This window comes from Luteimonas sp. e5, assembly GCF_054031035.1.
In genome coordinates, this window is the sequence record NZ_JBSTRX010000002.1 from 168,920 (window position 1) to 223,298 (window position 54,379).

At 67.5% G+C, this 54,379-nt stretch carries 58 protein-coding genes and 1 tRNA gene (1 of these 59 only partly in view); 21 read left to right on the forward strand and 38 right to left on the reverse strand.

Annotated features, from left to right (window positions below; translation table 11 throughout):
• The first annotated feature begins 67 nt into the window (after positions 1–67).
• From atpA to ACW11F_RS06250, 5 genes are all read left to right on the forward strand, one after another.
• Entirely contained in the window at positions 68–1,618 is a 1,551-nt protein-coding gene (atpA, locus tag ACW11F_RS06230) for a F0F1 ATP synthase subunit alpha (RefSeq protein ID WP_456996047.1), read from the forward strand.
• A 93-nt stretch (positions 1,619–1,711) separates the two neighbouring features.
• Entirely contained in the window at positions 1,712–2,578 is an 867-nt protein-coding gene (gene atpG / locus ACW11F_RS06235) for a F0F1 ATP synthase subunit gamma (protein ID WP_456996048.1), read from the forward strand.
• A gap of 48 nt (positions 2,579–2,626) precedes the next feature.
• On the forward strand, positions 2,627–4,060 hold the full coding sequence (gene atpD / locus ACW11F_RS06240) for a F0F1 ATP synthase subunit beta (protein ID WP_456996049.1): 1,434 nt from the start codon (positions 2,627–2,629) through the stop codon (positions 4,058–4,060).
• 40 nt (positions 4,061–4,100) lie between these two features.
• Entirely contained in the window at positions 4,101–4,523 is a 423-nt protein-coding gene (locus tag ACW11F_RS06245; RefSeq protein ID WP_456996051.1) for a F0F1 ATP synthase subunit epsilon, read from the forward strand.
• Positions 4,524–4,652: 129 nt separating this feature from the next.
• Positions 4,653–5,867 carry a P1 family peptidase gene (locus ACW11F_RS06250; RefSeq protein ID WP_456996052.1) on the forward strand — a complete coding sequence of 405 codons (1,215 nt, stop codon included), beginning with the start codon at positions 4,653–4,655 and terminating at the stop codon, positions 5,865–5,867.
• On the opposite strand, the gene ACW11F_RS06255 is transcribed toward ACW11F_RS06250, so the two are convergent.
• Positions 5,828–6,238, reverse strand: a complete 411-nt coding sequence (locus ACW11F_RS06255) for a GtrA family protein (RefSeq protein ID WP_456996053.1) — start codon at positions 6,236–6,238, stop codon at positions 5,828–5,830. The genes ACW11F_RS06250 and ACW11F_RS06255 overlap by 40 nt on opposite strands.
• Before the next feature lie 114 nt (positions 6,239–6,352).
• On the opposite strand from ACW11F_RS06255, the gene glmU reads away from it, so the two are divergent.
• Complete coding sequence (gene glmU / locus ACW11F_RS06260; protein ID WP_456996054.1) at positions 6,353–7,726, forward strand: bifunctional UDP-N-acetylglucosamine diphosphorylase/glucosamine-1-phosphate N-acetyltransferase GlmU; 1,374 nt, start codon at positions 6,353–6,355, stop codon at positions 7,724–7,726.
• A gap of 28 nt (positions 7,727–7,754) precedes the next feature.
• Here the strand turns inward: glmU and ACW11F_RS06265 are convergent, their stop codons facing one another.
• From ACW11F_RS06265 to ACW11F_RS06290, 6 genes are all read right to left on the reverse strand, one after another.
• Complete coding sequence (locus tag ACW11F_RS06265; protein WP_456996055.1) at positions 7,755–9,059, reverse strand: sensor histidine kinase; 1,305 nt, start codon at positions 9,057–9,059, stop codon at positions 7,755–7,757.
• Positions 9,060–9,114: 55 nt separating this feature from the next.
• Positions 9,115–10,449 (reverse strand): sigma-54-dependent transcriptional regulator, encoded by a 1,335-nt coding sequence (locus tag ACW11F_RS06270; RefSeq protein WP_456996057.1) that lies wholly within the window; start codon positions 10,447–10,449, stop codon positions 9,115–9,117.
• A gap of 293 nt (positions 10,450–10,742) precedes the next feature.
• The gene (locus ACW11F_RS06275; protein WP_456996058.1) at positions 10,743–11,975 is read right to left on the reverse strand and encodes an ABC transporter permease; all 1,233 of its coding nucleotides are present in this window, start codon (positions 11,973–11,975) and stop codon (positions 10,743–10,745) included.
• A 111-nt stretch (positions 11,976–12,086) separates the two neighbouring features.
• Positions 12,087–13,391, reverse strand: coding sequence for an ABC transporter permease (locus ACW11F_RS06280; RefSeq protein WP_456996059.1), 1,305 nt, complete (start codon positions 13,389–13,391; stop codon positions 12,087–12,089).
• Between the two features lie 123 nt (positions 13,392–13,514).
• Entirely contained in the window at positions 13,515–14,192 is a 678-nt protein-coding gene (locus tag ACW11F_RS06285; protein ID WP_456996060.1) for an ABC transporter ATP-binding protein, read from the reverse strand.
• Positions 14,193–14,378: 186 nt separating this feature from the next.
• On the reverse strand, positions 14,379–15,656 hold the full coding sequence (locus ACW11F_RS06290; protein WP_456996061.1) for an efflux RND transporter periplasmic adaptor subunit: 1,278 nt from the start codon (positions 15,654–15,656) through the stop codon (positions 14,379–14,381).
• A 187-nt stretch (positions 15,657–15,843) separates the two neighbouring features.
• Between ACW11F_RS06290 and glmS the strand changes: the two genes are divergently transcribed.
• Positions 15,844–17,676: a glutamine--fructose-6-phosphate transaminase (isomerizing) gene (gene glmS, locus ACW11F_RS06295; protein WP_456996062.1), complete on the forward strand. Its 1,833-nt coding sequence runs from the start codon at positions 15,844–15,846 to the stop codon at positions 17,674–17,676.
• 7 nt (positions 17,677–17,683) lie between these two features.
• On the opposite strand, the gene ACW11F_RS06300 is transcribed toward glmS, so the two are convergent.
• Positions 17,684–18,169, reverse strand: coding sequence for a GAF domain-containing protein (locus tag ACW11F_RS06300; protein WP_456996063.1), 486 nt, complete (start codon positions 18,167–18,169; stop codon positions 17,684–17,686).
• 29 nt (positions 18,170–18,198) lie between these two features.
• On the opposite strand from ACW11F_RS06300, the gene ACW11F_RS06305 reads away from it, so the two are divergent.
• Together ACW11F_RS06305 and bioD are read left to right on the forward strand one after the other, a co-directional pair.
• Positions 18,199–18,966, forward strand: a complete 768-nt coding sequence (locus tag ACW11F_RS06305) for a TMEM175 family protein (RefSeq protein WP_456996064.1) — start codon at positions 18,199–18,201, stop codon at positions 18,964–18,966.
• Positions 18,963–19,592: a dethiobiotin synthase gene (gene bioD / locus ACW11F_RS06310; RefSeq protein ID WP_456996065.1), complete on the forward strand. Its 630-nt coding sequence runs from the start codon at positions 18,963–18,965 to the stop codon at positions 19,590–19,592. The genes ACW11F_RS06305 and bioD overlap by 4 nt, the downstream gene beginning before the upstream one ends.
• A gap of 131 nt (positions 19,593–19,723) precedes the next feature.
• Here the strand turns inward: bioD and ACW11F_RS06315 are convergent, their stop codons facing one another.
• The 3 genes from ACW11F_RS06315 to ACW11F_RS06325 all read right to left on the reverse strand — a co-directional run bounded on the left by ACW11F_RS06315 (position 19,724) and on the right by ACW11F_RS06325 (position 20,749).
• Positions 19,724–20,125, reverse strand: a complete 402-nt coding sequence (locus ACW11F_RS06315; RefSeq protein WP_456996066.1) for a phasin family protein — start codon at positions 20,123–20,125, stop codon at positions 19,724–19,726.
• A 122-nt stretch (positions 20,126–20,247) separates the two neighbouring features.
• Positions 20,248–20,616: a 6-carboxytetrahydropterin synthase QueD gene (gene queD, locus ACW11F_RS06320; RefSeq protein ID WP_456996067.1), complete on the reverse strand. Its 369-nt coding sequence runs from the start codon at positions 20,614–20,616 to the stop codon at positions 20,248–20,250.
• 56 nt (positions 20,617–20,672) lie between these two features.
• A tRNA-Met gene (locus ACW11F_RS06325) sits at positions 20,673–20,749 on the reverse strand.
• Positions 20,750–20,965: 216 nt separating this feature from the next.
• Between ACW11F_RS06325 and ACW11F_RS06330 the strand changes: the two genes are divergently transcribed.
• On the forward strand, positions 20,966–21,577 hold the full coding sequence (locus ACW11F_RS06330) for an RNA pyrophosphohydrolase (protein WP_456996068.1): 612 nt from the start codon (positions 20,966–20,968) through the stop codon (positions 21,575–21,577).
• 7 nt (positions 21,578–21,584) lie between these two features.
• Here ACW11F_RS06330 and ACW11F_RS06335 read toward each other — a convergent pair whose 3' ends face one another.
• Positions 21,585–22,211, reverse strand: a complete 627-nt coding sequence (locus ACW11F_RS06335) for a DUF4126 domain-containing protein (RefSeq protein ID WP_456996557.1) — start codon at positions 22,209–22,211, stop codon at positions 21,585–21,587.
• A gap of 125 nt (positions 22,212–22,336) precedes the next feature.
• On the opposite strand from ACW11F_RS06335, the gene ACW11F_RS06340 reads away from it, so the two are divergent.
• Genes ACW11F_RS06340 through nudC form a run of 3 tightly spaced genes read left to right on the forward strand, consistent with a single transcriptional unit; the run spans position 22,337 to position 24,399 of the window.
• Positions 22,337–23,074: a DUF6776 family protein gene (locus ACW11F_RS06340; RefSeq protein ID WP_456996069.1), complete on the forward strand. Its 738-nt coding sequence runs from the start codon at positions 22,337–22,339 to the stop codon at positions 23,072–23,074.
• A 31-nt stretch (positions 23,075–23,105) separates the two neighbouring features.
• Complete coding sequence (gene erpA, locus ACW11F_RS06345; protein ID WP_456996070.1) at positions 23,106–23,480, forward strand: iron-sulfur cluster insertion protein ErpA; 375 nt, start codon at positions 23,106–23,108, stop codon at positions 23,478–23,480.
• Positions 23,481–23,511: 31 nt separating this feature from the next.
• Positions 23,512–24,399 carry an NAD(+) diphosphatase gene (gene nudC, locus ACW11F_RS06350; RefSeq protein ID WP_456996071.1) on the forward strand — a complete coding sequence of 296 codons (888 nt, stop codon included), beginning with the start codon at positions 23,512–23,514 and terminating at the stop codon, positions 24,397–24,399.
• Between the two features lie 7 nt (positions 24,400–24,406).
• Here nudC and ACW11F_RS06355 read toward each other — a convergent pair whose 3' ends face one another.
• From ACW11F_RS06355 to ACW11F_RS06375, 5 genes are all read right to left on the reverse strand, one after another.
• Positions 24,407–24,826, reverse strand: a complete 420-nt coding sequence (locus ACW11F_RS06355; protein ID WP_456996072.1) for a DUF2752 domain-containing protein — start codon at positions 24,824–24,826, stop codon at positions 24,407–24,409.
• Positions 24,823–25,173, reverse strand: coding sequence for a CD225/dispanin family protein (locus ACW11F_RS06360; RefSeq protein ID WP_456996074.1), 351 nt, complete (start codon positions 25,171–25,173; stop codon positions 24,823–24,825). Before ACW11F_RS06360 ends, ACW11F_RS06355 begins: the two co-directional genes overlap by 4 nt.
• A gap of 69 nt (positions 25,174–25,242) precedes the next feature.
• Positions 25,243–27,183 carry an MFS transporter gene (locus tag ACW11F_RS06365; RefSeq protein ID WP_456996076.1) on the reverse strand — a complete coding sequence of 647 codons (1,941 nt, stop codon included), beginning with the start codon at positions 27,181–27,183 and terminating at the stop codon, positions 25,243–25,245.
• Positions 27,184–27,208: 25 nt separating this feature from the next.
• Positions 27,209–27,844: an acyl carrier protein phosphodiesterase gene (locus ACW11F_RS06370; protein WP_456996077.1), complete on the reverse strand. Its 636-nt coding sequence runs from the start codon at positions 27,842–27,844 to the stop codon at positions 27,209–27,211.
• A gap of 9 nt (positions 27,845–27,853) precedes the next feature.
• Positions 27,854–28,168, reverse strand: coding sequence for a hypothetical protein (locus ACW11F_RS06375; protein ID WP_456996078.1), 315 nt, complete (start codon positions 28,166–28,168; stop codon positions 27,854–27,856).
• Between ACW11F_RS06375 and ACW11F_RS06380 the strand changes: the two genes are divergently transcribed.
• Positions 28,142–29,035, forward strand: a complete 894-nt coding sequence (locus ACW11F_RS06380) for a nuclease-related domain-containing protein (RefSeq protein WP_456996079.1) — start codon at positions 28,142–28,144, stop codon at positions 29,033–29,035. The genes ACW11F_RS06375 and ACW11F_RS06380 overlap by 27 nt on opposite strands.
• A gap of 51 nt (positions 29,036–29,086) precedes the next feature.
• On the opposite strand, the gene purD is transcribed toward ACW11F_RS06380, so the two are convergent.
• From purD to aroQ, 10 genes are all read right to left on the reverse strand, one after another.
• Positions 29,087–30,367 (reverse strand): phosphoribosylamine--glycine ligase, encoded by a 1,281-nt coding sequence (gene purD / locus ACW11F_RS06385; RefSeq protein WP_456996080.1) that lies wholly within the window; start codon positions 30,365–30,367, stop codon positions 29,087–29,089.
• A gap of 51 nt (positions 30,368–30,418) precedes the next feature.
• Positions 30,419–31,075 (reverse strand): mechanosensitive ion channel domain-containing protein, encoded by a 657-nt coding sequence (locus ACW11F_RS06390; protein WP_456996081.1) that lies wholly within the window; start codon positions 31,073–31,075, stop codon positions 30,419–30,421.
• An 83-nt stretch (positions 31,076–31,158) separates the two neighbouring features.
• A complete protein-coding gene (locus tag ACW11F_RS06395) occupies positions 31,159–31,932 on the reverse strand; it encodes a substrate-binding domain-containing protein (RefSeq protein ID WP_456996082.1) in 774 nt (257 codons plus the stop codon).
• A gap of 85 nt (positions 31,933–32,017) precedes the next feature.
• On the reverse strand, positions 32,018–33,625 hold the full coding sequence (gene purH, locus ACW11F_RS06400) for a bifunctional phosphoribosylaminoimidazolecarboxamide formyltransferase/IMP cyclohydrolase (protein WP_456996083.1): 1,608 nt from the start codon (positions 33,623–33,625) through the stop codon (positions 32,018–32,020).
• A 148-nt stretch (positions 33,626–33,773) separates the two neighbouring features.
• Positions 33,774–34,034: a helix-turn-helix domain-containing protein gene (locus tag ACW11F_RS06405; RefSeq protein ID WP_456996558.1), complete on the reverse strand. Its 261-nt coding sequence runs from the start codon at positions 34,032–34,034 to the stop codon at positions 33,774–33,776.
• Between the two features lie 47 nt (positions 34,035–34,081).
• Complete coding sequence (locus tag ACW11F_RS06410) at positions 34,082–34,678, reverse strand: DUF3426 domain-containing protein (RefSeq protein WP_456996084.1); 597 nt, start codon at positions 34,676–34,678, stop codon at positions 34,082–34,084.
• A 9-nt stretch (positions 34,679–34,687) separates the two neighbouring features.
• A complete protein-coding gene (gene prmA, locus ACW11F_RS06415) occupies positions 34,688–35,608 on the reverse strand; it encodes a 50S ribosomal protein L11 methyltransferase (RefSeq protein ID WP_456996085.1) in 921 nt (306 codons plus the stop codon).
• Positions 35,608–36,975, reverse strand: coding sequence for an acetyl-CoA carboxylase biotin carboxylase subunit (accC, locus tag ACW11F_RS06420; protein WP_456996559.1), 1,368 nt, complete (start codon positions 36,973–36,975; stop codon positions 35,608–35,610). The genes prmA and accC overlap by 1 nt, the downstream gene beginning before the upstream one ends.
• A 101-nt stretch (positions 36,976–37,076) precedes the next feature.
• Entirely contained in the window at positions 37,077–37,556 is a 480-nt protein-coding gene (gene accB / locus ACW11F_RS06425) for an acetyl-CoA carboxylase biotin carboxyl carrier protein (RefSeq protein WP_456996086.1), read from the reverse strand.
• Between the two features lie 21 nt (positions 37,557–37,577).
• Positions 37,578–38,024, reverse strand: coding sequence for a type II 3-dehydroquinate dehydratase (aroQ, locus tag ACW11F_RS06430; RefSeq protein WP_456996087.1), 447 nt, complete (start codon positions 38,022–38,024; stop codon positions 37,578–37,580).
• Positions 38,025–38,191: 167 nt separating this feature from the next.
• On the opposite strand from aroQ, the gene ACW11F_RS06435 reads away from it, so the two are divergent.
• The 4 genes from ACW11F_RS06435 (at position 38,192) to fghA (ending at position 41,142) form a co-directional block, all read left to right on the forward strand.
• Positions 38,192–38,491 (forward strand): metal-sensing transcriptional repressor, encoded by a 300-nt coding sequence (locus ACW11F_RS06435; protein ID WP_456996088.1) that lies wholly within the window; start codon positions 38,192–38,194, stop codon positions 38,489–38,491.
• Between the two features lie 61 nt (positions 38,492–38,552).
• Complete coding sequence (locus ACW11F_RS06440; protein ID WP_456996560.1) at positions 38,553–39,665, forward strand: S-(hydroxymethyl)glutathione dehydrogenase/class III alcohol dehydrogenase; 1,113 nt, start codon at positions 38,553–38,555, stop codon at positions 39,663–39,665.
• Entirely contained in the window at positions 39,662–40,309 is a 648-nt protein-coding gene (locus ACW11F_RS06445) for an SAM-dependent methyltransferase (RefSeq protein ID WP_456996089.1), read from the forward strand. The genes ACW11F_RS06440 and ACW11F_RS06445 overlap by 4 nt, the downstream gene beginning before the upstream one ends.
• Positions 40,309–41,142: an S-formylglutathione hydrolase gene (fghA, locus tag ACW11F_RS06450; protein ID WP_456996090.1), complete on the forward strand. Its 834-nt coding sequence runs from the start codon at positions 40,309–40,311 to the stop codon at positions 41,140–41,142. Before ACW11F_RS06445 ends, fghA begins: the two co-directional genes overlap by 1 nt.
• 31 nt (positions 41,143–41,173) lie before the next feature.
• Here fghA and ACW11F_RS06455 read toward each other — a convergent pair whose 3' ends face one another.
• The 6 genes from ACW11F_RS06455 to ACW11F_RS06480 all read right to left on the reverse strand — a co-directional run bounded on the left by ACW11F_RS06455 (position 41,174) and on the right by ACW11F_RS06480 (position 48,034).
• Positions 41,174–41,896, reverse strand: a complete 723-nt coding sequence (locus tag ACW11F_RS06455) for a hypothetical protein (protein WP_456996091.1) — start codon at positions 41,894–41,896, stop codon at positions 41,174–41,176.
• Positions 41,897–41,952: 56 nt separating this feature from the next.
• Entirely contained in the window at positions 41,953–44,124 is a 2,172-nt protein-coding gene (locus tag ACW11F_RS06460) for a TonB-dependent siderophore receptor (protein WP_456996092.1), read from the reverse strand.
• A 137-nt stretch (positions 44,125–44,261) separates the two neighbouring features.
• Positions 44,262–44,975 carry a Dph6-related ATP pyrophosphatase gene (locus ACW11F_RS06465; RefSeq protein WP_456996561.1) on the reverse strand — a complete coding sequence of 238 codons (714 nt, stop codon included), beginning with the start codon at positions 44,973–44,975 and terminating at the stop codon, positions 44,262–44,264.
• Entirely contained in the window at positions 44,945–45,286 is a 342-nt protein-coding gene (locus ACW11F_RS06470; protein WP_456996093.1) for a hypothetical protein, read from the reverse strand. Before ACW11F_RS06470 ends, ACW11F_RS06465 begins: the two co-directional genes overlap by 31 nt.
• 70 nt (positions 45,287–45,356) lie before the next feature.
• Positions 45,357–46,625 carry an amidohydrolase family protein gene (locus tag ACW11F_RS06475; RefSeq protein WP_456996095.1) on the reverse strand — a complete coding sequence of 423 codons (1,269 nt, stop codon included), beginning with the start codon at positions 46,623–46,625 and terminating at the stop codon, positions 45,357–45,359.
• Positions 46,622–48,034 (reverse strand): amidohydrolase, encoded by a 1,413-nt coding sequence (locus tag ACW11F_RS06480; RefSeq protein WP_456996096.1) that lies wholly within the window; start codon positions 48,032–48,034, stop codon positions 46,622–46,624. Before ACW11F_RS06480 ends, ACW11F_RS06475 begins: the two co-directional genes overlap by 4 nt.
• A gap of 123 nt (positions 48,035–48,157) precedes the next feature.
• Here ACW11F_RS06480 and ACW11F_RS06485 point away from each other — a divergent pair, with 123 nt between their 5' ends.
• Entirely contained in the window at positions 48,158–48,694 is a 537-nt protein-coding gene (locus tag ACW11F_RS06485) for a DUF924 family protein (protein WP_456996562.1), read from the forward strand.
• Positions 48,695–48,718: 24 nt separating this feature from the next.
• On the opposite strand, the gene grxD is transcribed toward ACW11F_RS06485, so the two are convergent.
• On the reverse strand, positions 48,719–49,630 hold the full coding sequence (gene grxD, locus ACW11F_RS06490; RefSeq protein ID WP_456996098.1) for a Grx4 family monothiol glutaredoxin: 912 nt from the start codon (positions 49,628–49,630) through the stop codon (positions 48,719–48,721).
• Positions 49,631–49,697: 67 nt separating this feature from the next.
• Here grxD and ACW11F_RS06495 point away from each other — a divergent pair, with 67 nt between their 5' ends.
• A complete protein-coding gene (locus ACW11F_RS06495) occupies positions 49,698–50,483 on the forward strand; it encodes a polysaccharide deacetylase family protein (protein WP_456996099.1) in 786 nt (261 codons plus the stop codon).
• 54 nt (positions 50,484–50,537) lie between these two features.
• Here ACW11F_RS06495 and ACW11F_RS06500 read toward each other — a convergent pair whose 3' ends face one another.
• The 3 genes from ACW11F_RS06500 to ACW11F_RS06510 are packed head-to-tail and all read right to left on the reverse strand — an operon-like array spanning position 50,538 to position 53,130.
• A complete protein-coding gene (locus tag ACW11F_RS06500) occupies positions 50,538–51,215 on the reverse strand; it encodes a class I SAM-dependent methyltransferase (RefSeq protein WP_456996100.1) in 678 nt (225 codons plus the stop codon).
• On the reverse strand, positions 51,212–51,835 hold the full coding sequence (locus ACW11F_RS06505) for an SGNH/GDSL hydrolase family protein (protein ID WP_456996101.1): 624 nt from the start codon (positions 51,833–51,835) through the stop codon (positions 51,212–51,214). Before ACW11F_RS06505 ends, ACW11F_RS06500 begins: the two co-directional genes overlap by 4 nt.
• A gap of 47 nt (positions 51,836–51,882) precedes the next feature.
• Positions 51,883–53,130: an aminotransferase class I/II-fold pyridoxal phosphate-dependent enzyme gene (locus ACW11F_RS06510; protein WP_456996102.1), complete on the reverse strand. Its 1,248-nt coding sequence runs from the start codon at positions 53,128–53,130 to the stop codon at positions 51,883–51,885.
• Between the two features lie 113 nt (positions 53,131–53,243).
• On the opposite strand from ACW11F_RS06510, the gene rsgA reads away from it, so the two are divergent.
• Positions 53,244–54,287 carry a ribosome small subunit-dependent GTPase A gene (rsgA, locus tag ACW11F_RS06515; protein WP_456996104.1) on the forward strand — a complete coding sequence of 348 codons (1,044 nt, stop codon included), beginning with the start codon at positions 53,244–53,246 and terminating at the stop codon, positions 54,285–54,287.
• Positions 54,288–54,343: 56 nt separating this feature from the next.
• Here rsgA and gltS read toward each other — a convergent pair whose 3' ends face one another.
• Positions 54,344–54,379: the end of a sodium/glutamate symporter gene (gene gltS / locus ACW11F_RS06520; RefSeq protein ID WP_456996105.1), read on the reverse strand. The gene runs 1,173 nt beyond the window's last position; 36 of the gene's 1,209 nt are visible here — the last part of the coding sequence; its start codon lies off the right edge, out of view — the gene reads right to left on this strand; the stop codon is at positions 54,344–54,346.

Genomic DNA, 54,379 nt, shown 5'->3' on the forward strand with positions numbered 1-54,379 from the left:
GGCTTCTCATTCCTCCAACAAACAACCGCGTGCGGTTCGACACACAGACGCACCAAGGAATCCAATCATGGCAAGCACCACCCTCAACCCATCCGAAATCAGTGAGCTGATCAAGAACCGCATCGAGCAGGTCAAGCTGGGTGCGGAAGCACGCAACGAAGGCACCGTGACCAGCGTGTCCGACGGCATCGTGCGCATCCATGGCCTGGCCGACGCGATGCAGGGCGAAATGATCGAGCTGCCCGGCGAGACCTATGCGCTGGCACTGAACCTGGAGCGCGATTCGGTCGGCGCGGTGGTGCTGGGCGATTACGAGCACCTGCGCGAAGGCGACGTGGCCAAGACCACCGGGCGCATCCTGGAAGTGCCGACCGGCCCGGAACTACTTGGCCGCGTGGTCAACGCGCTGGGCGAGCCGATCGACGGCAAGGGCCCGGTCAATGCCGCCACCTCGGCCCCGGTCGAGGCGATCGCCCCGGGCGTGGTCTGGCGCAAGTCGGTGTCGCAGCCGGTGCAGACCGGCTACAAGGCGGTCGACAGCATGATCCCGATCGGCCGCGGCCAGCGCGAGCTGATCATCGGTGACCGCCAGACCGGCAAGACCGCGCTGGCGGTGGACGCGATCATCAACCAGAAGGATTCCGGCATCAAATGCATCTATGTGGCGATCGGGCAGAAGAACTCGACCATCGCCAACATCGTGCGCAAGCTGGAAGAGCACGGTGCGCTGGAATACACCACCGTGGTCGCCGCCTCGGCTTCGGAGTCGGCCGCGATGCAGTACATCGCCGCCTACTCCGGCTGCACCATGGGCGAGTACTTCCGTGACCGCGGCCAGGACGCGCTGATCATCTACGACGACCTGTCCAAGCAGGCCGTGGCCTATCGCCAGATCTCGCTGCTGCTGCGCCGCCCGCCGGGCCGCGAGGCGTTCCCCGGTGACGTGTTCTACCTGCACAGCCGCCTGCTGGAGCGCGCCGCGCGCGTCAACGAGGAATACGTCGAGAAGTTCACCAATGGCGAGGTCAAGGGCAAGACCGGCTCGCTGACCGCGCTGCCGATCATCGAGACCCAGGCCGGTGACGTGTCCGCGTTCGTGCCGACCAACGTGATCTCGATCACCGACGGCCAGATCTTCCTCGAGACCGACCTGTTCAACGCCGGCATCCGCCCGGCGGTCAACGCCGGCATCTCGGTGTCGCGCGTGGGCGGTTCGGCGCAGACCAAGATCATGAAGAAGCTGTCCGGCGGCATCCGCATCGCGCTGGCGCAGTACCGCGAGCTGGCGGCCTTCGCCCAGTTCGCCTCCGACCTCGATGACGCCACCCGCAAGCAGCTCGAGCGCGGTCAGCGCGTGACCGAGCTGATGAAGCAGAAGCAGTACCAGCCGATGTCGGTGGCACAGCAGGCGCTGGCGATCTACGCGGTCGACCAGGGCTACATGGACGATGTGCCGGTGGCCAAGATCGGTGCGTTCGAGGAAGGCCTGCTGGCCCACTTCGCCAACAACCTCGGCGAGCTGGTCCAGAAGATCGACCAGAGCGGCGACTGGAACGACGAAATCGAAGCCGCGTTCAAGCAGGGCATCGAGGACTTCAAGAAGACCGGGACCTGGTAATCCGGGCGCGGTCCGCGCGGTGCCGGTGGCGGCAAGCCCCGGCAGTCGCGCAGCCAGCAACCCGATACCCGACCCAGCGAGTGGAGCGAGCCAATGGCCGGCGGTAGAGAAATCAAATCCAAGATCAAGTCGGTGCAGAACACGCGCAAGGTGACGCGTGCACTGGAAATGGTCTCGGCATCGAAGATCCGCAAGGCGCAGGAACGCATGCGCGCCTCGCGCCCGTATGCGCGCGCGATGAAGCAGCTGATCGGCCACGTGGCGCAGGCCAACGGCACCGATTACGTGCACCCGTGGATGGTCGAGCGCAGCGAGGTCAAGCGCGTCGGCTACATCGTGGTGTCCTCCGACCGCGGCCTGGCCGGTGGCCTCAACAACAACCTGTTCCGCAAGCTGCTGGTCGAGATCCGCCGCTGGCAGGAGCAGGGCGTCGAAGTCGACATCGTGACCATCGGGCAGAAGGCCTCGGTGTTCTTCCGCCGGCTCAAGCTCAACATGCTGGCCACGGTGACCCACTTGGGCGACACGCCCGAGGTGGAGCAGTTGATCGGCGTGATCAAGGTGATGCTGGATGCGTACGATGCCGGCAGTATCGACCGCGTGTTCCTGTGCTACAACGACTTCGTCAACACCATGACCCAGCGCGCGGCGTTCGACCAGCTGCTGCCGTTGCCGCCGGCCGATGCGCAGATGGCCCGCCACAGCTGGGACTACATCTACGAGCCGGATCCGCAGACCGTGCTCGAGCACCTGATGACGCGCTACGTGGAATCGCTGGTGTACCAGGCGGTGATGGAGAACGTCGCCTCCGAACACGCCGCGCGCATGGTCGCGATGAAGGCGGCCAGCGACAACGCCAGCAAGCTCATCGACACCTTGAATCTGGTCTACAACAAGGCCCGGCAAGCTGCGATCACCCAGGAAATCTCCGAGATCGTCGGCGGCGCGGCCGCCGTCTGACCGGGCACGACATCCATGCAACACGACATTTTTGAATCAGGAAATGCCATGAACACCTCCAACACGCAAGGCAAGATCGTCCAGATCATCGGCGCGGTCGTTGACGTCGAATTCCCGCGCGAGAGCGTGCCGAAGGTGTACGACGCGCTGAAGGTGCAGGGCACCGACATCACCCTGGAAGTGCAGCAGCAGCTGGGCGATGGCGTGGTGCGTTCGATCGCGCTGGGTTCGACCGACGGCCTCAAGCGTGGTCTGGTTGCCGACAACACCGGCCGCGCGATCGCGGTGCCGGTGGGCGAGGCCACCCTCGGCCGCATCATGGACGTGCTCGGCAACCCGATCGACGAAGTCGGCCCGATTGAGGCCAAGGAGCACTGGGAAATCCACCGCGCCGCGCCGAGCTACGAGGATCAGGCGGCGACCAACGAGCTGCTGGAAACCGGGATCAAGGTGATCGACCTGATGTGCCCGTTCGCCAAGGGAGGCAAGGTCGGCCTGTTCGGCGGCGCCGGCGTGGGCAAGACGGTGAACATGCTGGAGCTGATCAACAACATCGCCACCCAGCACAGCGGCCTGTCGGTGTTCGCCGGCGTCGGCGAGCGTACCCGCGAGGGCAACGACTTCTACCACGAGATGCAGGACGCGGGCGTGGTCAAGATCGACAACCTGCCCGAGTCGAAGGTGGCGATGGTCTATGGCCAGATGAACGAGCCGCCGGGCAACCGCCTGCGCGTGGCGCTGACCGGCCTGACCATGGCCGAATACTTCCGCGACGAGAAGGACGAGAGCGGCAAGGGCCGCGACGTGCTGTTCTTCGTCGACAACATCTACCGCTACACCCTGGCCGGTACCGAAGTGTCCGCACTGCTCGGCCGCATGCCTTCGGCGGTGGGCTACCAGCCGACCCTGGCCGAGGAAATGGGTGTGCTGCAGGAGCGCATCACCTCGACCAAGACCGGTTCGATCACCTCGATCCAGGCCGTGTACGTGCCCGCGGACGACCTGACCGACCCGTCGCCGGCGACCACCTTCGCGCACTTGGACGCGACCGTGGTGCTGAGCCGTCAGATCGCTTCGTTGGGCATCTACCCGGCGGTGGACCCGCTGGACTCGACCAGCCGCCAGCTGGATCCGAACGTGATCGGCCACGAGCACTACGACACCGCCCGTCGCGTGCAGGCCACCTTGCAGAAGTACAAGGAGCTGAAGGACATCATCGCCATCCTCGGCATGGACGAGCTGTCCGAGGACGACAAGCTGGCGGTGGCGCGCGCGCGCAAGATCGAGCGCTTCTTCTCGCAGCCGTTCCACGTCGCCGAGGTGTTCACCGGCTCGCCGGGCAAGTACGTCTCGCTCAAGGACACCATCCGCGGCTTCAAGATGATCGTGGATGGCGAATGCGACGACATTCCGGAGCAGGCGTTCTACATGGTCGGCGGCATCGAGGAAGCCATCGAGAAGGCGAAGAAGATCACCGCCTGAGGCGGCGTGCCCGCCCCCGAGCAACGCGAGGAATCACGCAATGAGCACCATCCGCTGCGACATCGTCAGTGCCGAAGCCGAAATCTTCAGCGGCGAGGCGACCCTGGTCGTCGCCACCGGTGAAGTCGGCGAACTCGGCATCGCGCCGCGCCATGCGCCGCTGATCACCCGGCTCAAGCCCGGCAAGGTGGTGGTGACCACCCCGTCCGGCGAGCATCTGGACTTCGCCATCTCCGGCGGCATGCTCGAAGTGCAGCCCGAAGTGGTCACCGTGCTGGCCGACACCGCGGTGCGTGCGCAGGACATCGATGAAGCCGCGGTGCGCGCGGCCAAGGAAGAAGCCGAGCGCATCCTGGCCAATCGCGGCGAGGCGATGGAAGTGGCCGAGGCGCAGCAGCGGCTGGCCGAAGTCACCGCCCAGTTGCAAGCCCTCGAGCGCCTGCGCAAGAACCTCAAGCACTGAAGGATTGCCAGACAGGGAAAAACGCCGGCCACGTGCCGGCGTTTTTCATTGCGCCGATGATGCGCGTGTCGCGGCAGCGGCCGCCGCCACCCTGTTATCGTCGAGCCATTCCCTGTGGAGTGGCACTGCATGAAACCGATTGCACTGGCCGGCCTGCTGCTGGCATTGCTGGCGCTGCCTGCCGCCGCCGGTGGGCAAGACGGCCGGGCGGCGGCCGGCAGCGAATCCGCGGCCGTCGGTGACGCAGCATCGCAACGGCGGCCGCGTGCGCGCGAAGCCGGCATCATCATCGGCCATCTGCCGACCGGCCCGGCGAACGCGATCACCGATGTTGCCGGGGTGCGCGTCGGTCACGCCACCGTGCATCGCGGGCGCGAGCTGCATACCGGCGTCACCGCGATCCTCGCCCATGGCGGCAATGCCTATCACGAGCGGGTGCCGGCGGCGATCCATGTCGGCAACGGCTACGGCAAGCTGATCGGCGCCACCCAGGTGCGTGAGCTGGGCGAGCTGGAAACACCGATCCTGCTTACCGGCACGCTGAACGTGTGGCGCGTGGCCGACGCCTTGGCTGGTTGGATGCTGGCCCGACCCGGCATGCAGCAGGTGCGCTCGCTCAACGTGGTGGTGGGCGAGACCAATGACGGCTGGCTGAGCGACATCCGCGCGCGTCCGCTGGGCGAGCGCGAGGTGCATGCGGCGCTGGAAAGCGCATCCACTGATGCACCGGAGGAGGGTGCGGTGGGCGCCGGCGCCGGCACCGTGGCATTCGGCTGGAAGGGCGGCATCGGCAGCAGTTCGCGCCGCGTCAGCATCGACGGGCATGGGTACACCGTCGGCGTGCTGGTGCAGAGCAATTACGGCGGCGAGCTGGTGATCGCCGGGGTGCCGGTCGGGCAGCGGCTGCTGCCGCCACGCGAAGTCGCCATGGCACCCGCCTCCGGCGATGGCAGCGTGATGATCGTGGTAGCCACCGATGCGCCGCTGGATGCGCGCCTGCTCGAGCGCCTCGCCAGTCGCGCGCTGATCGGCATCGGCCGTACCGGCTCGGTGATGGCGAATGGCTCCGGCGATTACGTGATCGCGTTCAGCACCGCCGAAGGCATGCGCCGGCGGCAGGGTGCCGACAGTGGCGCTGCGCGGCCGTTGGACAATGCGCAGATGACGCCGCTGTTCCAGGCGGTGGCCGAAGCGAGCGAGGAAGCGGTGCTCAATTCGATGTTCCGCGCGCATGCCGTGCAAGGCCACCGGGGCACCGCGCATGCGTTGCCGCTGGAGCGCCTGTTGCCGCTGCTGCGCCAAGCTCAGGTGCTCGGGCCGGACGCGCGGCGCGGTCGGCCATAGACCCAGTTGCGTGACAGCCAGAAGCCGATCAGTCCGGTGAACACGTCCACCCCCGGCTTGCCGGCCCAAGTCACCTTGAGGCCATGGTGGTCGTCGATCCAGTCGAGGATCGCGGTATTGAGCCCGGTCAGCGCCAACCACATGATGACGAAGCGGACGAAAGCGGCGCGATCGAGCGCACGCCCCTCGCCGCTGAACACGAAGCGGCCATTGAGCCAGTAACCGAGCAGGGCGCCGCAGACGCGGCCAAGGATGTTGGCCGGCTCCACCGGCAACAGCCAGGCACTGAGCGAAACCATGACCGCGTACTCGACCAGCCACTGGATGACGCCGACCAGCAGGTAACCGCCGGCATGACGGCGCAGGCTCATGGCAGGGACTCGTGGCGGCGTGCGGGCATGCGCGGGGAATGCGGGAACAGCGCGCATCCTAGCAATCCCGTGCCATCGCCTCGTTAGAATGCGCTAACAATCCCGGGAGCCGCCATGAGCCAGGAACCCCTGCACGTCGTCATCCTCGCCGCCGGCGAAGGCAAGCGCATGAAGTCGCGTACCCCCAAGGTGCTGCAGAAGGTCGCCGGACGGCCGATGCTGGCGCATGTGATCGATGCCGCGCGCGCGCTGCAACCGGCCGCGATCCACGTGGTCTACGGGCATGGCGGCGACATCGTGCGCGATGCCTTCGCAAAGGATGCCGACTTGCAATGGGCCGAGCAGCGCGAGCGCCTGGGCACCGGCCATGCGGTGCAGCAGGCGATCGACCAGGTGCCCGATGGCGCGCGCGTGCTGGTGCTGTACGGCGACGTGCCGCTGATCACCGCCGATACCCTGCGCAGGCTGCTGGCCGTGCCGGCGCGCCTGAGCGTGCTGGTGGCCGAACTCGATGACCCGACCGGCTATGGCCGGGTACTGCGCGGCCCGGATGGCCACGTCGCCGCGATCATCGAAGAGAAGGACGCCAGTGCCGAGCAGAAGGCGATCCGCACCATCAACACCGGGATCCTTGCCGCCGATGGCAATGCGCTGCGCCGCTGGCTCGACAACCTGTCCAACGACAACGTCCAGGGCGAGTACTACCTGACCGACGTGTTCGTGCAGGCCGCGCGCGAATACGAGGCCGCGGAAATGGTGCACGTCGCCGACCCGATGGAGACCGAAGGCGCCAACGATCCGTGGCAGCTGGCCCAGCTCGAGCGCGCCTGGCAGAAGCGCGCGGTGCAGGCACTGTGCGCCGAGGGCGTGCGCGTGGTCGATGCCGCACGCATCGACATCCGTGGCCGGGTGCGGGTGGAAGGCGGCGACGTGGAAGTGGACGTGGACGTGATCTTCGAAGGCGAGGTGGTGCTGGGCGAGGGCGTGCGCATCGGCCCGTTCTGCCGGCTCAAGGACGTGGTGCTCGGCCCCGGCACCGAGGTGCGCGCGCATTGCGACCTGGAAGGCGCGCGCTGCGAAGGCGCGGTCACGCTCGGCCCGTATGCGCGGCTGCGTCCGGGCACGGTGCTGGCCGATGGCGCCCGCGTCGGCAACTTCGTCGAGATCAAGCAGGCTCGCTTCGGCGTCGGCAGCAAGGCCAACCACCTGAGCTACATCGGCGATGCCGAAGTCGGCGCCGGGGTGAACATCGGCGCCGGCACCATCACCTGCAACTACGATGGCGTCAACAAGGCACGCACGGTGATCGGCGATGGCGCCTTCATCGGCTCCAACGCCTCGCTGGTGGCGCCAGTGGAAATCGGTGCCGGCGCCACCACCGCCGCCGGTTCCACCATCGTCAGCGAAGTGCCTGCCGGCAAGCTCGCCCTGGCACGTGCGCGGCAGCAGATCATCGAAGGCTGGGAGCGGCCGAAGAAAAAGTCCTGAGCCTCACCCGCCACTGCACGTGGCCGGTTCAGTCCGGCAACGACAGGCTCACGCACAGCCCGCCGCCTTCGCGGTTGGCCAGCGCGATGTGGCCGCCATGCGCCTCGATGATCTCCCGGGTCAGCGCCATGCCAAGGCCCGTGCCCTGGCGCTTGGTGGAATAGAACGGCAACAGCGCCTGCGCCAGGACTGCCTCGCTCATGCCGCTGCCACGGTCGAGTACCTCGATGCGCCAGCCGCGCGGCTGGCGGCGCAGGCTCAGTTCGATGGCGTCGGCCGCACTGCCGGATTCGTGCGCGTTCTTCAGCACGTTGAGCAGTGCCTGCTGCAACTGTGCCGGATCGGCACGGAAGCGGGCATCGCCATGCGTGCCATCCCAGTGGAATCCGATCTGGCTGCGCAACCGGATGATGAAGTCATGCCAGTCCAGCGTGCACAGGCGCGGCGCCGGCAATTTGGCAAAGCGGGCGTAATCGCGCAGGAAGCCTTCCAGATGACGCGCACGCTCCTCGATGGTGACCAGTGCCAGCGGCAGCTTGTCGGCCTGTCCCCGCCGCAGCAGCTCCTGGCCGGAATGGGCCAGCGAGGCGATCGGTGCCAGCGAGTTGTTCAATTCGTGGCTGATCACCCGAATCACTTTTTTCCAGGTCTGCACTTCCTGCCGTCGCAGCTCGGCGGTGAGCTGGCGGAGCAGGATCAGCTGGTGCACGCGGCCATTGAGCCGGAACTGGCGTCGCGACAGGTGGAAGATGTCTTCGTCGTCCTCGCTGCCGACCCCGAAGATGGCGTCGCCTTCGCGCTCGAAGGCCAGCTGCATGGACTCCGGCGCGACCGCGAGCACCTCGGCGAAGGCGCGCCCTTCAAGCCGCCGGCCCTGGCCCAGCAAGCGGCGCGCGGCCAGGTTGCCCAGCACGACGCGACCTGCTGCATCGACCAAGGTCATCGCCACCGGCGTGTTCTGCACGATGGTGTCCAGCAGCAGCTCACGCTGCACCAGCGCCAGGCGCTGCTCGCGCAGGGCATCGCCCAAGCGGTTGTGGGCAGCCACCAGTTGTGCCATTTCGTCCTGCCAGGGCCAGGTCAGCGAAAAGCTGAAGTCGCCATCGCGGTAGCTGTCCACGGTGCCGGCCAGCGCCCGGTACATCGCCCGCACCCGCGATTGCAGGTGCAGCAGGTGCAGCAGCATGGGCAGGCACCACAGCACACCGACAGCCAGCGCCTGCCACGGCGTGGCGCCGTAATGCAGCGCGATGCCGATGCTGGCAAGCATCGCCAGCACATGCATCAGCACCAGAGCGGCCAGGCGCCAACGCAGTGGCAGGCGTTTCAGCATCGCAGCAGCCCTCGTGCTGTCGTGGCCGAGCCGGAATGCCGCAGCGCCGAAGCGCTCATTCGCGGCGGATTCCCAGGCGATCCATGCGCCGGTACAGTGCCTGCCGCGACAGCCCCAGCTCCGCCGCCGCCTGCGCGATCACGCCGTGGTGGCGGCGCAACGCCGCCTCGATGTCGGAAGCATCCAGTTCCTGCGGTGCTTCGGCCGCTGCAGCGGATGGGGCCAGAGCCAGTGCCGCAGCGTCGATCATCCGCTCACCGCTCAACAAGGCGGCACGCTGGATCACGTTGCGCAGCTCGCGCACATTGCCCGGCCAGGTGTGCGCCAGCAGCGCCCGTTCGGCATCGGTGGCCAGCTGCCTTCCTTCGCCAAGAAAATGCCGCGCCAGCGGCAGGATGTCGTCGCGGCGTTGGGTCAGTGCCGGCAGCCGCAACTCGACCGCATTGAGCCGATAGTAGAGGTCTTCGCGGAACTCGCCACGCGCGATCATCGCCGGCAGGTCGGCATTGGTCGCGGAGATTATGCGCACGCTGACCGAGGTTTCGCGATTGCTGCCCAGCCGCGCGAAGCGGCCGGTTTCCAGCACCCGCAGCAGGCGGGTCTGGCCGGACAGCGGCAGGGTGCCGATTTCGTCGAGGAACAGGCTGCCGCCGTCGGCGGCCTCGAACTTGCCGGCACGGGCACGATTGGCACCGGTATAGGCCCCGGCCTCGGCGCCGAACAGCTCGGCCTCGATCAGCTCGGCCGGCAGCGCGCCGCAGTTGAGCGCGACGAACGGCCCGCGCGCCACCCGTGAATTGGCATGCACGATCTCGGCGATCTTTTCCTTGCCGCTGCCATTGGGGCCGGTGATCAGCACCGGCAGCGGTGATGCAGCGACCTGGCAGGCCAGCGCCAGAACCCGCTCGCTGGCGGCATCGGCATACACGAAGCCGCGCAAGTCATGCGCATCGGCCAATGCCTGGCGGCGTTGCCGCGCCTGCCGCGCGTGGCTGGCCAGGTCACGCTGCACCTCGGACAGTTCCAGCAGGTTGCGCACGCTGGTCAGCAACTTGGCATCGTCCCACGGCTTGCCCAGATAGTCGGCGGCACCGGCCTTGACCAGTTCCACCGCCCGCTCCAGCTCGGTCCATGCGGTGAGCAGGATCACCGGCATGTCCGCATCCAGTGCGCGGATCTCGTGGAACAACTGCACGCCTTCCTCGCCCGAGGTGGTGTCCGCCTCGAAGTTCATGTCGGCGATGACCAGATCGATGTCGCCTCGCCGCAGCCGCGCCAGCCCTGCCGCTGGCGTCGGCGCCGCCACCGTCTCGATCTCGTGCATCGAAAACAGCAACTCCAGCGCCGTGGCGACCGAAGGGTTGTCGTCGATGATCAGGATGCGCGACATGTTCGGACCGAAGCGGGATGAAGGGTGATTGTAGGAGCGGGGGGCGAGGAACGAGTGGGGAGGAACGAGGAACGAGTGGAGAGGAACGAGGAGTGAGTGAAGAGGAGCGAGGGGAGAGGAGCGAGGGGAGAGGAGTGAGGGGAGAGGAGTGAGGGGAGAGGAGTGAGGGGAGAGGAGTGAGGTGGTGCGAGTGGAGCAGGGTGAACTGCAACGGCCTTTGCTTTTCTCTCACTCCTCACTTCTCTCCACTCACTCCTGGCTCTTAGCTTTCCGCCCTCACTCGTTCCTCGCCTTCACACGCTTCGCGTCGCCGTCGCCGGCGGGATCGAGGCGGCACGCAGCGCCGGCCACAGCACCGCCATCTGCCCGAGCAGCCACAGCACGGCGGCACCGATTGGCAGGTACTGCCAAGGCAGGCGCGGCAGTTCGTATTTGCTCATCAGCCACTGGTTGAGGCCGAAGGCCAGCAGCATGCCGAGCACGATGCCGCCGGTGACGATCAGGAAGTTCTCGCTCTGGAAGTAGCGCAGGATGTCGCCTCGGGTGGCACCCAGGGCGCGTCGCACGCCGATCTGCTTGCTGCGCTGTTGCACCCAGAAGCTGGCGAGCCCGACGATGCCGAAGGCGGTGACTGCGAGCAGGATCACGGAAACGACCGAGAGCAGCCAGACCATTGCCTTGTCCTGCGCGAAGAAATTGTGGCGGATCTCGCCGTAGGTCTGCTGATCCAGGATGACGCGGCGCGGATTCTGTTTCTTGATCTCGACGACAGCCGCCTGCAATACCGCGTCAGGGTCGGCATCGGGCCTGACCCGCACGACGTAGTGGCCCGCCAGCGAGTATGGCAAACGTACCGGCAGCAGCATCGAGTACTGCGCGTCGTCCTGACCCCTTGAGCGGTTGGACGGACGCATCAGGGAGTCGACGATGCCGACGATGGTAATCGGCTCGGGACCGCCCAGATGGAACGACTTGCCTACTGCGTTCTGGCCTGGGTACATCTTTCCGGCCATGGTGCGGGTGATGATGGCCGACTTCGGTGAGGAACTGTTGAGAGCCGATTCGTCCGCGATGTCGACGAAGTCATCGGCGTTGAAGCTGCGCCCGGCCACAACCTTCAGACCGAAGGTGTCGAGCATGCCCTCCTCGCCCATGTACATGGTGCTGTTGAGCAGCGAGCCTTGATCGTCGGGTTTCAATGTCACTCCGCTGTTCCAGGAGCTGTTGGTGAGCGGGATCTGCGACACCAGGCTGGCATTGGCCACGCCCGGCAAGGCGCGTAACGCGGCAAGATCGGCACGGGTCTGCGCCATCGCGTCGTCCCGCTGGCCAATGCCGGCCAGGCTGATGTGCAGCAGATGCGCTTCGTCCACACCCGAGCGCACATTGACCGCGTCGATGCGGCGGTGGATCAGATACAGCGCATTGCACAGGATGGCGCAGGTCAGCGCGACCTCCAGCAGCAGGATCGCAACGGCAGACTTGTGCCGCGAGAGTGCAGAGAAAATGGGGCGGAGCTGGGTCATGGTGGAGGTCTCGAGGCGAGAAGCAGTAACGAGAAACGAGAAGCCAGTAACGATTGGTGAGTGGGAAGGAGTGAGAGAGATCGGATTCGTTCCTCTCGACTCGTTCCTTGCCTATTGCGTTTTCAGCTGGATTGCCGGGGCAATCCGCATCGCGCGCCATGCGGGCAAGGCGCCGGCGAGCAGGCTGGCAGTCAGGGCGATGGCGAAGGTGGACAGCAGCATCGGCAGGTTCATCGCCGCCAGCTCGGCGTATGGCGCTGGTTGTTGGCGCACCCCCCACAGGCCGAGGAAGGCCAGTGCCAAGCCGGCCATGCCGCCGATCAGTCCGACCACGCCGGCTTCCACCAGCAATTGCAGAAACACCTGGCGGCGACTGGCACCGAGTGCGCGGCGCACGCCGATCTCGCCGCTGCGGCGCAGGAACTTGGCCAGCAACAGGCCGACCACATTGACCATGCATACCAGCAGGAAGCCTAACGACAGCCACAGCTGCAGCTTCACGTCCGACGGTACTGCCTTGGTATGGTCCAGCCACTGCATCACGTTGCGCAGACGCACGTTGGGTTCACGCTGGAAGCGCCCGGTGGCTTTCTGCTCGTGCGAGTAGTTCTCCAGATAGCGCCTGAACTCGGCGGCTTGCGCCGGGGACTCCAGTTCGACCCAGTACTGCAGCCACACGCAGGGCTGGTTGAGATCGGTGCTCTTGCCGCTGCGGTTGCCGGAAAAGCAGTTCATGTTGCCGTTGTTGCCCCAGTCCAGATCGCGCGCGGTGGCATACGGCACGAAGGCCAGTTCCGGCTTGCCGAAGGTGTCGGCATTGTTGTCGTAGTACTGCGGTGTCGGCCGCCATTCGTCCATCACCCCGATGATGCGGAACACGGTGTCTTCCAGTTTCACCGTCTTGCCGACCGAATCCGCGCCGCCGAACAGCCTGTCGTTGAGCCGGGTGGTGATGACCGCCACCCGCGCGCGTGCATCGTCCTCGGCCTTGCCCCATGGCTTGCCGTACTTCAGCGGCACCTGGAACATGGGGAAGAAGTCCGCACTGGCACTGCGCGCGTTGGCGATGAACGGATCGTTGTCACCTTCGCCGCGTTCGATCATCACCGAACTCCAGGCAGTGATCACCTGGTGCCGTGCCCGTGCGTCGGCCAGCAGAGTCTCGGCATCGAAACGACTGAGGTCCGGAGGCGGTTCGCCGCCAAAATGGGGAGCATCGCTCGGATACATGTCCAACTGCACCCGGAACAGCCGGTCGCTTTTGTCCGGGATCGGATCGCCGGCCAGCGTGCGGAACACCGTGAGCGTGGTCATGGTCGCACCAATGCCGACGGCGATCGTCAGCACCATCAGCACGGTCAATGCCTTGTTGCGCTTCAGGCTGCGCAGCGCGAGTTTGAGGTAGTAGGTGAGCATGGTGAGGCCGGGTAATGGGGGAGCGAGTAACGAGTGGAGAGGAGTGAGTGGAGAAGAGTGAGAGACAGCTGGTTCGGTGCCTGCTGGCGTTTTGGATTTCTCTCACTTCTCACTCTTCTCCACTCACTTCTCGCTCCGCATGTCCGTCGCAATGCCATCCACGATATGCACGTTGCGCTGTGCACGTGCGGCCAGTTCCGGGTCGTGGGTGACCATGACGATGGTGGTGCCGCGAGCATTGATGTCCTCCAGCAGTTCCATCACTCCGCGGGCCATCTGCGAGTCGAGGTTGCCAGTGGGTTCATCGGCCAGCAGCAGGCGCGGCTCGCCGGCCAGGGCGCGGGCGATGGCGGCGCGCTGTTGCTGGCCACCCGACAGTTCCGCCGGGTAGTGCTTCATGCGTGATGCCAAGCCGACATCGGCCAGCGCCTTTTCGATGCGTTGCCTGCGCTCGGCGGCGGCCATGCCGCGGTAGCGCAGCGGCACGTCGACGTTGTCGAACAAGTTGAGGTCGGGGATCAGGTTGAAGCTCTGGAAGATGAAACCGATCTTGCGGTTGCGCAGTCGGCTGCGCGCGTCGTCGGACAGCCCGCGCACATTGTCGCCATCCAGCAGGTACTCGCCGTCGGTGAACTCCTCCAGCAAGCCGGCGATATTGAGAAATGTGGTCTTGCCCGAACCCGAAGGCCCGGTGACGGCGACGAACTCACCATCGGCCACGTGCAGATCAAGCGCACGCAGCGCATGGGTTTCCACGAGTTCAGTGCGATAGACCTTGGTGATTTGTTTCAGGCTGAGCATGGGCAGTCCTTGGGGAAAGCTGGGAGCGAGTGAGGAGGAACGAGTAGGGCAGCGCGAAACGATCAGGGAATGGAGAGGGGTGAGTGGAGAGGGGTGAGTGGAGAGGCGGAATGGGAGAGTGCCGGGGCGCACTTTCCTTTCGTTCCTCTCCACTCGTTCCTCGCCCCTCTCCACTCGTTCCTCGCTTCACCTGATCCGTACTTTCTCGGCATCGCCAAAGCCGTCCGCGCCGGATATCACCACGCGCTCGCCCTGCTGCAGGCCACTGGTGATTTCAACCGCGTCCAGGCTGCTGGCGCCGGTGGTGATGTCGCGTCGCTGGGCGATGTTGCCGTCCACCACCCAGGCGCTGCGGCCTCCACCCTGTTCCAGGAAGGGGCCGCGCTCGACCATCAGCACGTCGCGGCGGGTATCGAGCAGGATGCGCGCGGACAGGCGCTGGTTCTGGCGCAGGGCCGGTGGCTGGCGGTCGTCGGCAAAGCGCAGCCGCGCGCTGACTTCGCCGCTGACCACCTCGGGCGAGACCGCGGAGACTTCCGCCGGCCAGTTCTGGTTGTTGCCGGTCAGCTGCGCCGGCATGCCGATGGCGAGATCGCGGGCGAAGCTTTCCGGCACCTTGATCTCCACTTCGAAACGCGACAGGTCCACCACGGACAGTACCGGCGCATTGGCCTGCACGTTCTGGCGCTGGGCAACGAATACCTGGCCGACCTGGCCATCGAAGGGCGCGCGTATCGACAAGGCATCGACCTGCCGCTGCAGTTCCTCCACCACTGCCCGCTGACGTGCCGCCAGGGCCATCTTGTTGCGCGCATCCAGTCCCGCTGCCGCGCCTTGCAGGCCAGCGTCCTGGCGTGCGTGGTTGAGGCCGATGTCGGCTTTCTGCACCGCGTCCTGGGCGCGGGCGAGGTCCACCTGCGCCACCGCGCCGCCTTCATGGCCGCGCTGATAGCGCTGCAACTCGCGTTTGGCTGCGACCTGTTCCACGCGCGCCTGGTCCAGCAGCTTGCTGGCATGCGAGCGTGCCAGCCTGGCGTCCAGTGCGGCGCGGCTGGCTTCGCCTTCGAGGCTGGCCAGGGTGGCCTGTTCCTGTGCCAGGCGGCTGAGCAGTTCCGGGCTGTCGATCTCCGCCAGTACCTGGCCCTGCTTGACCGCGTCACCGGCCACCACCTTCAGCGAAACCGTGCCGCCGCCGATGGCGTACAGGCTGGGGTTGTTGGCGGTGATGACCCGGCCCTCGGCCGCGATGTCGCGGACCAGGTCGCCGCGGATGACTTCGGCGATGCGCACCCGCGCCGCATCCACCGAGCGCGTCCCGGACAACCAGCCGCGGCCGATCCACAGCATGACGCCGAGCAGGGCAATGCCGCCAACTCCCAGCAGCAACCATTGCCGGCGACGTCGAGCCTGTGCCGGTGCGCTGCCGAGCCGGTTGTCCTGGGCGGAGGTGTCGCGGATGCTCATCGGCTGCAGTGCACATGGGCTTGCCTGTTTCAATGCAAGTCGCGTGCCAACCTCAAGCCATTGATTCGCATGGGTCATGCAGCGAATTCAGCTGTCCGCAGGGTTTGGCGGACGTCCGCTCGGACACAGGCGCGATGCGCCTGCGTCCGGGCTAAAATGGGGGATTGGGTCAACGAGGCATGGGCCGATGTGTGGAATCGTCGGGGCGATCGCCCAGCGTGACGTGGTGCCGCTGCTGGTCGAGGGTTTGAAGCGGCTGGAATATCGCGGCTACGACTCCTCGGGCATTGCCGTGGTCGATGATGCGCGCATCCGCCGCGTGCGCCGCACCGGCCGCGTGGCGGAAATGGAATCCGCGGCGCTGGCCGAGCAGTTCCAGGCCAGTCTGGGCATCGGCCATACCCGCTGGGCGACGCATGGCGGGGTCACCGAACTCAACGCGCATCCGATGGTCAGCCACGACCAGATCGCGCTGGTGCACAACGGCATCATCGAGAACCACGAAGTGCAGCGCGAGCGCCTGCGCGCGCTGGGCTACGAGTTCACGTCGCAGACCGATACCGAGGTCATTGCCCACCTGATCCACCATCACCAGGCCCAGGGCATGAGCCTGCTGCAGGCGGTACAGGCGGCGGTGCGGGAGCTGGAAGGCGCGTTCGCCATCGCCGTGATCGACCGTCGTGATCCGGGCCAGATGGTGGCCGCGCGCATGGGCTGCCCGTTGCTGATTGGCCTCGGCGAAGGCGAGAACTTCATCGCCTCGGACGTGTCCGCCATCGTGCAGGCCACGCGCCGGGTGATCTTCCTGGAGGAAGGCGATACCGCGCTGATCAGCCGTGACGCGGTGCAGGTGTTCGACGCCGATGCCGCGCCCGTCGAGCGCGACGTGCATCTGTCCGACGTTTCGCTGGCCTCGCTGGAGCTGGGCCCCTACAGCCACTTCATGCAGAAGGAAATCCACGAACAGCCGCGCGCGCTGGCCGACACCATCGAGGGCGTCATCGACCTCGGCAAGTTCGATCCGCAGCTGTTCGGCGAGGACGCCGCCGAGGTGCTGGCCGACATCGAGTCGGTGCAGATCCTTGCTTGCGGCACCAGCTATTACGCGGGCATGGTCGCGCGTTACTGGATCGAGGCGATGACCGGCCTGCCGTGCGCGGTGGACATTGCCAGCGAGTACCGCTACCGCGACGTGGTCGCCAACCCCCGCCAGCTGGTGGTGACCATCTCCCAGTCCGGCGAAACCCTGGACACGATGGAGGCGCTGAAATACGCGAAGTCACTCGGGCAGCAGCGCACGCTGTCGATCTGCAACGTGCCGGAAAGTGCGATCCCGCGCGCCAGCCGGCTGGTGTTCCATACCCGAGCCGGCGCCGAGATCGGCGTGGCCTCGACCAAGGCCTTCACCACCCAGCTGGCCGCGCTGTTCATCCTCACCGCCACCATCGCCAAACTGCGCGGACGGCTGGACGCGGCGCACGAGGCGGAACTGATCGAAGCCCTGCGCCATCTGCCCGGCAGCGTGCAGCATGCGCTCAATCTGGAGCCGCAGATCGCCGCCTGGAGCGAGAAGTTCGCACCGCGCGACCATGCCCTGTTCCTCGGCCGCGGCGTGCATTACCCGATCGCCCTGGAAGGCGCGCTCAAGCTGAAGGAGATCAGCTACATCCACGCCGAGGCCTACCCGGCCGGCGAGCTCAAGCACGGCCCGCTGGCGCTGGTCGACGACAAGATGCCGGTGGTGGTGATCGCCCCAAACGATGCGCTGCTGGAGAAGGTCAAGGCCAACATCGAGGAAGTGCGCGCGCGCGGCGGGCGGATGTTCGTGTTCACCGATGCCGACAGCAGCTTCGGCGCCTCCGAGGGTGTGCACGTGATCCGCACCCTGCGCCACGTCGGCGTGCTCTCGCCGATCGTGCATTCGATCCCGGTGCAGCTGCTCGCCTACCACACCGCCTTGGCGCGCGGCACCGACGTGGACAAGCCGCGCAACCTGGCCAAGTCGGTGACCGTGGAGTAAGCCGGGCTCAGCCGCAGGCGTCGAGCCACGCCTGGGCGATGGCCTCGATGCCGCGCTGGTCGTCGGCATCGAAGCGCGCCGGATTCGGACTGTCCAGGTCCAGCACGCCGATCAATGCGTCGTCCTTGCCGATCAGCGGCACCACCAGTTCCGAGCGCGAGGCCGAATCGCAGGCGATATGCCCGGGGAAGGCATCGACATCATCCACCCGCTGGCTCTGGCGGCGGCTGGCCGCGGCCCCGCACACGCCCTTGTCCAGCGGAATCCGCACGCAGGCGGGCAGGCCCTGGAACGGACCGACCACGAGTTCGGTGCCGTCGAAGAAATAGAAGCCGGCCCAGTTCAGATCCGGCAGCGCGTTGAACAGCAGGGCCGACAGGTTGGCGGCGTTGGCGATGCGGTCGGACTCGCCGTGCATCAGCGCGCGCGCCTGTTCCAGCAGCTGGGCGTATTGCTGCGGCTTGTCGCCGCTGAGCGGGAATGCGATAAACATCGTCCAAGTGTAGAGGCGCGGTGGGGCGGATGCAGCACTCAGGCAAGCGGGACCGGGACGGATTCGTGCTGCGCGGCGGCCAGGGCTCGCGGCTGGAGGCGTTCGTCGATGCCTCCTTCGCCTTCGCCATGACCTTGCTGGTGATCTTCTTCAACCAGCTGCCGGAAACCGTGGCCGAGCTGCGCCACGCGCTGTTGCGGGTGCCGACCTTCGTGGTCTGCTTCGTGCTGCTGGCCAGTTTCTGGATCGGCCATCGCCGCTTCAGTCGCCGTTTCGGGCTGGAAACACCGTTTGCCACCGCGCTCAGCCTGGGGTTGGTGCTGGTGGTGCTGGTCTTCGTGTACCCGCTGCGGATGGTGATTTCCGCGTTCCTGTCCTCGATCAGCGGTGGCGCGCTGCCCAGCGAATTGGGCATCGACCCGGCACGCATCGCGCTGGACATGCAAACCGCCTTCATCGTCTACAGCGTCGGCGTGGGTCTGCTCAGCCTGATCCTGTGGCGCTTGAACCGGCATGCGGTGCAGCATGCCGAGGCGCTGCGGCTGGACGCGCGCGAGCATTGTCTGCTGCAAGGAGAAATCGGCGTGCATTGCATCCTCGCGCTGCTCGCCGCCATCAGCATCGTGTTCAGCCTGATGCTGATCGCGGCGGATTCGGACAGCAGCCTGCTCAACAGCCTGCCGATGTGGGTCTATGCCTTCAGTGGCGTGCTGCTGCCCTGGCACTGGGCACGGGTGACGCGCGAGCTGGAGGCATTGGAGGCCGGCCAGGAGCATCAGCCGGAATCACCGACATGATCGGCGATCTCTACATCACCGGCACCGATACCGAAATCGGCAAGACCTTCAGCACCTGCGCGCTGCTGCGCGAGGCGCGCACGCAGGGCCGGCGCGTGCTCGGCATCAAGCCGGTCGCCAGCGGCTGCCTGCACACTGCGGACGGCTGGCGCAGCGAGGATGCACTGGCGCATGCCCAGGCTGACGGCATCGACATCGACTACGCAACGCGCAATCCCTATGCCTTGCCCTTGCCGCTGGCCCCGGAACTGGCCGCGCACGCGGTCGGCGTCGAGCTGGAACTGGACGTGATGCTGGATGCCTGCCGGCGTGCACAGGCGCTGCCGGATATGGATGCGGTGCTGGTGGAAGGCGTCGGTGGCTGGCTGGCGCCGCTGTCCGAATCCATCGAACAGGCCGATCTGGTGCGCGCGCTTGGCTTGCCGGTGCTGATGGTGGTCGGTCTGCGTCTGGGCTGCGTGCATCAGGCGCGGGCCACGCAGCGCGCGATCCTTGCCGATGGCTGCCGCTTCGCCGGCTGGATCGCCAACCCGGTCGATGCACGGATGCAGGCCGCCGATGAGAACCTCGCCATCCTCACCCGCGTATTGGGCCAGGCACCGCTGCGGACATGGTCGCGGGTCTGATCTGAGTGGGGCGCCGACGCGGACGCGGCCGGGTATCGCGGGCATAAAAAAACCCGGCAACCGAAGTTGCCGGGTTTCTTGACCACGTGGCGGCTGTCACGGATGACGGCCGTGGATCAGTGCTGATTGACTCAGCGCGCCTTCTTGGCCGTGGTCTTGACGACCTTTTCGGCCTGGGCCTGCGCCTTGGCGGCGGCCTGCTCCATCTCGCCCTTGGCGATCTGGGCAATGGCTTCGTTGGCCTTCACGGTGCGCTCGTAGATTTCCTGGCCGGTAGCGATGGCACGCTCGGTGTTCTCGCGGGCGACTTGGATGCCGGCCGGCATGGCGTCACGCAGGCCATTGAAGTCGCGGGCCTCGACCAGCTGGTTCCAGAACGCGAAGGTGGCGTTGGCGCTTTCTTCCAGCGCGGCCATCTGCAGGCCGAAGACCTGCTCGGCGTTTTCCAGGGCCAGACGGTTGATGCGCGCCGCAGTCTCGGCGAACTGGCGCGTGGTGGCGGCAAACTGCTCGTTGAACTGCTGCTGATACATGGTGGTGTCCTCGATCGGTGGCGGAAACCGGGGGATTCCCGATTTGTGCGACGCAGCATAACAGCTTGCGTTGTGCATCGCAACAATGCGCTTTGGATTGTTTCCGTATGTTCAGCGGGCGGTCAGCTTTCAGTCATCGGCCCGCGGTATCGGCAGCCCGCGGTGCAGGTTTCATGCACCACCACCATCGACAGCAGCGGCACTTCGGGCTTCAGCCGCTCCCAGATCCATTCGGCAATGCGTTCGCTGGTCGGGTTTTCCAGACCGGGGATGTCATTGAGGTAATGGTGGTCAAGCTGGGCATACAAAGGTTTGAACGCCGCCTTCAGTTCGGCGAAGTCCATCACCCAGGCCAGCTCCGGATCCAGCGGCCCGCTGACATGCAACTCGACGCGGAACGAATGGCCATGCAGGCGCGCGCATTTGTGCCCGGCCGGGACATTCGGCAGGCGGTGCGCCGCTTCGATGGTGAAGACCTTGAAGATTTCCATGATCGCGTTCCGGGTGCTTGAACGCATGAACCCCGCCGGGCGCGGGGTTGCGTGAGTGGTGGCTATGGGTGGACTCGAACCACCGACCCCAGCATTATGAGTGCTGTGCTCTAACCGGCTGAGCTACATAGCCATCGCGCCGCCAATGCAGGCGGGGAACACGAAATTATTCCCTTTCACGGCGGTGCCGTCAATGGGCGGGTGTCGCCACCGGGCGTGGGTGGCGTGGCCGGGGCATACGGCCTGTCGGGACGGGGCTGACTCGGCGGCGCGACTTGCCGCCTGCGCGCTTGCGTGGCACATTCGATGACAGCGGGGCTTGGCCCCAACAAGTTCAGGAGTCCGCGTCGTGATCGATCCGGACGGCTACCGCCCCAATGTGGGCATTGTGTTGATGCACCGCGATGGCCGGGTGTTCTGGGCGCGGCGGGTTCGTCGTGACGGTTGGCAATTCCCGCAGGGCGGGATGAATACCGACGAGACCCCGCTGGAAGCCATGTACCGCGAGCTGCGCGAGGAAACCGGCCTGCTGCCCGAGCACGTGGAAGTGCTGGGTGCGACCCCGGGCTGGTTGCGTTACCGGCTGCCGCCACGCGCGGTGCGGCGCAATGACCGGCTGGTGTGCATCGGCCAGAAGCAGGTCTGGTTCCTGCTGCGGCTGACCGGCAGCGAGGATCACGTGCGCCTGGATCTCAGCGAGCGCCCCGAGTTCGACCATTGGCGCTGGGTGGATTTCTGGTATCCGGTGCAGAACGTGGTGATGTTCAAGCGCGGCGTGTATTCCAGGGCGATGCAGCACCTTGCCCCGCTGGCGCGGGAGGTGGCCGGGACGCAGGCGATCCCGCCACCGAACCGCGAGGTGCGCGGCTTCGGCATGCCGCGCCCGCGGCGACGCGGCGCCACGGGCAAGAAGACACCGCCGGTACGGCGCGGACGCGGCGAGGACGGCGGCAAGCGTTGAGCGCGGCTCAGCGCGCCGCAGGCGGTCGCGGCGGTGGGCTGGCGTCGCCGGCCGGGCGGGAAAACAGGCGTCGCGCACCGCGTGCCAGCTTGCGCCAGGTCCACCACACCAGCAGTGCGAAGACGAGGCTCACGCCAACCACGATCGCCAGCGCCAGCCACGGGTGCGAGAACGCCAGTGCGAGGCCACCGACGGTGACCGCATCCTCGCCCAGCGAGGCGGTCCAGTTGCTGACCGGTTCGGGCGACGTGTTGATCGCCGCGCGAGAGGTGGCCTTGAGCGCGTGGCTGGTCAGCGCGACGCCGGCGCCGGTGGCCAGCACGCCCGCGCCGAGGCTGCCATCGGGCGACATCGCCGCGGCGGCGAGGAAGGCCCCCACCGGTACCCGCAACAGGGTGTGCAGCAGGTCCCAGCCCGAGTCCACGCCCGGAATCTTGTCGGCGAAGAACTCGGCCAGCGCCAGTGCACCGGACACGCCCAGCACCCACGGTGATTCGGTTGCCGCCAGTGCCGGCGGCAGGTCGATCCAGCCCATCGCGCCGGCGATGCCCACGCCGAACACGGTGAGGTAGACGCGGATGCCCGCCAGCCACGCCAGCAGCACGCCGATGGCGAACACGTGCGCCGACGACATTTGCGTGACGCTCAGGGTGGAGAGGTCAAGATCCATCAGCAGTCCCCGCGCGGCAGGATGCGCCGCCACGCCCCACTATATGCCGCGGACTTGCTTGACCGCGGCTTAAGCGGTAACTAGGAGCCATGGAATCCACGCCCCCTGACGACACCCCCTCCCCGGAAGGGGAGGCCATCGAGCCGACGCAGGCCGCGACACCTGCCGCACACGCCACGCCGCGACCGGCGATGCGTGCACGCGAGCCGTGGCTGCCATGGGCGGTGGCGCTGATCGCGATCCTGATCGCGCTGGCCAGCTGGTTCTCCGCGCGCCAGGCGGCTTCCACCGCGACGACCACGCAAGCCGATGCCGCGTTGCAGCAGGAAATCGCCAACCTGCGCCAGTCCGATCGCATCAGCCGCCAGGCGATGCTGGAGCTGCAGGACAGCCTGGCCGAGCGTGACGAACAGATCATCGCGCTGCGCGCCGACCTGGATTTCTACGAACGCTTCGTCAGCCCGCAGGTGCAGCGTCGCGGCCTCAGCGTGCACGACGCCGTGGTCGCGCCGGAGGCAGCCAATGTCTGGCGTTTCGAGCTGACACTGACCCAGGCCCGCGAGCAGGCCGGCGGCAGCAGCGGCACGCTGGAACTGGCGGTGGAGGGCAGCCGCGACGGGCAACTGGTGCAACTGGACTGGGCCGAACTGCGCCAGCAGGCGGAGGCGCCGGGCATCGACTACAGCCTGCGCTATCTGCAGCGGGTCGAGGGCCAGTTCGCGCTGCCCGAGGGCTTCGTGCCCACCCGCCTGCTGGTCCGGCTCAAGCCGGCGCGCGGCAATGCGCTGGAGCATGCCTTCAACTGGAAGGACATCGTCCGCGCTTGAAGCCGCGCGCCTTCGCCCTCATCCTTGTGGCATGGATACCGTGATCGATCAGGCCGCCCCCGGCTACCAGCAACTGGATGCACCGCTGGAGTTCACCGCCTCGGCGGCGGCCAAGGTGCGCGAACTCATCAGCGAGGAAGGCAATGCTGAGCTGAAGCTGCGCGTGTACATCCAGGGTGGCGGCTGCTCGGGCTTCCAGTACGGCTTCGAATTCGACGAGAACCAGGGCGAGGACGATCTGGCGGTGGTCACCGATGGCGTGACCCTGCTGGTCGATCCGCTCAGCCTGCAGTACCTGATGGGTGCCAGCGTGGATTACAGCGAAACGCTGACCGGGGCGCAGTTCTCGATCCGCAATCCGAATGCCCGCACCACCTGCGGCTGCGGCTCGTCGTTCACCGTCTGACCCGTCCCGTACGACGCCATCGTCAGCCCGCATGGGCGACAATCGGCGCATGAGCGCGCCGTACGCTTTCATCGACCAGCCACTGGATCGTGCCGACGAATGGCGCGGGGATGCCGCGCAGCTCGATGCGCGGCGTGCGGAAGGACATTGCCTGTGGCTGGACACGCGCGGCGAGGTGCGCAGCGACGCGCAGGGCCGCCTGCTGGCCAGCCGCGGTGCGCCGGAAGATGCCGTTTTCCTGGGTCGTCGCGGCGAGGAGGCGTGGTTCGCCGCGCTCGCCCGCGATGGCTTCGACGACGACGTGCCGCGCACCGAGCTGCGCCGCGCGGCGCTGGAATGGCCGGTTTTCGAGGCGACCTTGTTCGCCCAGGCGCGCGCGGTGCTGCACTGGCGCGCCTCGCATCGCTTCTGCCCGGCCTGTGGCGGCGGATTGCGCTATTCGAACGGTGGCTGGCAAGGCGATTGCGCGGCCTGCGGGCGCATCGAATATCCGCGCAGCGACCCGGCGGTGATCGTCGCCATCAGTGACGGCGAGCGCCTGCTGCTGGGGCGCCAGCCCGGCTGGGCGCCGCGCCGCTATTCCACCCTCGCCGGTTTCGTCGAGCCGGGTGAGTCGCTGGAGCACACCCTGGTGCGCGAGGTATGGGAGGAAAGCCGCGTGCGCGTGCAGCGCTCGCGCTACCTCGGCTCGCAGCCGTGGCCGTTTCCCGGCTCGTTGATGCTCGGCTTCATCGCGCATGCCCATCCCGACCAGCCGCAGACCGAGCAGGACGAACTGGAGGAGGCGCGCTGGTTCAGCCAGGACGAAGTGCAGGCAGCGTTGCGCGACGACGCCGAAGACGCCCCGCTGCGGCTGTCGCCACCGATGTCGATATCGCGCTGGCTGATCGAGCGCTGGGCCGCCGGCGAGCGCGCCTGACCGATCCTCAGCCCGGCGCCAGCCAGGCGAACGGCGGCCATGGCAGGTTGCGCGCGAGCCAGAAACCCGGGATCAGCACCAGCCACGGCCACGGGCGCCCCAGCTGCGTGGCGATCCGGTGCATCCAGCCGGGCCGCCAGCCGGCCAGCCACAGCAGCCCGCCCAGCATCAGCACGAGCAGCACCGGCACCAGCGGGTTGTACGCCAGTGCGCGTGCCACGTCGCCATGGGCCAGGGCATGCAGCGCGCGGGTGCCGCCGCAGCCCGGGCACCACAGCCCGGTCAGCGCATGGAAGCTGCAGGGGAAGAACGGATTGACGTCCAGATTCGGGTCGAAGCGACGAAACACCGCCAGGCCCGCAGCGGCGGCAATCAGCATGCCGCCACCACCGGCCATGGCCAGCCGGCGCTGGCCGATCGGGCTCATGATTGCTGCTGCATCTGTTCGAGGATTTCCATCATCTGCTGCTGATAGTTGTCGCTCATGCCGGTGGCGAGGAACACGATCCACAGCAGCACCGATGCGATCAGGATGCCGCTGGTGACCCAGTTCCAGGTCTTGGCCTGGGCCGAGGCCTGCTGTGCGGCCGCGGCGTCACCGCGCTGCAACGCCGGATTGACCTTGCTCGACTTCACGATGGCGACGATGCCGGTGATGATGCCGATGAAGGACAGGCAGGTGAAACAGCACAGCACCGCGGACAGCACGGTGTTGATGATCGACCAGACCATGTAGTTCTGGACCGGGGTCTGCACGGGATAGGGAGTGCTCATCAGGGGCCTTTGTCGAAGCGTGGGATCGTGCTCGATGGTATCAACGCAAAGTGATCGTGCGAAGAGGGATCAGGCAGCCTTGCCGCGCAGCGCACGCACGGTGTCTTCCAATCGCGCGGCCGTCGCCTCGCGGCCGTCCAGCGGCGGCCCGGCGATGACCTCGACGCGTGCACGCAGCCGGCGCGGCAGGCGCATGCGGCCGAGCCGTCCGGCTTCGGCGCGTGCGTTGCGCCGGCTCCACATGCTGGCCCACATCCCGCGCAGCGCCAGCGGGATCACCGGCACCGTCTGGCCGCGACGGGCGGCGCGTTGCAAGGCCTTCTCCACGCCGGTCTTGAACGGTGCGATCTCGCCATCGCGGGTCAATGCGCCCTCGGGGAAAATGCACACCAGCTCGCCGGCGGCCAGTGCGGCGTCGATCTGATCGAACGCGCGCTGCATCAGGTCCGCATCCTCGCGCACGCCAGCGATCGGGATCGCCCGGGCAGTGCGGAACATCCAGCTCAGCAGCGGGATGTTGAAGATGCGGTAGTACATCACGAAGCGCACCGGCCGCTTGATCGCGCCGGAAAGGATCAGCGCATCCATGTAACTGACGTGGTTGCACACGATCAATGCAGCGCCTTCATCGGGTACCGCCTGCTCCACGCCCTCGCGGCGCACCCGGTACAGCAGCGAGGTCAGCAGCCAGGCGACGAAGCGCATGGCGAATTCCGGCACGATGCTGAAGATGTAGATGGCCACCAGCGCATTGGCGATGGCCAGGCCCAGGAACACCTGCGGGATCGACCAGCCCAGCACCTGCTGCAGGACGATGCCGGTGCCGGCGGCGATGACGATGAACAGCGCGTTCTGGATGTTCAGCCCGGCGATCACCCGCGCCATTTCGTTGGACGGGGTGCGCGACTGGATCAGCGCGAACAGCGGCACCACGAAGAAGCCGGTGAACACGCCGACGCCAAGCAGGTCGATGATGATCCGCAGGCTGCCAGGGGCGGTCACGAATTGGTCGATCGACAGGCCCTGCAACAGCGATTCGCCGCTGCGCGCGAAGTACAGATCCAGCAGGAAGGCGCTGACGCCGAAGGCGCCCAGCGGTACCAGCCCCAGTTCGACGCGGCGTCCGGACAGTTTTTCGCACAGCAGCGAGCCGGTGCCGGTGCCGATCGAAAACAGCGCCAGCGCCAGCAGGTACAGTTCTTGGCGACCGCCCAGCTGCACTTCCGCCCAGGTCGGCAATTGCGCGGTCAGCATGGTGCCGATGAACCAGAACCAGGACACGCCCAGCACCGCATTGCGCACCGCCGGCTGGTGCCGGGTCAGCCGCCACACGTTCAGTGATTCGCGCAGCGGGTTCCACTTGATCCGCAGCTCGGGGTCACCGGCCGGCACCGGCGGGATGCGCCCGGCGACCCAACGCCCCAGCACCGCCAGCAGCACGATGGCCGCGGCCGCCGCGTGCGGCCCGGCTTGCCCGGCCAGCAGGAAGATGCCGCCGCCGGTGAGCATCCCGGCCAGGATCGACACCGAGGTGCCCATCTCCACCAGGCCGTTGCCGCCGGTCAATTCCTCGCGACGCAGGATCGCCGGCAGGATCGAATACTTCACCGGCCCGAACAGGGTCGATTGCATGCCGGTGGCGAACAGCGCCAGCAGCAGGATCGGCATGCTCTGCAGCACGAAGCCGACCGCCGCCAGCGACATGATCGCGATTTCCATGCCGGTGGTGATGCGGATCAAGCGCGACTTCTCCAGCTTTTCCGCGATCTGCCCGGCATGTGCGGAAAACAGGAAGTACGGCAGGATGAAGATCGCCGGCGCCAGATTGGTGTACAGCGTGCGCTCGTCCAGCGACACGCCCATGAAGAACAGCAGCCCGATCACCGCCTGCCGGTACACGTTGTCGTTGAACGCGCCCAGGCACTGGACGATGAAGTAGGGCAGGAAGCGGCGCTGCCGCAGCAGGCCGAACTGGGAATGCGTGGTTGGCGAACGCTGGATCTTCGACATGCGGCCCCCGTTGGATGGCGCGAGTCTAGCGCGGCGCGATGGCAGCCGAGCCGTCGCCTGCCATGGCCGGCGCATCCGCGGTCAGACGCATCTGCGCCGCAGCGGTGATGAGCTGGGGGAAGAACAGGTCGTACGTGGCCCCGATCTCCTCCTCATGCGCGCGCAGCACCTCGAGGCAGGCCAGCAGGCGATCGCCATTGCGCGACAGCCGGGTGCTGATGCCGCGTATCGCCGCATCCACGTTGTCGCGTAGGCGGTAGGACGCCAGCCAATCATGCGCAGCCATGCGCGGGGCGATCATCGCCAAGCGTGGCGGCAGCACGTCAGCATGCTGCGCGAGGATGCGATACACGCGTGCGCTGAACGCAGGCAACGGTTCCGCGTTCCAGCGTGCCCAGTCGCGGGCCAGTCGATGGTCGAAATACACATCGAGCACGATTCCGGCATAGCGCCGCAGCCCGCCGAACAGGCCACGCGCGGCGACCACCGCGGGATGCTGATCGGTATACCGGTCGATGCGGCGGTGGCGCAGGATCTCCGCACGCACCACCGGCGGCCACTCCACCAGTCCGGCCTGCCCGCGCACGAAATCGCCTAGCAGCGCGCCGAGGATCGCCTCGTCACTGTCGCGCGCCAGCCAGCAATGGGCGAGGTAGTTCATGCGCTGATTCTAGGCGGCCATCGTTGCGTGCTGGCGTATCCTCTGGCGCAAGCGAGGAGGTGCCATGTCATTGAACACCATGAAATCGGTGAGCATGTCCGCTGTTTTGGCGATCGCCGGCCCAACGAAGCGCTTGGGCGTGCAGAAGTGCAAGGTTTCAGCAGAGCGGGGCTCCATGGATTCGGGGTCGATCCTCGCCCGGTCGCGGTATCCCGGCGCCCCCTCATTCCGGTCAGCTGGCCACCGGTCGGCAAACCCGGGCACATGCATGAGGGACGAGAGAAAGGCAGGCATGCAATGAAGTGGCAGAACTTCATCGGACATGGAGTGTTCGTCACCTCGATTGTGATCAGCATCATCGTGATCGCTGTATTTCGAGTAATCCATGTAGCTCGCCGTCGTCGCTCGCCACTGCACGGCAAACAGGTGGGGCATGTGCCGGGTCAGCAATTATTGGAGCGCATCGAGAGACACGATACCGAGGCAGGCATTGGCTTCGACCTGATGCTGCTTGCGCTGCCTCTGATGTTCATGATCTGGGCGACGCTTCGACTCGATTGGACCCAGTTGCGCTGGGGTGTTGGTGAGACCTTGTTTGCTATCGGTTGGGCTGCTTTTTTCGGCTATGGCTTGTGGCATTACCAGAGGCATTATCGTCGTCGCGAACAGGTGCGTGATGGGTTGTTGGCTGAGCGCGTGACAGGCATGCAGCTCAATCGCTTGATGGCGCAGGACTGCATGGTCATGCACGACTTGCCGGCTGAAGGCTTCAATATCGATCACATAGTGATCGCACCGAGGGGCATATATGCGGTGGAAACCAAGTCCTTCCGCAAGCCCAAAAATGCCGAGCCGAATACGCCGGCCACCGTGACGTATGACGGTGGAATGCTTGATTTCGGTGATTTCAAGACACGCAAGCCGCTGGAGCAGTCCAGGCGTCATGCCAAATGGCTGGCGGACTTCCTGCGTGAGTCGATGGGTGAGCCGATTCCGGTTCGTCCGTGCGTGGCTTTGCCTGGCTGGTTCATTCAGAAGTCGGAGGCGAGCCGGGGTGCCAGTGTGTTCGTGTTCACGCCGATGGGGCGTGGTTGCGAGTATTTCACTTACGGTGACGACGTGATCGCACCGGAAAAGCGACGCATGATCGCGCAGGCACTGGCAACACGCTATCCGAAGATCGAGGACTGATCGGTCAGCACAGGTCTGGTGTCGAGCAGCCGGGCTTGATCGGGTCGGGTTTCAGCGCCCGATCGCGCGCCAGCCGATGTCGCGGCGGTGGAATTGGCCTTGCCAGTGGATGCGCTCGACGGCGGCGTAGGCGCGCTGCTGTGCTTGGGCGATGTCATCGCCAAGGGCGGTGACGCACAGCACGCGACCGCCACTGGTGAGGGCGTGGCCGGCGTCGTCGAGCTTGGCGCCGGCGACGAACACCTTGCAGGCGGGGCCGAAGTCGTGGTCGAGGCCTTCGATGCGGTCGCCGCTGCGCGGTTTGTCGGGATAGCCTTGCGCCGCCATCACCACGCCGAGCGCGGGCTGCGGGTTCCAGCGCGCATCGACCGCGTCAAGGCGGCCATCGAGCGCCGCTTCGAGCAGATCGATCAGGTCCGAATCCAGCCGCATCAGCACCGGCTGCGTTTCCGGATCGCCGAAGCGCACGTTGAATTCGATCACCTTCGGCGTGCCGTCGGGGGTGATCATCAGCCCGGCATACAGAAAGCCGGTGAACGGCACGCCGTCGGCGCGCATGCCGGCGACGGTCGGTTCCACCACTTCGCGCATGATCCGCGCATGCACCTCGGGAGTGACCACCGGCGCCGGGGAGTAGGCCCCCATGCCACCGGTGTTCGGACCCGCATCGCCATCGCCCACCCGCTTGTGGTCCTGGCTGGTCGCCATCGGCAGCGCGTGCTCGCCATCGACCATGGAAATGAAACTGGCTTCTTCGCCTTCGAGAAACTCCTCGATCACCACGCGGCTGCCGGCCTGGCCGAAGGCGTTGCCGGCCAGCATGTCGCGCACCGCGGCCTCGGCCTCGGCCTGGGTCATCGCCACGATCACGCCCTTGCCGGCGGCCAGGCCATCGGCCTTGATCACGATCGGCGCGCCCGTTTTGCGCACATGCGCAAGCGCGGCTTCGACCTCGTCATGCACCGCGTAATGCGCGGTGGGGATGCGGTGGCGGGCGAGGAAATCCTTGGCGAACGCCTTGCTGCCCTCCAGCTGCGCGGCGGCGGCGGTGGGGCCGAAGATGCGCAGGCCGGCGGCACGGAAGTGATCGACCACACCGGCCACCAGCGGCGCCTCGGGGCCGACCACGGTGATCGCCACGTCCTCCGCGCGGGCCAGTTGCAGCAGTGCCTCGACATCGCCGGCATCCACCGCCACGTTGCGGCAGCGCGGCTCGCGCGCGGTGCCGGCATTGCCCGGCGCGACCAGCACTTCGGACACGCGCGCGGACTGTGCCAGTTTCCAGGCCAGGGCGTGCTCGCGCCCGCCGCTGCCGATGACGAGGATCTTCATGCCGGTTTCCTTGCTGGGGTGCCTGATTCTAGCGAGTGGCGCGATCCCGGCTCAGGGGAATTGGGCGAATGCGCTGCCCCCGCCGCCGCCTGCGGACGTGCTGGAGGAAGGCGGGGCGTTGTTCGAGGGCGGCAACTCGATCGGTACCGGTTCGCCGCGCCAGCGCCGGGTGCTGCGCTGGAAGAACAGGCTGTTGGGGATGCGCAGCACGCTTTCGCCGCCATTGGCATGCGATTCGCGCAGGGTGACGAAGATCAGGTTCATGTCCACCACCTGGCCGCGCAGGCCTTGGCGGTCGCCGGCCTCGAGCAGTTCGATGTGATCGTGCAGCCGGAATGGACGCGTGATCAGCAGCAGCAGCGCGCAGAACAGATTGGTCAGCACGCTCCACGCGGCGAAGAAGGCGACCGCGGCGACCGCGGCGAAGCCGGTGAACGCGGTCCACAGCACGCCACCGGAGACGCCCAGGCGCTCGAGCACCAGCAGCAGGGTGCCGAAGCCGATCAGGAAGGCGATGATGCGGCGTGCGCTGACGGTGATCTGCACCGGCAGGTCGTAGCGCGTGGCGAGGCGGCGGATCGCGCGCAACAGCAAGGCGCGCAGCGCCCATGCCGCAAGCAGGATCAACAGCAGCTGCAGCACGAGGACCAGTTGCGGATACCAGTCGTGCAGCCATGTCGGCAGATGGTGCTTGTACGGGGCGGACATGCGCGGTTACTCGAGTGGCGGGCGGACCATGCCGCGCATTCTATCGACGCCTGCAACGTGCGACAGGCGCATCTGCCATGACTTCAGCGCGTGATCCAGCCATGTTCGGCGAAGATCGCGCGTGCCTCGGCGCTTTCCAGGAATTCGGCGAACGCGCGTGCCTGCGGTTTGCCGGCGCCATGCCGGGTCACGACGATGCCGCAATCGCGATGGATGCGATAGCGCGGCTCGATGGCGACGACATCGGCCAGTTGCGGATTGGCGCGCTGCCAGATGTTCCAGATCAGCCATGCGTCCAGGCCAGTGTCCTCCTGCCAGCGCTGCTTGGCCTGCGCGCTGTTGCCGGCTTCCGGGAACGCGATGTTGGCGCGGAAGGCGCGCACGGTTTCGATATCGCCCATGCGCCCGGCGACGTCCTCCCACAGCCCGGTCTGCCCGGCGCCGGACACCACCAGGATGCGCATGCCCGGCTTGAGCAGGTCGCGCAGGCCGCGGATGCGTTTGGGGTTGCCCGGCCGCACCAGAATGGCCGATGGCCGCAGGTACAACGGGCGCGCATCGCCCAGCTCGAACAGGCCCGGCAGGCGGGTGGCGAAGGCACCCATCATGTGCTCGGAGCCGCTGTAGATCAGGTCGGCGTCGGCACTGGCCTGCTCGGCCCACTGTTCGGTGGGACCGGCGCTGACCCGCACCTCCACGCCATGCGCCTTGCCGAAGGCTTCGGCCGCGGCCTTCATTGCCGGGGCGGGGCCGCCGGGGCCGTACACGTGCAGCACTTCCCGCGCTTCCAGAGTCTGCGCGGGCAGCGCGATGCCCAACAGGGCGAGGGTGATCAGCAGGGCGTGCAACAGGCGCATGGTGGCAACTCCGCGGGACGAGTCACGACGCTAGCTGCAGACACGTTGCCCGCGGGTGAACCGGCTGCGGTGGGTGCGCGTCCGATCAGTGACGGAAGTGGCGCACGCCGGTGAACACCATCGCCAGGCCGTGCTCGTCGGCGGCGGCGATGACTTCCTCGTCGCGCATCGAGCCGCCGGGCTGGATCACCGCCTTGATCCCGGCGGCCGCGGCAGCGTCGATGCCGTCGCGGAACGGGAAGAAGGCATCGGACGCCATCACCGCGCCGGGCACGGTTAGCCCTGCGTCCTCGGCCTTGATCGCGGCGATGCGCGCGCTGACCACGCGGCTCATCTGCCCGGCGCCGATGCCGATGGTGCGTTGGTCCTTGGCATAGACGATCGCATTGGACTTGACGAACTTGGCCACCTTCCAGGCAAACAGCAGGTCGTCCAGCTGCGCCGCATCGGGCGCGACCGCGCTGACCACCTTCAGCTCGTCGCGGGTCACTTCGCGGTCGTCGGCGCTTTGCATCAGCAGGCCCGAACCCACGCGCTTGACGTCGATGAAGCCGGCGCTGCGCGGCGCCAGCGGAATCCGCAGCACGCGCACGTTGGCTTTCTTGCGTGCGATCTCGAGGGCCTCGTCGTCGTAGTCCGGGGCGATCAGCACTTCCACGAACTGGCGCTCGAGGATGCTGCGCAGGGTCGCGCCATCGAGCCGGGCATTGAAGGCGATGATGCCGCCGAAGGCGCTGGTCGGGTCGGTGGCGTAGGCCAGTTCGTAGGCATCGCCGCAGGCCGCGCCCGTGGCCACACCGCAGGGATTGGCGTGCTTGACGATGACACAGGCCGGGGTATCGAACTGGCGTACGCATTCCCAAGCGGCATCGGCATCGGCCAGGTTGTTGAAGCTCAGCTCTTTGCCCTGCAGCTGGGTGAAGGTCGCTAACGATCCGGGTGCCGGATGCAGATCGCGGTAGAACGCCGCCTTCTGGTGCGGGTTCTCGCCGTAGCGCAGATCCATCAACTTGACGAAGCTGCCGTTGGACTGCGCCGGGAAATCGCTGCGCGCGATGTCGCCGGCCTCGTCCGCGGCCAGCGCCGAGAGCGTGTTGCTGATGGCGGCGTCGTACTGCGCGACGCGGTTGAACGCGGCCACCGCCAGCTGCCAGCGGGTCGCGCCGCCAAGTGCGCCGTCGTTGGCGGCCAGTTCCTCGATCAGCGCCGGGTACTGCGCCGGATCGGTGGTGACCGCGACCCGGGCGAAGTTCTTTGCCGCCGAGCGCAGCATCGCCGGCCCGCCGATGTCGATGTTCTCGATCAGTTCCGCCAGGCCCACGCCCTCGCGCGCGGCGACCTGCTGGAACGGATACAGGTTGATCACCAGCAGGTCGATCGGCGCGATGCCGTGTTCGGCCATCACCGCATCATCGGTGCTGGCACGGCCCAGCAGCCCGCCATGCACTTTCGGATGCAGGGTCTTGACCCGGCCATCCATCATTTCCGGAAACCCCGTCACCTCGCTGACATCGCGCACCGGCAAGCCCGCATCGCGCAGCGCCCTGGCCGTGCCGCCGGTGGACAGCAACTCCACCCCATGCCCATGCAACGCCTTGCCCAGATCGATCAACCCGGTCTTGTCGGACACCGACAACAGGGCACGAGTCAGACGGCGGTGGGAGCCGTGGAGCGGGGAAGCGGAGGCGGGCATGGCGGGATCGGTTTGGTGAAACCCTTAATTATAGGAACTAGGAACTAGGAACGAGAAACGAGGAACGAGTGGAAGCGAAATGAGTGAAAGCGGGCTCAACGTGCTTGCGCACCACTCGTTCCTCGTTCCTCCACACTCGTTCCTGGCTTCACCCAATCCCGTATTCCCGCAGCTTCTTGCGCAGGGTGGCGCGGTGGATGCCGAGCAGGGCGGCGGCGCGGCTCTGGTTGCCGTCGCAGTGGTTGAGCACTTCCACGAACAGCGGGATCTCCACTTCGCGCAGCACCACCTGGTGCAGGTCGCCACCGCCGCAGCCGTCCAGGTCGCCAAGGTAGCGGCGAATGGAGAGGGCGGCGTGTTCGCGCAAGGGCACATGCGCTGGGCTTGGGCGGTTTGGCACGAGTCGGATTTCCCCTGGTGGCCACGCGCCGGTCACATGGGCGTGGGTCGGTCAGTCTAGCGCGGCGGCGTTGCGGGGTGACTGAATGCGACGCCATCGGGACGGAAGGCGAAGCGGAATGACACCGCATCACGCGCCGGTTCGCGCACCGCGAAGGCGATGCTGGCGGTTTGCCCCGGACCGATCAGCGGCGGATGTGGGCCATGCAGGTATTCGTTCGGGGCCAGCTCGCGCTGGGCCAGGGTCTGGCCGCCGGCATCGGACAGCACCAGCAGCAGGCGCGGCCAGGGTTGTGCCCACGGCGCATCGTTGCGGAAGCCGGCGCGCACCTGCAGCACGCCAGGCTGCCGAGGATGCGCGCGCACGTCGTGGCCGACCATGTGCAGGGCATCCAGATCGCGCCACGGTGGCAGCTGGCAGCCGAGCACGGCGCAACTGCGCTCGATGAAGGGGCGGGTGGCGGCATTGGCGGCAAGATCGGCGCGTCCGGCCATCAGCAGCATCCACGCCAGCAGCACCAGCAGTGCGCCGCTGGCCAGCCAGGTCCAGCGCTCTTCGCGACGGGCCTCGAGGACGTCCACGACGCTGAAGCCGGGCGCGGAATCCGGCTGCGGTTCGGGCTGTGCTGCGGATGGCCGGGGCGGGACGGACATGGGTACAGCTTAAACGCGTCGCCGTGCGTCGATGCGCACCCAATCTTCCAGCGTTTCCACGCGCAGGTCTTCGAACCACGGTGCGTAACGCAGCAGCAGCGCATCTTCCTGGCCGACGAGGATGCCGGACATCGCCAGCCGGCCACCCGGAGCCACTGCAGCGGCCAGCGTCTCGGCCAACTCGTCCAATGCACTGGCGAGGATGTTGGCCACCACCAGCGGATAGCGGCGCTGCGGCGCCTCCCCGGGCAGGTGCAGGCTGATGCGTTCGGACAGATCGTTGCGCGCGGCATTGTCGGCGCTGGCCACGAGCGCCTGCGGATCGTTGTCGATGCCGACCGCACGCGCGGCGCCGAGCTTGAGCGCGGCCAGCGCGAGGATGCCGCTGCCGCAGCCGAAGTCGAGCAGCTCGGCGTCCTGCAACTCGCCATTGGTCGCCAGCTGATCCAGCCAGCCCAGGCACAGCGCCGTCGTCGGATGCGTGCCCGAGCCGAAGGCAAGCCCGGGATCCAGCCGCACCACCGCGGCGTCCTGTGCTTCGGCAGCCTCGGGCAGGGCATGGTCCCAGGGCACGATCCAGCAGCGCTGGCCGAAGCGCATCGGCTGGAACTGATCCAGCCAGGCGCGCTGCCAGTCCTGATCCTCGACGGCTTCCAGCACCGCGCCATCGAAGTCCAGCTCCGGATGCGCCTCGCGCAGCGCGACGAGCAGGGCCGCGCCATCGGTGGCGCCATCGAACAGCGCACTCAAGGTCATCTGCCGCCACAGCGGCGTCTGCCCCACACCGGGTTCGAAGATCGCCTGCTCGTCCGGAGTTTCCGCATCCGCATCCTGCAACGTCACCGACAGCGCACCGGCCGCTTCCAGCGCCGCCTCGTACTGCGCGTGTGCCTGTTGCGAAACCGGCAGGGTGAGCTGCAGCCAGGCCATCAGGCCAGCTTCAGCGAGCGTTCGCGGCTTTCGGCGAGGCGCTTTTCCAGATAATGGATGTTCTGACCGCCAGTGGCGAAGCCGGCATCGGCGAGGATGCGCTGCTGCAGCGGGATGTTGGTCTTGATGCCGTCGACCACCATTTCCGACAGCGCCACACGCATGCGCGCGATCGCCTGTTTGCGGTCGGCACCATGCACGATCAGCTTGCCGATCATCGAGTCGTAATTCGGTGGCACGCGGTAGCCCTCGTAGACGTGGGTATCCACGCGCACGCCGGGCCCGCCCGGGGCATGGAAATGGGTGATCAGGCCGGGCGAGGGCATGAAGCTGTCCGGGTCCTCGGCATTGATGCGGCATTCGATCGCATGCCCGCGCATCACCACGTCTTCCTGCCTGATCGAAAGCTTGCGCCCGGCCGCGATCAGCAATTGCTCGCGGATCAGGTCGATGCCGGTCACCATCTCGGTCACCGGATGCTCGACCTGGATGCGGGTGTTCATTTCGATGAAGTAGAAGCGCCCGTTCTCGAACAGGAATTCGAAGGTGCCGGCGCCGCGGTAGCCGATGCGGATGCAGGCCTCGACGCAGACCTTGCCGATTTCCGCGCGCAGTTCATCGCTGATGCCCGGTGCCGGCGCCTCCTCGACCACCTTCTGGTGGCGGCGTTGCATCGAGCAGTCGCGCTCGCCCAGGTGGATCGCATTGCCCTGGCCATCGGCCAGCACCTGGATCTCGACATGGCGCGGGTTCTCGAGGAACTTCTCCATGTACACCATGTCCTTGCCGAACGCCGCGCGCGCCTCGCTCTGCGTGGTGCTGATCGCGGTCAGCAACGCGGCCTCGGTGTTCACCACGCGCATGCCGCGGCCGCCGCCGCCGCCGGCCGCCTTGACGATCACCGGGTAGCCGATCTCGCGCGCGATGCGCAGGTTTTCCTCGCCGTCATCGCCCAGCGGCCCATCGCTGCCCGGCACGCAGGGCACGCCGGCGGCCTTCATCGCGCGGATCGCCTCGACCTTGTCGCCCATCAGGCGGATGGTGTCGGCGCGCGGGCCGATGAAGACGAAGCCGGACTGCTCCACGCGCTCGGCGAAGTCGGCATTCTCGGCGAGGAAGCCGTAGCCGGGGTGGATCGCCTGGGCATCGGTGACCTCGGCGGCGGAAATGATCGCCGGCATGTTGAGGTAGCTTTCGGTGGACGGCGCCGGGCCGATGCACACCGACTCGTCGGCCATCGCCACGTGCTTGAGGTTGCGGTCGGCGGTGGAGTGCACCGCCACCGTGCGAATGCCCATCGCCTGGCAGGCGCGGACGATGCGCAGGGCGATTTCGCCACGGTTGGCGATGACGACTTTATCCAGCATTGGCATTGCGCAGATCCCGGTCTGTGAGTGTCGATGCGCCGTGTCGGCGCGGATGCCGCGGGGCGTGTGCAGGCGTGCGCAGCTGCCGCGGCATGGCCCGGTCAGCCGATCACGAACATCGGCTGGTCGAATTCCACCGGCTGCCCGTTCTCGCACTGGATCGCGAGCACGGTGCCGGAGGTTTCCGCTTCGATCGGGTTGAACATCTTCATCGCTTCGATGATGCCCAGGGTGTCGCCCTCACTGACCGTGGCGCCGACGGTGACGAACGGCGGCTTGTCCGGGGCCGGGCTGGCATAGAAGGTACCGACCATCGGTGCGCGCACCACATGGCCCTCGGGCAGCTCCGGGCCGGGGCGCGGGCTGCCGCCGGTGGCGGCCTGCACCGGGGAGTTCATCGGCATCGGCGGCGCGCTGACCGGGGCGATCGCCACCGTGGGCATCGGCGCGGCGGCAGCACCGGCGATGCCGGTGGCGGCGCGCGACAGGCGTACCGATTCCTCACCCTCCTTGATTTCGATTTCGCTGAGGTTGGAGGCTTCCAGCAGGTCGATCAGTTTCTTGATCTTGCGAAGGTCCATGACAAGTCTCGGGAAGTGGATTCAGTGGGTGGCGGCCAGTTCGGCCAGCGCCTTGTCCAGCGCGTGGCGGTAGCCATCGGCGCCGAAGCCGCAGATCACTGCGCGGGCGAGGTCGCTGAAGTAACTCTGGCGACGGAACGGCTCGCGCGCATGCGGATTGGACAGGTGGATTTCGATGAAGGGTAACGCGACGGCGGCGAGCGCGTCACGCAGCGCGACCGAGGTATGGGTGAACGCAGCGGGGTTGATGAGAATATACCCGGTGGCGTCGTCGGCCGCAGCATGGATGCGCTCGATGAGCGCATGTTCGCTGTTGGATTGCAGACATTCGACGACGATGCCGGCTTTTTGTGCCTGCTCCGCCAGCATTGCGTCGATCTCGGCCAGGGTCGTGCGGCCATAGACCTCCGGCTCGCGACGACCGAGCAGGTCGAGGTTGGGGCCGTGCAGCACGAGGATTTGCGGCATCCGCCACCACCACCCGGAAAGGACAGGCGCGCACTATGCGCCAATCGCATGATGCTGTCCAGTTCGCCGATGATGAGCGAAATTCAAGTGATTGTTTGATTTTTGCGAGGAGGCTGCGGGCTGAAAATGATGCCTGCTATACTCCCCCGGAGTATCCAGGAGCCACCATGCCGCACAGCCCCGCCGAGAAGAAGCGTGCGATCACCCGCCTGCGCCGCGTGCGCGGGCAGGCCGAGGCGCTGGAGCGGGCGATCGAGGCCGGCAGTGACTGCGGCGAGGTGCTGCAGCAGCTGGCGGCGATGCGCGGTGGCATCAACGGGCTGATGGCCGAGGTGCTGCAGGGCCATCTGCGCGAGAGTTTCGGCCATGCCGAATGCGACGCCGCGGCCGAGCGCGATCCCGAACATGCACGCATCCATGCCGCCATCGATGAGGTGTCGGCGCTGGTGCGGTCCTACCTGAAATGAAGGCGCGCCCGGGCCGCGCCGCAACCGGAGAAGCACGATGAGCGAGACTGCTGGCAAGACCCTGAAATCCCGTGCCGCCGTGGCCTTCAAGGCCGGCGCGCCGCTGGAAGTGGTGGAGATCGACGTGGCCCCGCCCAAGGCTGGCGAAGTGCGCATCCGCATCAGTCATACCGGGGTGTGCCATACCGATGCCTTCACCCTGTCCGGCGAGGATCCGGAAGGGCTGTTCCCGGTGGTGCTGGGGCACGAGGGCGCGGGCGTGGTGGTGGATGTCGGCGAGGGCGTGACCTCGGTCAAGTCGGGCGATCACGTGATCCCGCTGTACACCGCCGAATGCGGGCAGTGTCTGTTCTGCACCTCGGGCAAGACCAACCTGTGCACCTCGGTGCGCGCCACCCAGGGGCAGGGCGTGATGCCCGATGGCACCAGCCGCTTCAGTTACAACGGCCAGCCGCTGTACCACTACATGGGCTGCTCGACCTTCAGCGAATACACCGTGGTCGCGGAAGTCTCGCTGGCCAAGATCAACCCCGAGGCCAACCCGGAGCAGGTCTGCCTGCTCGGCTGCGGCGTGACCACCGGCATCGGCGCCGTGCACAACACGGCCAAGGTGCAGGAAGGCGATTCGGTGGCGGTGTTCGGCCTCGGTGGCATCGGTCTTGCGGTGATCCAGGGTGCGCGGCAGGCCAAGGCCGGGCGCATCATCGCCATCGACACCAACCCGGACAAGTTCCCGATGGCGATGGACATGGGCGCGACCGAATGCGTCAACCCGAAGGACCACGAGGCGCCGATCCAGCAGGTGATCGTGGAGATGACCGGCTGGGGCGTGGACCACAGCTTCGAGTGCATCGGCAACGTCGAGGTGATGCGTGCGGCGCTGGAATGCGCGCACCGCGGCTGGGGGCAGTCGGTGATCATCGGCGTGGCCGGCGCCGGTCAGGAAATCAGCACCCGTCCGTTCCAGCTGGTGACCGGGCGCAAATGGATGGGCACCGCATTCGGCGGGGTCAAGGGCCGCAGCCAGTTGCCGGGCATGGTCGAGGACGCGATGCGCGGCGAGATCGAGCTGGCGCCGTTCGTCACCCACACCATGGGGCTGGACGAGATCAATACCGCGTTCGATCTGATGCATCAGGGCAAGTCGATCCGCAGCGTGGTGCACTATCGATGAGCACGCAGACACCGGGTGCGATGTGGGATGCCCGCTACGACGGGGAAGCGTTTTTCTACGGCACCGCGCCCAACGACTTCCTGGCCGAACAACTGTCGCAGCTGCGCTCGCCGGTGCTGTCGCTGGCCGAAGGCGAGGGCCGCAATGCGGTGTTCCTCGCCGAGCACGGCCACGATGTGCTCGGCGTGGACATTTCCGCGGCGGGGCTGGCCAAGGCGCAGCGCCTGGCTGCCGAGCGCGGGGTCACGATCCGCACCGAGCAGGCGGATCTCGCCCAATGGCAGCCACCGCAGGCGGCGTTCGGCAGCGTGGTGTCGATCTTCGCGCACCTGCCGCCGGCCGTGCGTGCGCAGCTGTATCCGCGCATCGAAGCGGCGCTGGCACCCGGCGGCCTGCTGCTGATGGAAGCCTATGCTGAAGGCCAGCTGCAGCGTGACACCGGCGGGCCGAAGGACGTGGACATGCTGATGAGCGTGGACAAGCTGCGCGCGGAATTCCCCGGCCTCGAGCCGCTGCTGCTGCGCGAGATCGAACGCGACGTGCACGAAGGCCATGGCCATACCGGCCGTGCCGTGGTGGTGCAGTTCATCGCCCGCAAGCCGTTGGTCGGCGACGACGCCATGAACGAAGGAGGACAGCCGTGATGGAACGGATCGAACGACGCGCCAGCTTCGGTGGCTGGCAGGAAGTGTGGCAGCACGATTCGCAGACGCTGGGCCTGCCGGCGCGCTTCGGCATCTACCTGCCGCCGCAGGCGCAGCACGGCCGCTGCCCGGTGCTGTACTGGCTGTCCGGCCTGACCTGCACCGAGCAGAACTTCATCACCAAGGCCGGCGCGCAGCAGTTCGCCGCCGAGCACGGCCTGATCGTGGTCGCGCCCGACACCAGCCCGCGCGGCGAGGGCGTGGCCGATGGCGATGGCTATGACCTTGGCCTTGGTGCCGGCTTCTACGTCAATGCCACGCAGGCGCCGTGGACGCCGCATTACCGCATGTACGACTACGTGGTCGACGAACTGCCGGCGTTGATCGAAGCCCACTTCCCGGCCAGCGACCGGCGCGCGATTTCCGGCCATTCCATGGGCGGCCACGGCGCACTGGTGATCGCCCTGCGCAACCCTGGCCGCTACCGCAGCGTGTCCGCCTTCGCCCCGATCGTCGCGCCGGCGCAGGTGCCGTGGGGACAGAAGGCATTCAGCGCCTACCTTGGCGATGACCGCGAAGCTTGGGCCAAGTACGACGCCACCGCGCTGGTCTCGGGTCAACTGGACGAGCGCCTGCCGCTGCTGATCGACCAGGGCGCGGCCGACGACTTCCTCGCCGAACAACTGCGCCCCGAACTGCTGCGCGACGCCGCCGAAGCCGCCGGGCATCCGCTGACCCTGAACCTGCGCGAAGGCTACGATCACAGCTACTACTTCATCGCCAGCTTCATCGGCGAGCACATCGCTTGGCACGCGCGGGCGTTGCGCGATTAGCGGCGCTCAGGCGGGCGCCACCAACCCCGACTCACTTGCCGGCGGGCTGCCGTATGCTGCCTCTTGCCTGTTCCGGCGGCACCACGAAACTCAGGCTGGCTGCATGCTGCAGCGCGCGGTAAGGCCGGCCGTCCACCTCGCCGGCCACCTGTTCGCGGCGGCCCACGCTCAGCACGTACAGGCCCGGCCACGGCGTTTCGATGGTGAAACGGCCCTGCGCATCGGTGCGGTACCAGCGCGACCAGCCGCTTTCCGATTCCAGCTTGACGGGCGCATTGACGCTGGGCTGTCCGTTGAGCAGCAGGACGAAGCTGTCGCTGTCGGGGGCGATCGGCACGAACTCCAGCGGGTTGCGTGCACGGGTGTCGCGCCGGCCGATGCGTGCCTCGTAGCTGACCGCGATGGTCTTGCCCTGGCCCAGTGCCCGCTGCACCAGTCGCAGGTCGCCCGTGGCGCCTTCGATCACGCCGATTTCGCCCTGGCGCTGCATGGTCGCGGCTTGTCCGCCGGGGGTGTCGATGCTCGGGTCGGGCAGGATGTGTTCGATGCGGAACGGGCCGGCATCGGCCTTGGCATGCGCATGGCCGGCATGATCGTGTCCGCCGAGGGTCAGATCGCCGTAGCGGACCTCCACGGTGTTGCCCTTGCCCGGTTGCAGCCAGACATATTCGGCCAAGGCCGATCCGGGCAGGCACAGCAGGGCCAGCAGCGCGGCACGGGCCATGGTTCGCAAGGGGAAAGCGGGGTGAGGCATGACGGGCTCCCTGGTTGGAAAACGTTGCTCGGAAATCCTTGTTCAGGAATCCGTGTTCAGAAGCGGGTGCGCAGGCGCACGGTGACGTTGCGCGGGTCGCCGTAGTAGTTGCCGGAGCGGATGCCGCCCACGCGGCGGTAGTACACGCGGTCGAACACGTTGTTGACGATCACGTCCAGCGTGGCGTGGCGATTGAAGCGCCAGCCGCCGCTGAACGAGAACACCGCGTAGCCGCCTTGCGAGCGGGCCTGTGTGGTGGCGGTGGTGACGCCGCTCCAGCGCCGGCTCTGGCCGTTGATGCCACCGCCGACGAACCAGCCTTGTGCCTGCTCCGGGGCGGAGTCGTATTGCGTCCACAGCTTGGCCTGGTGGCGCGGCAGGTGGGTCTGGAACTTCTGCCCGTTGTTGGCGGGGCGGTCCTTGAGATAGCGCGCATCGTTGAAGGTGTAGCTGGCGGAGATGTTCCAGCCCGGGCGGATCCGCCCGACCAGTTCGGCTTCCCAGCCCTGGCTTTGCACCAGGCCCATCGGCAGCCAGCACACGCTGGTGGGGCTGGCGCCGCAGCCCACGTGCTCGTCATCCACGAAGGGGCGGTTGATCTCGCGGATGCGGTACAGCGCCAGCGTGCCCTGCAGATGATCGTCGATGAAGCCCTGCTTGATGCCGGTTTCGATCTGCCAGCCTTCGCGCGGGTCGATCGCCTTGCCGTCGTACTGGAAGTATTCGTTGGGCTGGAAGGTGTAGCTGTAGCTGGCGTACCACGCGGTGTCCGGGCGGAACTCCCACACCGCGCCGGCATACGGGGTGATCTTGCCGCTGACGTTGGAGGCATAGTGCTTCCACTGCGTGAGGTGCGGATAGGTTTCGCGGCTGCGGTTGGCATTGCTGCTGGAGCGCCCGCCCAGCACCCAGGTCCACCCATCGAACGGGCGCAGGCGCAACTGCCCGTACCAGGCGCTCTTGCGCACCTGGAATTCGGACCGGCCGACGATGGTATCCGGCGCCACGCTGATCGGCAGGTCGGGGTGGAAGATGTCGTCCACCTTGACGCCGCCACTGGCGAATCCGGTGAACTGATCAAGCGCGTCGCGGTTGTAGCCGATCAGCACGTCGTGCGTGCGCCCCCACAGTTCCAGCGGCCCGGTGAGGTTGATTTCAAGGCCGCGGTTGACCCACTCGTGGTCGCTCAACGAGGTCAGATACTGCCCCGCGGTGCTGCCGGGGGTGACTGCACTGCTGTTGTAGGCGATGCGTGCGTCGTAGTTGTTGTCGCGGTAGCGCGCCGCGCCCTTGAGCGTCCAGCCGTTGCCGAAGCGGTGGCCGAGCTCGATCACGCCTTCGCGGGTGGGTTGCCGGATCACGCTCCAGTCGGTGCCGGTGAAGGTGTGGCGTGGCGCGTTCAACTGGCGGCCATCGACATAGGTCGGCAGCCCCCAGAAGCGCGTGTAGCGGCTGCGCTGCCAGCTGCCGGAAACGGCGAGGGTGGTGTCGGGGCTGCCCAGATCCGCCTCCAGCACCGCGTAGGCCATGTCGCGCTTGTTGGCCGCCACATCGTAGAAGAAGTCGGTATCCAGGCTGCTCAGCACCAGTCGGCCACGCACGCTGCCGGCGGCATTGAGCGGCGCGCCCACGTCCAGCGCGGCGCGCCGGTTGTTCCAGCTTCCCAGCGAAAGGTCGAAGTTGCCGGCAAACGTGCGCGGCGCGCGTTTCCTGACCAGGTTGATGCTGCCGCCGGGCGTGCCGGAACCTTGCAGCAGGCCCGACGGCCCGCGCTGGATCTCGATGCGGTCGTACATCGACAGATCGATCTGCATCATGCTGGTGATGCCCTTGGTTGCCGGCAGGCCGTCGAACTGCGCACCGGCGTCGTAGCCGCGGTTGTAGGCGACGAAGCTGCCGTCGCCCTGCGGCGTCACCGCGATGCCGGTGGCCCACTGCATGGCGTCTTCGACCGAGGTCATGCCGGCGTCATCCATCATCTTGCGGTTGATGACGGAGATCGAGTTGGGGGTTTCCTTGAGCGCGGTCGAACTCTTGCCGGCGATCGTGGCGTCGTCGGTGGCGTAGGAGTCCTCGCGCTTGCCCAGTACCAGGATCACGTCAAGCGCGCGCGCATGGCTGGTCTTGCCGGGCTTCGCGGCCGGCGCCGGTTGTGCATCGGACTGCGCCGCGGCCGGCATCGAGCACGCAAGAGCGGACAGGGCCGCGGCCAGAACAGAGCGTCGCATCCAGGATTCCCGGTGACAAGGTTACGCAATGTTATTTCGTAACGCTCAAGATGGGAAGCATTTTTTCGTCAGGCACGATCGCAAACGCATGCACACGCGCGTCGGCAATGTGGGCGCATCGCACAGGGTGGCGTGGCTCAGGCGAGGTTGAAATCGACATACGCGAAGTGCCCTTCGCGCAGCCGCGTGTCGCCCCGCCGCAAGGCGAGCGGACTTGCGAACATCGGCCCGTCGGATACGCAGGTATGGAATTCACCGTGCTCACCGCAGGGATCGACCGTGGCCGGCAGCGAGGCAAGCAGGTCGGCATCGTAGGCACGCCCGGCGAAGCCGGCATCGAGGCGACGGCTGTCCACGCAGCACAGCCGCGCCTGCAGGCCGCCATCGATCATCTGCCGAGCCAGCTGCGCGGTGTCCTGCCCGAACAGCGGAAACACCGCTTGCCAGCCCAATGAGGCGCACAGGGCCTTGCGCCAGTCGCGGATGTCAGCCAGCAGCAGGTCGCCGAAGGCGATGTGGGCAAGATCCGGCCAGCGCTCGCGCGCCTGCGCCAGGCTGGCGGCGAAGCGTGTCTGGTAGATCGCGTTGTCGGCCTGCTGCGGAATCCAGCTTTCAATCAGCGGCAGGCCGGCGGCGCGGGCCTGCGCCTGGATCACGTCATGGCGCACGCCCTGCATCGAGGCGCGCTGCCAGCCTTCGGTCAGCGTGCACAGCAGGGCACGGACTTCGAAGTCACCGCGCTGGCGCAGCACATGCAGCGCCCAGGCCGCGTCCTTGCCGCCGCTCCAGGCCAGCAGGCACGGCGTCGGCGTGACCGTGCTCAGCCCGCGCGCACGTCGTGCAGGCGCCAGTTGGAACCGGCAAGCAGCCGCAGGCGGTGCTTGAGCACATCACCGGGCAGGCTGGTCAGCACCTCTAGGTCGATGTGCAGGTCGTCCATGCGACCGACGACTTCGGCCTGCGGATCGTTGACCGCCAGCTTCGGATCGATGTCGTCCGGATCGTCCTGCATGGCCAGCCATTTCTGGAACACGCCGCCGGTGCGCAATGCATCCTGCAGCTCTTCGGCAAAGCCTTCGGCGCCGTGCGAGGTGAAGCCCAGACCGGGTTCGCCGCGGGCCTTTTCCGGTTCGGGGAGCGAGATGAAGTAACGGGTGGCCATGCTGTCCTCCGGAGTAGCCGTGATGGCGCCAGCATAGCCGGCGCCATGTCGCTGCGGAGCGAAGGTATGCTCAGCCGCCCGTGCCTTCGCGCGGCGGCAGGTAGCGGTCGCGCAGTTCGCTCTGCCGCGAGGTCATCGGCACCGGGCGCCCCCCCATCCACACCTGTACCGCGGTGTGGCCGACATCCAGTGGATCGCCACTCCACAGGGTCAGGTCTGCGCGCCTGCCCGGCGCGATCACGCCGATTTCGTTGCCGAGACCGAAAGCCTCTGCCGGCACCCGGGTGAGGCCTGCCAGCGCCGCCTGCCAGTCAAGGCCGTGCGCGACGGCATTGCCGGCCAATTGGCGCACCTTGCGTGCGTTGTGCGAGGCGTCGCCGGCCTGCGAGAAGCCGACCCTGACCCCGGCCGCGTGCAGGCGCGCCGCGTTTTCCATCGAGGCGCCGATCTGGTCGAAATCCGCGGGCAGGTTGGCCAGCGCGTCGAGGAACACCGGCACTCCGGCGGCGGCGATTTCCGGCGCCACCTTCCACGCCTCGCTGGCACCGACCAGCGCGACCTGCACCTGGCGCGACCTGGCCCAGCGCAGCAGACGGCGGATGTCGGAGGCACGGTGGACATACACCGCGATGCGGCCACCGCCGCCGATGTAGCGCGCCAGCGTGCTGCGCCCGGCCGGGGTGAGCAGGGCGAAGCGCGAATCCGGCGCGATGCGGCCGCGGGTTTCGTCGATCAGCTGATCGAGGATCATCCACTGCGCCGCGCGCGAGCCGCCGGTCAGGTTGGCGCCGCCGGCGCCGAGGGTCATGAACAGCACCCGCGGGCCGATCGGGTCGAGGCTGCCATCGAAGCGGAACGCGCCGCCCTGGCCACCGATGAAGGAGCCGCCTGCGGTCGGCGTGGCGGCAACCAGAGTCCAGCCGAAGCCCTCGATCCGGGTCACCGGGATCAGCACCGATTCGGGATTGAAGGCCAGGGTGACATCGAACTCCGGACGCACCTGCATGTCCTTGATGCCCTGGCCCAGTGCGACGTGGCTGTCCACGGTGCGTGCCTCGCCGCTGACTTCCTCCACCCCGATGTCGCTGATGCCGGCGAACAATGCCGGGGTCAGCGGGCGGCCCTCGGCTTCCACCACCTGCACCCCGGCGGCGGACAGGCTGCGGCCCACCGCGCTGATGCGCCCGCCGCGCACCAGCACGTCGGCCTGCTCCAGGCTGCCTTGGCTACCAGCGGTATGCACGGTGGCATTGCGGATCAGAACATCCTGCGCCGCCAACGGGGTGCTGGCCAGCAGCAGTGCGGCCAGCGCGAGCAACTTCGAGACGGGCGCCTTCATTGCACTTCTCCCTGCATCAGGTCCTGGCCAAGCAGGAAGTCCGAGCGCGGCCTGCGTGCGGGTTGGCTGCGGTCATACAACTTGGCGCCATCGACGTAGACCTGCTCGGCGCGGGCGTAGCTGCTGAACGGGTTGCCGCTCCACAGCACCACGTCGGCCATCTTGCCCGGGGTCAGCGAGCCGGTCATGCCATCGATGCCCATCGCGCGTGCCGGGTTCAAGCTGAGCCAGGTCATCGCGTGTTCGGGGCTGATCTCGATGCCGATGCGGCGGCCGGCGGCGATCGCCTTGGCCGCTTCCTGATTGAGGCGCTGGATGCCTTCGCCCGAATCGCTGTGCACGATGGCGCAGCCGTTGCGCGGGCGATCGACCAGCACCAGGTTTTCCTGGATGCCGTCGAACGACTCCATCTTGAAGCCCCACCAGTCCGCCCACAGCGCCCCGCAGATGCCTTCGCTGGCCAGCCGGTCGGCGAGCTTGTAGGCCTCCACGCCGTGATGGAAGGCGGCGATCTTGAAGTCGAACTCGCGGGCGAGGTCGATCATGATCGCCATCTCGTCGGCGCGGTAGCAGTGGATGTGCACCAGGATGTCGCCATTGAGTGCGCCGGCCAGGGTGTCGAGCTTGAGATCGCGCTTGCCGCCACTGTCCTTGGCCGAGTCCTGCGCCGCGCGGCGCTTGTTCATGTAATCGGCGGCATCGGTGAACGCGGCGCGGAAGCCGGCGATGTTGCCCATGCGGGTGGACGGGCCGCCCTTGCTGCCGTACACGCGCTTGGGGTTTTCGCCGCAGGCCATCTTCAGTCCCCATGGTGCACCGGGAAATTTCATCTGCTGGTAGGTGGCGGCGGGCACGTTCTTCAGGGTCACGCCGCGGCCACCGATCAGGTTGGCCGAGCCGGGCAGGATCTGCAGGCTGGTCACGCCGCCAGCCAGCGCGGTTTCGAAACCCGGATCCTGCGGCCACACCGAATGTTCGGCCCACACCTGCGCGGTGACCGGTGCGGTGGCTTCGTTGCCGTCGCTGTGCGCCGAGGCGGCCGGGCTCGGGTACACGCCGAGGTGGGAATGGATGTCGATGATGCCGGGGGTGACCCATTTGCCGCGCGCGTCCACCCGCAGCGCATCCGCCGGTGCCTCCAGGGTCGGGCCGACCGCGACGATGCGGCCATCGCGCATCAGCACGTCGGCATTCTCCAGCCGCGCGCCGGCGCCATCGAGCACGGTGGCGCCAGCCAGCAACACAGGTGGCGACGCGATGCGCTGGTAGGTGCTGGGGTAGGGATCGTCGGTGAACGAGGCGGGCCGTGCGACGCGCGCATCAGTAGAGGCAGGTGCGTCGCTGCGCGGGCTGCTGGCGCAGGCCGACAACAGCAGAGCCGCACAGGCGGCGAGGGCGGTCTTGTGCATTGGGAGCTTCCCCGGGGCAGGAATTTCACCCTAGCCGCTGGCGCCGATGCTGCCAAGCATGACGAAAGTCAGGGTCGGCAACGGCTAGACTGCGCTTGATCGGCAATGGAGCAGCGCATGGCGATGGTCCTGGCAAGCGAAGTGGTCGGCTTCTGGCGCGAGGCCGGACGCGAAAAATGGTTCAACGGCGGCGAAGCGTTCGATGCCGAATGCCGGCGGCGTTTCGCGGACGCGCACCACGCGGCGGCGCGTCGCGAATGCGAGGCATGGCTGGACGAGGCGGAGTCGGCGCTGGCGCTGATCCTGCTGCTCGACCAGATCCCGCGCAACATCTTCCGCGGCAGCGGGCATGCCTTCGCCACCGATGGCCTGGCCCGCCGCTATGCGCTCAAAGCGCTGCAAGCGGGGCATGACGCGCAGTGCGAAGCCGCGTTGCGCGGCTTTTTCTACCTGCCGTTCGAGCATTCCGAGGCGATGGCCGACCAGCATCGCGCGGTGGAGCTGTTCGCCGCGCTGGGCGATGACGTGATGTACGACTACGCGCTGCGCCATCGCGAGGTGATCGAGCGCTTCGGTCGTTTCCCGCATCGCAATGCCGCGCTGGGCCGGGTCAGCACGCCGGAGGAGCAGGCGTGGCTGGAGGCCGGCGGCGGTTTCTGAGACGTGCGCCGATGAGCGCCGGCGTCAGGCGTCGCCGCTTTCGCTCCAGGCCTCGATGCCACCGCTGACGTTGTAGACCTCGCGGAAGCCGCGTTGGCGGAAGTGCTCGGCGACCTGGCCGCTGCGGCCGCCCACCGCGCACAGGAAGGCGATCGGCGTGGTCTTGTCCAGTGCTTCGATCGCGGCCAGACCGTCGTCGAAATGGCGGTGCGCGACCGGTGCCGGGGCCAGCATGCGTTCCTCGCGCGGGCGCACGTCGACGAGGGTCAACTGGCCGGCACGCACGCGCTCGGCCACCTGCGCCGGGCTCAGTTCGCGCACCGGCGCCGGCGCGTTCGGATTGTGGATGACCAGGCCCTTGCCGCGCGCGTCATCGACATGGTCGAGGCTGAGGCCATCGGCGCGACGCAGGTCGGCCAGGGCGAATTGCAGCGGTACGCCCTCGACTTCGACGCGCACTGCCTGTGCATCCGCTTCGACCAGGTGCAGCTTGGTGCGGAACTGGCGGTCGATGGCGATTTCCACCACATGCCCGCCGCCTGCGTTGGCGATGGCCTGCTTCAGCATCGCCACCGCGCTTGGGGTCAGGCTGACCTTGGGCGGCGTGCGATCCGGCGGCGGCAGGCCGAGCGCGGCATGCAGCTCGCCGCTGGCCGCCATCTGCAGCACGATGTCGCTGCCGCCGACCAGTTCGCCATCGATGTACAGCTGCGGGATGGTCGGCCAGTCGCCGTAGAGCTTGATGCCTTCGCGGATGTCGCCATCGGCCAGCACGTCGACATGTGCGAATTCCACGCCGAGGTCCTGCAGCGCGCCGGCGGCGGCCGCGGAAAAGCCGCACTGCGGCGCATCGGGCTGGCCCTTCATGAACAACACCACGCGTTCGGCGGCGAGCAGGTCGTGGATGCGTTGGCGCAGGGCGGGATCGAGGGACATGACGAAACTCCGGTTGATTCCCCCGATTTTACGCTGCACCGCGCAAGCGGCGTGGCATCATGCGCCGATGCCGGCCGACGCGCTTCACCAACCGCCGCGCCATCCGCATCGCTGGTGGGGGTGGCTGATCGCAAGCCAGCTGCTGGTGCTGCTGGTCGGCTGGCGCTGGGGCTGGGGCTGGCGCATCGGCCTGCCGTTGATGGTGCTCTCGCATCTGCCGTTCTGGTGGGGCGTGCTGTGGCCGTACTCGCGGCTGTATGGCCCGGTGCTGTGCCGCCTGCCCACGCAGGCACCCGAGGTCTGGCTGACCATTGATGATGGCCCTTCGGCGGACACCCCGGCGTTGCTTGACCTGCTCGACGAATTCGGCGCCAGGGCCACCTTCTTCCTCGTCGCGCAACGCGCCGCGGCGCAGCCGCAGCTGGTGGCCGAAATCGTGCATCGTGGGCATGACATCGGCAATCACAGCCACAGCCATCCGCAGGCCTGGTTCTGGGCACTGGGCCCGCGCCGCATGCGGGCGCAGATCGAACAGGCGCAGGCCACACTGACCGCGCTGGCCGGACGTGCGCCGCGCTGGTTCCGCGCCGTGGTCGGGATGAGCAATCCCTTCGTGCAGGCGCCGCTGCGTGACCTCGGGCTGGCGCGCGTGGCCTGGAGTGCGCGCGGCTTCGATGGCGTGGGATACCCCCCGCAACGGGTACTGGCCAGGCTGGCGCCGCAGTTGAAGCCGGGTGCGATCGTGCTGCTGCACGAAGGCGGCGCGGACGGACGTCATGTCGAGATCCTGCGCCGGGTGCTGGAGGAACTGGAACGGCGCGGCCTGCGCGCGGTGCTGCCGCCGGGCGACTGAGGCCGCCGGCGTGTGGGCGTTGCGCGCGGCGCGGTGACGAGGCCGGCGTTTGCCTCAGCCGGTGCCGCGCTCGGCCACCACCAGCCAGTTGTTGAACGGGGTGCGTCCACGCCACAGGGTGAACTCGGGCTGCAGGCCGGCATCGCGCAGCGCCTGCTCCAGCCAGTCGCGTTGCGGCAGGCGGCTGGGCCGGATCGGCATCCAGCCCCACAGCGCGGAGAGCCGGTCCACCAGCCGGGTGAAGCCGGCGCGCGGGCTGCCATCGGCAAGCCCGGTGCGCATCACCAGCCGACCGCCCGGTGCCAGCCGCGCGATGATCTGCTTGAGCAGTTCGCTGCGCGCCGCATCGTCGGGCAGGAATTGCAGCACGTCGAGCAGGGCGACGCTGCCGCTGTGCGCGGGCAGGCCGGCGCCGGCATCGCCCTGGCTGAACTGCGCGTTCTCCAGTCCCGCCCGCGCCATGCCGGCACGCGCCTGCGCGATCTTGCGCGGGTCGAGATCGGTACCGTGGTAGGGCATGTCGCGGCCCGCCGCGCGCAGCGCATGCAGCAGCAGGCCGATGCCGCAGCCGATGTCGAGCAGCGGCGCGTCGCAGCCCTGCAATGCATCGAGCACGCCGTCGTACAGCGGGTCGGTCGCCAGCTTGCTGCGCGCGTAGTAATAGTGGTGGCGGTCGAATGGCCGCTGCGGATCGAGGAAGGCGCGTGCCATCGCGCGTGCATCGCCGCTCATGCCAGTGCATCCAGCAACGCGCGCGCCGGCGCCAGCGCGATGCGGGTCCAGTGGGCGTACTGCCGCGCCGAGGGATGCAGGCCATCGGCGACCAGCATGTCCGCGTCATCGGCGAACGTGCGGCTCGCCGCGGTGACATCGACCAGGCAGATGCCATGCGCACGGCACACGGTGTCGATGTGCGCGTTGTAGTCATCCAGTTGCCGGCTCACCTGCGCCGGATCACGCCCCTCGCGGGCAGCGAACGGGGTGCCGCCCCAATCCGGGATGCTCAGCACCAGCACCCCGCGCGCGCCGTGCCGGCACAACCGCGTCGCGCGCTGCAGCAGGGCGTCGAAGCCGGTGGCGAATTCGGGCAGTGCACGGCCACGGTACTGGTCGTTGACGCCGATCTGCAGGCTGACCAGGTCCCAGCCGCCCGGCTCCGGCGCGGCCTCGTCCAGCGCATGTGCCAATTCGTCGGTGGTCCAGCCGGTGGTGGCGATGATGCGCGGGTCGCGCAGTGGCAGGTTCAGCTGGCGCAGTGCCGCAGCCAGCTGGAACGGCCAGGCATCGGCCGCGTCCACGCCTTCGCCGATGCTGTAACTGTCGCCCAGGGCGAGGTAGGCCAGGGTGCTCATGCTCGATGCTCCGCTGCGGATGGGCTCAGCAATACCATGTGCCGGTGTCAGCCATGCGCGCCGTGCACGCGCGCGGCGTCGGCATGCCGCGCCAGCACGCGGTCGATGCGGGTGAACACTTCGCGCAGCACCGCGGCCTCGGGCAGCAGGGTGACGCGGAAGTGGTCGCGGTAGGGCACGTTGAAGCTGGACCCGGGCACGATCAGCACCTGCTCCTGCTCCAGCAGTTGCAACGCGAAGCGATGGTCGTCGAAATCCCGCGCGGCTTCGCCCACCACCTGCGGGAAGCCGTACAGTGCCGCCTGCGGTGCCACCAGTTGCAGATGCGGGCTGGCTTCGCAGGCTTCGATCAGCGCACGCCGGGTTTCGTGCAGCCGGCCGCCGGGCGCGGTCAGTGCACTGATGGTGTCGGCGCCCTGCAGTGCGGCCGCGATCGCGAACTGGCCCGGCACGTTGGCGCACAGGCGCAGCGCACCGAGCAGGTCGAGCGCATGGTGGAACGGGCCGATCACCGTCGGGTCGCCCGAGAGCAGTCCCCAGCCGACGCGCCAGCCGCAGGCGCGATGCACCTTGCTCAGCCCGCCCAGCGACAGGCAGGGCAGGTCGCCGGCCAGCGGGGCCAGCGGCTGGAAGGTGGCATCGTCGTACACGATGTGGTCGTAGATCTCGTCCGCCATCAGCACCAGGCGGTACTTGCCGGCGATGGCGACCAGACGCTCCAGCAATTCGCGCGGATAACTGGCGCCGGTCGGGTTGTTCGGATTGATCAACACGAGCGCACGGGTGCGGCTGGAGATCAGGCGCTCGACTTCCTCGGGGTCGGGCAGGAAGCCGTTTTCCGGGCGGCACGGGTAGTACACCGGGCGGCCGTCGTTGAGGATGGTCGCGGCCGACCACAGCGGGTAATCGGGCGAGGGCAACAGCACCTCGTCGCCGGGGTTGAGCAAGGCGCGCAGGGCGAGGTCGATCAACTCGCTCACCCCGTTGCCGATGAACACCCGCTCCGGTGCGGCGTTGGGCGTGCCGCGTGCACGGTGGAAATCGGCGATCGCCGCGCGCGCCTCGAGCAGGCCCTGCTGGTGGGTATACGGATCGGTGGCATGGATCTGCCCGGCGATGGCGCGTTGCAGGTGCTCGGGCGCGCGGAAACCGAAGGCGCCGGGATTGCCGATGTTGAGCTTGATCAGCTCATGCCCCTGCTGCTCCATGTCGCGTGCACGGCGCGCCAGTTCGCCACGGATTTCGTAGCGCACCTCGGACAGGCGATGGCGGGTGACGAGTGCGGACTGGGGCATGGCGCGGGCAGACGAATCGGGAGGCGTTGGCAAGCGTAATGGAAAATGCCGCGCCAGCGGCGGGCAGGCCGCGCTCGCTAGAATCCGCACATGCCCCATGACCCTGCCCATCCGTGAGCGATGCCGCTGCCGCGCTGGCGGTGATCGGCTGGCCCGATGCCGCGCGCCAGCCCGCGCAGTGGGCGGACCTGATCGCGGCGCACCCGGCGGCGCGCCCGGCGCGGGTGGTGGAGCAGCATCGCTCGGGCTACCTGCTGGCACGCGCGGCGGACGAAGCCTGGCCGGCGCAGTCGCTGCCCGGGTGGCAGCGCCCGCGTTGCCCGCCGCAGTCGCGCGCCGCGGTCGGCGACTGGGTGCTGGTCGAAGGCGAGGGCGCTGCCGCGCGCATCGTGGCGCTGCTGCCACGCTGGAGCTTGGTCAAGCGCGCGGCCGCCGGCGAGCACTACCGGCAGCAACTGATCGCCGCCAACGTGGACACGGTGTTCGTGGTCACTGGCCTGGATGCCGACTTCAACCCGCGCCGCATCGAACGCTACCTGCTGTTGCTCAAGGGCAGCGGCGTGCAGCCGGTGGTGGTGCTGACCAAGCGTGATCTCGCCGACGACGTGCCCGGCGCGCTGGCGGCGCTGGCCAGCCTCGCGGCACAACAGGTGCCGCTGCGTGCGATCAATGCGCGCGAGGAGGACAGTTTGGCGGCATTGCAGCCGTGGCTGGGGCACGGGCAAACGGTGGCACTGGTCGGTTCCTCCGGCGCGGGCAAGTCCACGCTGACCAATACCCTGCTGGGCGAGGCGCGGATGAAGACCGCGCAAGTGCGCGCGCGTGATGCGCGTGGGCGCCACACCACCACCCATCGCGCGCTGATGGTGCTGCCTGCCGGTGCCTGTCTGATCGATACCCCCGGCATGCGTGAACTCAAGCCCACCGGCGAGGAGCGCCTGGATCAGGCGGGATTCGACGACATCGAAGCGCTTGCCGGCGAATGCCGCTTCCGCGACTGCCGCCATCGGGTCGAGCCCGGCTGCGCGCTGCGCGCGGCGGTGGCCGCCGGGCAGCTCGACCCCGCACGGCTTGCCAACTACCTCAAGCTGCGTGACGAGCTGGCCGCCGCGGCTGACAGCCTCGCCGCGCGCCAGGCATCCCGACCACCGACGTGAAGTCGGTGGTCGGGAATGGGCTGACCGTCGCGGCGCGCGCGACGAGACGACACGCATCACTGCGGCCAGAAGTTGATGAAGCCGGTGATGAT

Bases quoted from the DNA above. Each gene is read 5' to 3' on its own strand.
- atpA (WP_456996047.1), top strand. From the start codon at position 68: ATGGCAAGCACCACCCTCAACCCATCCGAAATCAGTGAGCTGATCAAG.
- atpG (WP_456996048.1), top strand. From the start codon at position 1,712: ATGGCCGGCGGTAGAGAAATCAAATCCAAGATCAAGTCGGTGCAGAAC.
- atpD (WP_456996049.1), top strand. From the start codon at position 2,627: ATGAACACCTCCAACACGCAAGGCAAGATCGTCCAGATCATCGGCGCG.
- ACW11F_RS06245 (WP_456996051.1), top strand. From the start codon at position 4,101: ATGAGCACCATCCGCTGCGACATCGTCAGTGCCGAAGCCGAAATCTTC.
- ACW11F_RS06250 (WP_456996052.1), top strand. From the start codon at position 4,653: ATGAAACCGATTGCACTGGCCGGCCTGCTGCTGGCATTGCTGGCGCTG.
- ACW11F_RS06255 (WP_456996053.1), bottom strand. From the start codon at position 6,238: ATGAGCCTGCGCCGTCATGCCGGCGGTTACCTGCTGGTCGGCGTCATC.
- glmU (WP_456996054.1), top strand. From the start codon at position 6,353: ATGAGCCAGGAACCCCTGCACGTCGTCATCCTCGCCGCCGGCGAAGGC.
- ACW11F_RS06265 (WP_456996055.1), bottom strand. From the start codon at position 9,059: ATGCTGAAACGCCTGCCACTGCGTTGGCGCCTGGCCGCTCTGGTGCTG.
- ACW11F_RS06270 (WP_456996057.1), bottom strand. From the start codon at position 10,449: ATGTCGCGCATCCTGATCATCGACGACAACCCTTCGGTCGCCACGGCG.
- ACW11F_RS06275 (WP_456996058.1), bottom strand. From the start codon at position 11,975: ATGACCCAGCTCCGCCCCATTTTCTCTGCACTCTCGCGGCACAAGTCT.
- ACW11F_RS06280 (WP_456996059.1), bottom strand. From the start codon at position 13,391: ATGCTCACCTACTACCTCAAACTCGCGCTGCGCAGCCTGAAGCGCAAC.
- ACW11F_RS06285 (WP_456996060.1), bottom strand. From the start codon at position 14,192: ATGCTCAGCCTGAAACAAATCACCAAGGTCTATCGCACTGAACTCGTG.
- ACW11F_RS06290 (WP_456996061.1), bottom strand. From the start codon at position 15,656: ATGAGCATCCGCGACACCTCCGCCCAGGACAACCGGCTCGGCAGCGCA.
- glmS (WP_456996062.1), top strand. From the start codon at position 15,844: ATGTGTGGAATCGTCGGGGCGATCGCCCAGCGTGACGTGGTGCCGCTG.
- ACW11F_RS06300 (WP_456996063.1), bottom strand. From the start codon at position 18,169: ATGTTTATCGCATTCCCGCTCAGCGGCGACAAGCCGCAGCAATACGCC.
- ACW11F_RS06305 (WP_456996064.1), top strand. From the start codon at position 18,199: ATGCAGCACTCAGGCAAGCGGGACCGGGACGGATTCGTGCTGCGCGGC.
- bioD (WP_456996065.1), top strand. From the start codon at position 18,963: ATGATCGGCGATCTCTACATCACCGGCACCGATACCGAAATCGGCAAG.
- ACW11F_RS06315 (WP_456996066.1), bottom strand. From the start codon at position 20,125: ATGTATCAGCAGCAGTTCAACGAGCAGTTTGCCGCCACCACGCGCCAG.
- queD (WP_456996067.1), bottom strand. From the start codon at position 20,616: ATGGAAATCTTCAAGGTCTTCACCATCGAAGCGGCGCACCGCCTGCCG.
- ACW11F_RS06335 (WP_456996557.1), bottom strand. From the start codon at position 22,211: ATGTCGTCGGCGCACGTGTTCGCCATCGGCGTGCTGCTGGCGTGGCTG.
- ACW11F_RS06340 (WP_456996069.1), top strand. From the start codon at position 22,337: ATGGAATCCACGCCCCCTGACGACACCCCCTCCCCGGAAGGGGAGGCC.
- erpA (WP_456996070.1), top strand. From the start codon at position 23,106: ATGGATACCGTGATCGATCAGGCCGCCCCCGGCTACCAGCAACTGGAT.
- nudC (WP_456996071.1), top strand. From the start codon at position 23,512: ATGGGCGACAATCGGCGCATGAGCGCGCCGTACGCTTTCATCGACCAG.
- ACW11F_RS06355 (WP_456996072.1), bottom strand. From the start codon at position 24,826: ATGAGCCCGATCGGCCAGCGCCGGCTGGCCATGGCCGGTGGTGGCGGC.
- ACW11F_RS06360 (WP_456996074.1), bottom strand. From the start codon at position 25,173: ATGAGCACTCCCTATCCCGTGCAGACCCCGGTCCAGAACTACATGGTC.
- ACW11F_RS06365 (WP_456996076.1), bottom strand. From the start codon at position 27,183: ATGTCGAAGATCCAGCGTTCGCCAACCACGCATTCCCAGTTCGGCCTG.
- ACW11F_RS06370 (WP_456996077.1), bottom strand. From the start codon at position 27,844: ATGAACTACCTCGCCCATTGCTGGCTGGCGCGCGACAGTGACGAGGCG.
- ACW11F_RS06380 (WP_456996079.1), top strand. From the start codon at position 28,142: ATGAAGTGGCAGAACTTCATCGGACATGGAGTGTTCGTCACCTCGATT.
- ACW11F_RS06375 (WP_456996078.1), bottom strand. From the start codon at position 28,168: ATGTCCGATGAAGTTCTGCCACTTCATTGCATGCCTGCCTTTCTCTCG.
- purD (WP_456996080.1), bottom strand. From the start codon at position 30,367: ATGAAGATCCTCGTCATCGGCAGCGGCGGGCGCGAGCACGCCCTGGCC.
- ACW11F_RS06390 (WP_456996081.1), bottom strand. From the start codon at position 31,075: ATGTCCGCCCCGTACAAGCACCATCTGCCGACATGGCTGCACGACTGG.
- ACW11F_RS06395 (WP_456996082.1), bottom strand. From the start codon at position 31,932: ATGCGCCTGTTGCACGCCCTGCTGATCACCCTCGCCCTGTTGGGCATC.
- purH (WP_456996083.1), bottom strand. From the start codon at position 33,625: ATGCCCGCCTCCGCTTCCCCGCTCCACGGCTCCCACCGCCGTCTGACT.
- ACW11F_RS06410 (WP_456996084.1), bottom strand. From the start codon at position 34,678: ATGTCCGTCCCGCCCCGGCCATCCGCAGCACAGCCCGAACCGCAGCCG.
- prmA (WP_456996085.1), bottom strand. From the start codon at position 35,608: ATGGCCTGGCTGCAGCTCACCCTGCCGGTTTCGCAACAGGCACACGCG.
- accC (WP_456996559.1), bottom strand. From the start codon at position 36,975: ATGCTGGATAAAGTCGTCATCGCCAACCGTGGCGAAATCGCCCTGCGC.
- accB (WP_456996086.1), bottom strand. From the start codon at position 37,556: ATGGACCTTCGCAAGATCAAGAAACTGATCGACCTGCTGGAAGCCTCC.
- aroQ (WP_456996087.1), bottom strand. From the start codon at position 38,024: ATGCCGCAAATCCTCGTGCTGCACGGCCCCAACCTCGACCTGCTCGGT.
- ACW11F_RS06435 (WP_456996088.1), top strand. From the start codon at position 38,192: ATGCCGCACAGCCCCGCCGAGAAGAAGCGTGCGATCACCCGCCTGCGC.
- ACW11F_RS06445 (WP_456996089.1), top strand. From the start codon at position 39,662: ATGAGCACGCAGACACCGGGTGCGATGTGGGATGCCCGCTACGACGGG.
- fghA (WP_456996090.1), top strand. From the start codon at position 40,309: ATGGAACGGATCGAACGACGCGCCAGCTTCGGTGGCTGGCAGGAAGTG.
- ACW11F_RS06455 (WP_456996091.1), bottom strand. From the start codon at position 41,896: ATGCCTCACCCCGCTTTCCCCTTGCGAACCATGGCCCGTGCCGCGCTG.
- ACW11F_RS06460 (WP_456996092.1), bottom strand. From the start codon at position 44,124: ATGCGACGCTCTGTTCTGGCCGCGGCCCTGTCCGCTCTTGCGTGCTCG.
- ACW11F_RS06470 (WP_456996093.1), bottom strand. From the start codon at position 45,286: ATGGCCACCCGTTACTTCATCTCGCTCCCCGAACCGGAAAAGGCCCGC.
- ACW11F_RS06475 (WP_456996095.1), bottom strand. From the start codon at position 46,625: ATGAAGGCGCCCGTCTCGAAGTTGCTCGCGCTGGCCGCACTGCTGCTG.
- ACW11F_RS06480 (WP_456996096.1), bottom strand. From the start codon at position 48,034: ATGCACAAGACCGCCCTCGCCGCCTGTGCGGCTCTGCTGTTGTCGGCC.
- ACW11F_RS06485 (WP_456996562.1), top strand. From the start codon at position 48,158: ATGGTCCTGGCAAGCGAAGTGGTCGGCTTCTGGCGCGAGGCCGGACGC.
- grxD (WP_456996098.1), bottom strand. From the start codon at position 49,630: ATGTCCCTCGATCCCGCCCTGCGCCAACGCATCCACGACCTGCTCGCC.
- ACW11F_RS06495 (WP_456996099.1), top strand. From the start codon at position 49,698: ATGCCGGCCGACGCGCTTCACCAACCGCCGCGCCATCCGCATCGCTGG.
- ACW11F_RS06500 (WP_456996100.1), bottom strand. From the start codon at position 51,215: ATGAGCGGCGATGCACGCGCGATGGCACGCGCCTTCCTCGATCCGCAG.
- ACW11F_RS06505 (WP_456996101.1), bottom strand. From the start codon at position 51,835: ATGAGCACCCTGGCCTACCTCGCCCTGGGCGACAGTTACAGCATCGGC.
- ACW11F_RS06510 (WP_456996102.1), bottom strand. From the start codon at position 53,130: ATGCCCCAGTCCGCACTCGTCACCCGCCATCGCCTGTCCGAGGTGCGC.